The sequence below is a fragment of the Streptomyces sp. SLBN-8D4 genome, from assembly GCF_049739545.1.
GTDB lineage: Bacteria > Actinomycetota > Actinomycetes > Streptomycetales > Streptomycetaceae > Streptomyces > Streptomyces canus_C.
Genome location: NZ_JBMGQC010000001.1, coordinates 10,086,350 through 10,144,020, shown reverse-complemented (window position 1 = coordinate 10,144,020; position 57,671 = coordinate 10,086,350). Strand labels below are relative to the sequence as shown.

48 protein-coding genes and 10 pseudogenes (2 of these 58 running past the window's edge) are annotated in these 57,671 nt (G+C 69.1%); 33 read left to right on the top strand and 25 right to left on the bottom strand.

Annotated elements, in window-relative coordinates; all coding sequences use genetic code 11:
- The 7 genes and pseudogenes from RKD20_RS46125 to RKD20_RS46095 all read left to right on the top strand — a co-directional run.
- A protein-coding gene (locus tag RKD20_RS46125) for an AMP-binding protein (RefSeq protein ID WP_424882984.1) crosses the window boundary here: on the top strand, positions 1-789 show its 3' portion. The gene continues 750 nt to the left of window position 1, outside the view; 789 of the gene's 1,539 nt are visible here — the last part of the coding sequence; the start codon falls outside the window, past its left edge; its stop codon occupies positions 787-789.
- Positions 790-820: 31 nt separating this feature from the next.
- The gene (locus RKD20_RS46120) at positions 821-1,426 is read left to right on the top strand and encodes a histidine phosphatase family protein (RefSeq protein ID WP_424882983.1); all 606 of its coding nucleotides are present in this window, start codon (positions 821-823) and stop codon (positions 1,424-1,426) included.
- Positions 1,427-1,456: 30 nt separating this feature from the next.
- Positions 1,457-2,647 carry an acetyl-CoA C-acyltransferase gene (locus RKD20_RS46115; RefSeq protein WP_424882982.1) on the top strand — a complete coding sequence of 397 codons (1,191 nt, stop codon included), beginning with the start codon at positions 1,457-1,459 and terminating at the stop codon, positions 2,645-2,647.
- Positions 2,648-2,665: 18 nt separating this feature from the next.
- Entirely contained in the window at positions 2,666-3,628 is a 963-nt protein-coding gene (locus RKD20_RS46110) for a PDR/VanB family oxidoreductase (protein ID WP_424882981.1), read from the top strand.
- A 40-nt stretch (positions 3,629-3,668) separates the two neighbouring features.
- Positions 3,669-4,535, top strand: a complete 867-nt coding sequence (locus RKD20_RS46105; RefSeq protein ID WP_424882980.1) for a 3-hydroxybutyryl-CoA dehydrogenase — start codon at positions 3,669-3,671, stop codon at positions 4,533-4,535.
- A pseudogene (locus RKD20_RS46100) lies at positions 4,519-5,312 on the top strand (helix-turn-helix domain-containing protein). Before RKD20_RS46105 ends, RKD20_RS46100 begins: the two are co-directional and overlap by 17 nt.
- A 51-nt stretch (positions 5,313-5,363) precedes the next feature.
- Positions 5,364-5,966: a gamma carbonic anhydrase family protein gene (locus RKD20_RS46095; protein WP_424882979.1), complete on the top strand. Its 603-nt coding sequence runs from the start codon at positions 5,364-5,366 to the stop codon at positions 5,964-5,966.
- 449 nt (positions 5,967-6,415) lie between these two features.
- Here RKD20_RS46095 and RKD20_RS46090 read toward each other — a convergent pair whose 3' ends face one another.
- Positions 6,416-7,309 carry a hypothetical protein gene (locus tag RKD20_RS46090; protein ID WP_424882978.1) on the bottom strand — a complete coding sequence of 298 codons (894 nt, stop codon included), beginning with the start codon at positions 7,307-7,309 and terminating at the stop codon, positions 6,416-6,418.
- A 193-nt stretch (positions 7,310-7,502) separates the two neighbouring features.
- On the opposite strand from RKD20_RS46090, the gene RKD20_RS46085 reads away from it, so the two are divergent.
- From RKD20_RS46085 to RKD20_RS46070, 4 genes and pseudogenes are all read left to right on the top strand, one after another.
- On the top strand, positions 7,503-8,012 hold the full coding sequence (locus RKD20_RS46085; protein ID WP_424882977.1) for an AMIN-like domain-containing (lipo)protein: 510 nt from the start codon (positions 7,503-7,505) through the stop codon (positions 8,010-8,012).
- 190 nt (positions 8,013-8,202) lie between these two features.
- A complete protein-coding gene (locus tag RKD20_RS46080) occupies positions 8,203-8,580 on the top strand; it encodes a Ku protein (protein ID WP_424882976.1) in 378 nt (125 codons plus the stop codon).
- Positions 8,555-8,896, top strand: coding sequence for a hypothetical protein (locus tag RKD20_RS46075; protein ID WP_424882975.1), 342 nt, complete (start codon positions 8,555-8,557; stop codon positions 8,894-8,896). The genes RKD20_RS46080 and RKD20_RS46075 overlap by 26 nt, the downstream gene beginning before the upstream one ends.
- Before the next feature lie 682 nt (positions 8,897-9,578).
- Positions 9,579-9,779 (top strand): annotated as a pseudogene (locus RKD20_RS46070) (transposase); the annotation flags it as partial.
- A gap of 23 nt (positions 9,780-9,802) precedes the next feature.
- Here RKD20_RS46070 and RKD20_RS46065 read toward each other — a convergent pair.
- The 3 genes and pseudogenes from RKD20_RS46065 to RKD20_RS46055 form a co-directional block, all read right to left on the bottom strand.
- Complete coding sequence (locus RKD20_RS46065; protein ID WP_424882974.1) at positions 9,803-10,183, bottom strand: hypothetical protein; 381 nt, start codon at positions 10,181-10,183, stop codon at positions 9,803-9,805.
- The gene (locus RKD20_RS46060; RefSeq protein WP_424882973.1) at positions 10,180-10,500 is read right to left on the bottom strand and encodes a hypothetical protein; all 321 of its coding nucleotides are present in this window, start codon (positions 10,498-10,500) and stop codon (positions 10,180-10,182) included. The genes RKD20_RS46065 and RKD20_RS46060 overlap by 4 nt, the downstream gene beginning before the upstream one ends.
- A gap of 372 nt (positions 10,501-10,872) precedes the next feature.
- Positions 10,873-11,112 (bottom strand): annotated as a pseudogene (locus tag RKD20_RS46055) (hypothetical protein); the annotation flags it as partial.
- A gap of 43 nt (positions 11,113-11,155) precedes the next feature.
- Here RKD20_RS46055 and RKD20_RS46050 point away from each other — a divergent pair.
- The 8 genes and pseudogenes from RKD20_RS46050 to RKD20_RS46015 all read left to right on the top strand — a co-directional run bounded on the left by RKD20_RS46050 (position 11,156) and on the right by RKD20_RS46015 (position 17,506).
- A complete protein-coding gene (locus tag RKD20_RS46050) occupies positions 11,156-11,485 on the top strand; it encodes a hypothetical protein (RefSeq protein WP_424882972.1) in 330 nt (109 codons plus the stop codon).
- 625 nt (positions 11,486-12,110) lie between these two features.
- Complete coding sequence (locus RKD20_RS46045) at positions 12,111-12,473, top strand: sortase-dependent protein (RefSeq protein ID WP_424882971.1); 363 nt, start codon at positions 12,111-12,113, stop codon at positions 12,471-12,473.
- Positions 12,470-13,144, top strand: a complete 675-nt coding sequence (locus tag RKD20_RS46040; RefSeq protein WP_424882970.1) for a class F sortase — start codon at positions 12,470-12,472, stop codon at positions 13,142-13,144. Before RKD20_RS46045 ends, RKD20_RS46040 begins: the two co-directional genes overlap by 4 nt.
- 84 nt (positions 13,145-13,228) lie before the next feature.
- Positions 13,229-13,720 carry an RNA polymerase sigma factor gene (locus RKD20_RS46035; protein WP_381125270.1) on the top strand — a complete coding sequence of 164 codons (492 nt, stop codon included), beginning with the start codon at positions 13,229-13,231 and terminating at the stop codon, positions 13,718-13,720.
- On the top strand, positions 13,704-14,195 hold the full coding sequence (locus RKD20_RS46030) for a hypothetical protein (RefSeq protein WP_424882969.1): 492 nt from the start codon (positions 13,704-13,706) through the stop codon (positions 14,193-14,195). The genes RKD20_RS46035 and RKD20_RS46030 overlap by 17 nt, the downstream gene beginning before the upstream one ends.
- 215 nt (positions 14,196-14,410) lie before the next feature.
- Positions 14,411-14,844 (top strand): annotated as a pseudogene (locus RKD20_RS46025) (transposase); the annotation flags it as partial.
- A 317-nt stretch (positions 14,845-15,161) separates the two neighbouring features.
- Positions 15,162-15,866 (top strand): hypothetical protein, encoded by a 705-nt coding sequence (locus tag RKD20_RS46020; protein WP_424882968.1) that lies wholly within the window; start codon positions 15,162-15,164, stop codon positions 15,864-15,866.
- Positions 15,863-17,506 (top strand): hypothetical protein, encoded by a 1,644-nt coding sequence (locus RKD20_RS46015; protein ID WP_424882967.1) that lies wholly within the window; start codon positions 15,863-15,865, stop codon positions 17,504-17,506. The genes RKD20_RS46020 and RKD20_RS46015 overlap by 4 nt, the downstream gene beginning before the upstream one ends.
- Before the next feature lie 1,152 nt (positions 17,507-18,658).
- Here RKD20_RS46015 and RKD20_RS46010 read toward each other — a convergent pair.
- The 9 genes and pseudogenes from RKD20_RS46010 to RKD20_RS45970 form a co-directional block, all read right to left on the bottom strand.
- Positions 18,659-19,387: a TSUP family transporter gene (locus tag RKD20_RS46010; RefSeq protein WP_424882966.1), complete on the bottom strand. Its 729-nt coding sequence runs from the start codon at positions 19,385-19,387 to the stop codon at positions 18,659-18,661.
- A gap of 61 nt (positions 19,388-19,448) precedes the next feature.
- Complete coding sequence (locus RKD20_RS46005; RefSeq protein ID WP_424882965.1) at positions 19,449-20,864, bottom strand: ATP-binding protein; 1,416 nt, start codon at positions 20,862-20,864, stop codon at positions 19,449-19,451.
- On the bottom strand, positions 20,861-21,607 hold the full coding sequence (locus RKD20_RS46000) for a response regulator transcription factor (RefSeq protein WP_424882964.1): 747 nt from the start codon (positions 21,605-21,607) through the stop codon (positions 20,861-20,863). The genes RKD20_RS46005 and RKD20_RS46000 overlap by 4 nt, the downstream gene beginning before the upstream one ends.
- Before the next feature lie 191 nt (positions 21,608-21,798).
- Complete coding sequence (locus RKD20_RS45995; protein WP_424882963.1) at positions 21,799-22,362, bottom strand: hypothetical protein; 564 nt, start codon at positions 22,360-22,362, stop codon at positions 21,799-21,801.
- A 115-nt stretch (positions 22,363-22,477) separates the two neighbouring features.
- Positions 22,478-22,885 carry a peptidase gene (locus RKD20_RS45990; RefSeq protein WP_424882962.1) on the bottom strand — a complete coding sequence of 136 codons (408 nt, stop codon included), beginning with the start codon at positions 22,883-22,885 and terminating at the stop codon, positions 22,478-22,480.
- A gap of 332 nt (positions 22,886-23,217) precedes the next feature.
- A pseudogene (locus tag RKD20_RS45985) lies at positions 23,218-24,075 on the bottom strand (hypothetical protein).
- Between the two features lie 194 nt (positions 24,076-24,269).
- Positions 24,270-24,907: pseudogene (locus tag RKD20_RS45980) on the bottom strand (hemolysin III family protein).
- A 36-nt stretch (positions 24,908-24,943) separates the two neighbouring features.
- Positions 24,944-25,276, bottom strand: coding sequence for a MerR family transcriptional regulator (locus RKD20_RS45975; RefSeq protein WP_424882961.1), 333 nt, complete (start codon positions 25,274-25,276; stop codon positions 24,944-24,946).
- A 964-nt stretch (positions 25,277-26,240) separates the two neighbouring features.
- Entirely contained in the window at positions 26,241-26,669 is a 429-nt protein-coding gene (locus tag RKD20_RS45970; RefSeq protein ID WP_424882960.1) for an ATP-binding protein, read from the bottom strand.
- 835 nt (positions 26,670-27,504) lie between these two features.
- On the opposite strand from RKD20_RS45970, the gene RKD20_RS45965 reads away from it, so the two are divergent.
- The gene (locus tag RKD20_RS45965; protein WP_424883485.1) at positions 27,505-28,692 is read left to right on the top strand and encodes an IS30 family transposase; all 1,188 of its coding nucleotides are present in this window, start codon (positions 27,505-27,507) and stop codon (positions 28,690-28,692) included.
- A 101-nt stretch (positions 28,693-28,793) separates the two neighbouring features.
- Here RKD20_RS45965 and RKD20_RS45960 read toward each other — a convergent pair whose 3' ends face one another.
- Positions 28,794-29,324, bottom strand: a complete 531-nt coding sequence (locus tag RKD20_RS45960) for a lamin tail domain-containing protein (RefSeq protein WP_424882959.1) — start codon at positions 29,322-29,324, stop codon at positions 28,794-28,796.
- Between the two features lie 448 nt (positions 29,325-29,772).
- Between RKD20_RS45960 and RKD20_RS45955 the strand changes: the two genes are divergently transcribed.
- The gene (locus tag RKD20_RS45955; protein WP_424882958.1) at positions 29,773-30,165 is read left to right on the top strand and encodes a hypothetical protein; all 393 of its coding nucleotides are present in this window, start codon (positions 29,773-29,775) and stop codon (positions 30,163-30,165) included.
- A gap of 273 nt (positions 30,166-30,438) precedes the next feature.
- Here RKD20_RS45955 and RKD20_RS45950 read toward each other — a convergent pair.
- Positions 30,439-31,045 (bottom strand): annotated as a pseudogene (locus RKD20_RS45950) (response regulator).
- A gap of 164 nt (positions 31,046-31,209) precedes the next feature.
- Complete coding sequence (locus RKD20_RS45945; RefSeq protein ID WP_424882957.1) at positions 31,210-31,620, bottom strand: sensor histidine kinase; 411 nt, start codon at positions 31,618-31,620, stop codon at positions 31,210-31,212.
- On the opposite strand from RKD20_RS45945, the gene RKD20_RS45940 reads away from it, so the two are divergent.
- A complete protein-coding gene (locus RKD20_RS45940) occupies positions 31,511-32,104 on the top strand; it encodes an AAA family ATPase (protein WP_424883484.1) in 594 nt (197 codons plus the stop codon). The two genes, RKD20_RS45945 and RKD20_RS45940, sit on opposite strands and share 110 nt — an antisense overlap.
- Positions 32,105-32,161: 57 nt before the next feature.
- Positions 32,162-32,530, top strand: a pseudogene (locus RKD20_RS45935) (transposase); the annotation flags it as partial.
- Positions 32,531-32,967: 437 nt separating this feature from the next.
- Here RKD20_RS45935 and RKD20_RS45930 read toward each other — a convergent pair.
- From RKD20_RS45930 to RKD20_RS45910, 5 genes are read right to left on the bottom strand one after another with little or no spacing between them, the layout of a single operon-like run.
- Positions 32,968-34,182, bottom strand: coding sequence for an MFS transporter (locus RKD20_RS45930; protein WP_424882956.1), 1,215 nt, complete (start codon positions 34,180-34,182; stop codon positions 32,968-32,970).
- A gap of 7 nt (positions 34,183-34,189) precedes the next feature.
- Complete coding sequence (locus RKD20_RS45925; RefSeq protein ID WP_424882955.1) at positions 34,190-36,832, bottom strand: SAV_2336 N-terminal domain-related protein; 2,643 nt, start codon at positions 36,830-36,832, stop codon at positions 34,190-34,192.
- Positions 36,829-37,791 (bottom strand): AAA family ATPase, encoded by a 963-nt coding sequence (locus tag RKD20_RS45920; RefSeq protein ID WP_424883483.1) that lies wholly within the window; start codon positions 37,789-37,791, stop codon positions 36,829-36,831. The genes RKD20_RS45925 and RKD20_RS45920 overlap by 4 nt, the downstream gene beginning before the upstream one ends.
- 32 nt (positions 37,792-37,823) lie before the next feature.
- Positions 37,824-39,872: a trypsin-like peptidase domain-containing protein gene (locus RKD20_RS45915; protein ID WP_424882954.1), complete on the bottom strand. Its 2,049-nt coding sequence runs from the start codon at positions 39,870-39,872 to the stop codon at positions 37,824-37,826.
- 4 nt (positions 39,873-39,876) lie between these two features.
- Positions 39,877-40,245 (bottom strand): CU044_2847 family protein, encoded by a 369-nt coding sequence (locus RKD20_RS45910; RefSeq protein WP_424882953.1) that lies wholly within the window; start codon positions 40,243-40,245, stop codon positions 39,877-39,879.
- Positions 40,246-41,306: 1,061 nt separating this feature from the next.
- Between RKD20_RS45910 and RKD20_RS45905 the strand changes: the two genes are divergently transcribed.
- The 4 genes from RKD20_RS45905 to RKD20_RS45890 all read left to right on the top strand — a co-directional run bounded on the left by RKD20_RS45905 (position 41,307) and on the right by RKD20_RS45890 (position 45,952).
- On the top strand, positions 41,307-42,617 hold the full coding sequence (locus tag RKD20_RS45905) for a cellulose binding domain-containing protein (RefSeq protein WP_424882952.1): 1,311 nt from the start codon (positions 41,307-41,309) through the stop codon (positions 42,615-42,617).
- Between the two features lie 26 nt (positions 42,618-42,643).
- Positions 42,644-43,804: a cellulose-binding domain-containing protein gene (locus RKD20_RS45900; protein ID WP_424882951.1), complete on the top strand. Its 1,161-nt coding sequence runs from the start codon at positions 42,644-42,646 to the stop codon at positions 43,802-43,804.
- Between the two features lie 191 nt (positions 43,805-43,995).
- On the top strand, positions 43,996-45,492 hold the full coding sequence (locus RKD20_RS45895; protein WP_424882950.1) for a cellulase family glycosylhydrolase: 1,497 nt from the start codon (positions 43,996-43,998) through the stop codon (positions 45,490-45,492).
- Between the two features lie 70 nt (positions 45,493-45,562).
- Positions 45,563-45,952 carry a transposase gene (locus RKD20_RS45890; protein WP_424882949.1) on the top strand — a complete coding sequence of 130 codons (390 nt, stop codon included), beginning with the start codon at positions 45,563-45,565 and terminating at the stop codon, positions 45,950-45,952.
- Here RKD20_RS45890 and RKD20_RS45885 read toward each other — a convergent pair.
- The 3 genes and pseudogenes from RKD20_RS45885 to RKD20_RS45875 all read right to left on the bottom strand — a co-directional run.
- Positions 45,904-46,095 (bottom strand): annotated as a pseudogene (locus RKD20_RS45885) (hypothetical protein); the annotation flags it as partial. The gene RKD20_RS45890 and the pseudogene RKD20_RS45885 overlap by 49 nt on opposite strands.
- Before the next feature lie 71 nt (positions 46,096-46,166).
- A complete protein-coding gene (locus tag RKD20_RS45880) occupies positions 46,167-46,484 on the bottom strand; it encodes a hypothetical protein (protein WP_424882948.1) in 318 nt (105 codons plus the stop codon).
- Positions 46,485-47,001: 517 nt separating this feature from the next.
- A complete protein-coding gene (locus RKD20_RS45875; protein WP_424882947.1) occupies positions 47,002-47,883 on the bottom strand; it encodes an alpha/beta fold hydrolase in 882 nt (293 codons plus the stop codon).
- A 507-nt stretch (positions 47,884-48,390) separates the two neighbouring features.
- Here RKD20_RS45875 and RKD20_RS45870 point away from each other — a divergent pair.
- The 6 genes and pseudogenes from RKD20_RS45870 to RKD20_RS45845 all read left to right on the top strand — a co-directional run bounded on the left by RKD20_RS45870 (position 48,391) and on the right by RKD20_RS45845 (position 57,537).
- Positions 48,391-50,070, top strand: a complete 1,680-nt coding sequence (locus tag RKD20_RS45870; RefSeq protein ID WP_424882946.1) for an extracellular solute-binding protein — start codon at positions 48,391-48,393, stop codon at positions 50,068-50,070.
- A 219-nt stretch (positions 50,071-50,289) separates the two neighbouring features.
- Positions 50,290-50,470: pseudogene (locus RKD20_RS45865) on the top strand (carbohydrate ABC transporter permease); the annotation flags it as partial.
- 387 nt (positions 50,471-50,857) lie between these two features.
- Positions 50,858-51,964: a ricin-type beta-trefoil lectin domain protein gene (locus RKD20_RS45860; RefSeq protein ID WP_424882945.1), complete on the top strand. Its 1,107-nt coding sequence runs from the start codon at positions 50,858-50,860 to the stop codon at positions 51,962-51,964.
- Positions 51,965-52,262: 298 nt separating this feature from the next.
- On the top strand, positions 52,263-54,614 hold the full coding sequence (locus tag RKD20_RS45855; protein ID WP_424882944.1) for a xyloglucanase: 2,352 nt from the start codon (positions 52,263-52,265) through the stop codon (positions 54,612-54,614).
- Between the two features lie 136 nt (positions 54,615-54,750).
- Complete coding sequence (locus RKD20_RS45850) at positions 54,751-55,467, top strand: GH12 family glycosyl hydrolase domain-containing protein (RefSeq protein WP_424882943.1); 717 nt, start codon at positions 54,751-54,753, stop codon at positions 55,465-55,467.
- 84 nt (positions 55,468-55,551) lie between these two features.
- Complete coding sequence (locus RKD20_RS45845) at positions 55,552-57,537, top strand: beta-galactosidase (RefSeq protein ID WP_424882942.1); 1,986 nt, start codon at positions 55,552-55,554, stop codon at positions 57,535-57,537.
- Positions 57,538-57,566: 29 nt separating this feature from the next.
- Here RKD20_RS45845 and RKD20_RS45840 read toward each other — a convergent pair whose 3' ends face one another.
- Positions 57,567-57,671 carry the final stretch of a hypothetical protein gene (locus RKD20_RS45840; RefSeq protein ID WP_424882941.1) on the bottom strand. Its footprint extends 375 nt past the window's final position, so the window shows 105 of its 480 coding nt (coding positions 376-480); its start codon lies beyond the right edge, outside the window; its stop codon occupies positions 57,567-57,569.

The following is a 57,671-nucleotide window of genomic DNA, read 5'->3' as shown; positions in this document are numbered from 1 at the left end:
ATGGTCCCCACCCACTTCCAACGACTGCTCGCCCTCCCGGACGACATCCGCTCCCGCTACGACGTCTCCAGCCTGCGGCAGGTCTCCCACACCGGCTCCGCGTGCCCACCCGACGTCAAGCGCGCCATGATCGACTGGTTCGGTCCGGTACTGACCGAGTCGTACGGCGCCAGCGAGGCGGGAACCGTGGCCCGCATCAGCAGTGCCGAGTGGCTGGCCCACCCCGGCTCGGTCGGACGGGTCCGGCCCCCGTTCGAGGTCCTGGTCACCGGCGACGACGGCCGTCAACTGCCCCCCGGCGAACGCGGACTGCTGGCCTTCCGGGCACCGGACGACCAAGGCGTCCGCTACCACGCCGACCCGGACAAGACCAAGGCCGCCTACCTCTCCCCCGGCGTCTTCACCCTCGGAGACATCGGCTACGTCGACGCCGACGGCTACATCTTCATCACCGACCGGGCTGCGGACGTCGTGGTCTCCGGCGGGGTGAACCTGTACCCCGCCGAGAGCGAGGCGGTCCTGCGGCAGCACCCGTCGGTCGCCGAACTCGCGGTGATCGGCGTGCCCGACCCCGACTTCGGCGAGGCGCTGCGGGCGCTGGTCGTGGCAGCGGGAGAGGAGCCGCCGGCCGAGGAGCTGGACCGGTTCTGCCGGGAGCGCCTCGCCGCCTACAAGTGCCCGAAGTCGTACGAGATCGTTCCCGAGCTGCTGCGCAACGCGATGGGCAAGCTCGACAAGCGCGCGATGCGCCGCCCCTACTGGAGCTCGGAACGGACCATCGCCGGCTGAGCCGTTCCACCCGAGCACTCAAGGATCACCCATGACCGAACTCCTTCTCGTCCGGCACGGCCTCCCCATGGCCGGTGTGTTCGACCCGGGGCTGTCGCCCGAGGGCGCCGCCCAGGCCGAACGCCTCGCCGCGTGGCTCGGCCACGAAGACCTCGACGCCCTGTACGTCAGCCCGTTCCGGCGGGCCCGCGAGACCGCGGCACCCCTGGAACGCCTCACCGGCATGACCGCGACCGTCCTCGACGACCTCCGCGAATGGGATACGGACGTCTCCCAGCCCTACACCCCGCCGGAGCAGATCGGCACCGGCGACCCCCGGGCGGCGGCATTGGCCGAGGGACGCTTCGAGGACTTCGTGCCCGACCTCGACTGGGACGCGTTCCGCGGACGGGCGGTGCGCGCGATGGACACCATCCTCGACGCCCATCCCGGCGGACGGGTCGCGGCCGTGTGCCACGGCGGCATCACCAACACCTACCTGGCGACGGTGCTCGGCCTGCCGACGATGTTCTGGTTCCACCCCGGCTACACCTCGGTCAGCCGGGTGCGGCGCATGCCCGGCGGCCGGGTCGTCCTGCACTCGGTGAACGAGACCGCCCACATGCTCGCCGAGCGCGTCGCCGACCCGGTCGCCTGAACCCGCCACCACCCCCAGGAGGTCCCGGCCATGCCCGGATCCGTCATCGTCGCCGGCGCGAGAACGCCCATCGGCAAGCTGATGGGCGCCCTGAGCACCCTGTCCGCGGTCGATCTCGGGGCCCATGCCATCCGCGCGGCACTGGCCGCCGCCCACGTGGACCCGCGGGCCGTGGAGGCCGTCGTCATGGGCCATGTGGTGCAGGCCGGGGCGGGGCCCAACTCCGCCCGGCAGGCCGCGGTCCGCGCCGGCATTCCCTTCTCCGTCCCGGCGAGCACCGTCAACAAACTCTGTCCGTCCGGGCTGCATGCCATCGCCCTGGCCGACCTCATGATCGCCTCCGGGCGTCACGAGGTGGTCGTCGCGGGCGGCATGGAGTCCATGTCCGGCGCCCCGCACCTGCTGCGCGGATCGCGCACCGGCTGGAAGTACGGCCCGTCCGCGCTGGAGGACGCCTTGGATCGCGACGCCCTCGTGTGCGCCTTCGACGGGGTCTCCATGGGCGCGGCCACCGAGCGGTACCAGCAGCCCTTCGCCCTGACCCGGCAGGAACAGGACGAGTACAGCGCGCTGTCCCACCAACGGGCCGCCCACGCCCGGCAGTCGGGCGCGCTGTCACAGGAGATCGCGCCCGTCACGGTGCCCGGCCGCCGGGGCGACGCGGTGGTGGACGCCGACGAGGGCGTACGGCCGGACAGCACCGCCGAGAGCCTCGGGCGTCTGCGGCCGGCCTTCTCCGGCACGGGCACCATCACCGCCGGCAACTCCTCCCAGCTCTCCGACGGCGCCGCGGCCGTCGTCGTGATGAGCGCCGAGCGCGCCCGGCGGGAGGGCCTGACACCGCTCGCCGAGATCGGCGCCTACGGCACGGTCGCGGGCCCCGACCCCTCCTTGCTCGTCCAACCGGCAGGCGCGGTCCGCGACGCCCTCGACCGGGACGGCCGGCTCAAAGCAGCCGACCTGGACCTGTTCGAGATCAACGAAGCGTTCGCCGGAGTGGCCCTGGCCTCCGTACGGGAGCTGGACATCCCTGTGGACAAGGTGAACGTCAACGGCGGCGCGATCGCTCTCGGGCACCCGGTCGGCATGACCGGAGCCCGGCTGGTCCTGGCCCTCGCCACGGAGCTACGGCGGCGCGGTGGCGGCAGCGGAGCGGCGGCCCTGTGCGGAGGCGGCGGCCAGGGCGACGCGCTGTTGCTGCGTGTGCCGGCGCGGACCTGAGACCCGGAGCGCACTGACATGACCGACCAACTCCCCCCGACCACCCTGACGGTGGCCGCCCGCATCCTCGTGGCCGACGACGTGGTCAGCCTCACCCTGCGCCGCCCCGACGGCGGTCCCCTTCCCTCCTGGACGCCGGGCGCCCACATCGACGTACTCCTGGACGGTGAAGCGGGCGACCTGGTCCGTCAGTACTCCCTGTGCGGACACCCGGCCGACCGTGGCACCTGGCAGATCGCGGTGCTGCGTGAACCGCAGGGCCGCGGCGGCTCCGCGCACGTCCACGACCGGCTGTTCGAAGGCGCCGATGTACGGGTCCGCGGACCGCGCAACAACTTCCCGCTGCGGCCCGCCGCCCGCCATCTGTTCATCGCCGGCGGCGTCGGGATCACGCCCATCCTTCCCATGGTCGAGGCGGCCGAGGCCGCGGGGGCCGACTGGAGCCTGCTCTACGGCGGCCGCACCCGGACCTCCATGGCCTTCCTGGACCGCCTCGCCCCGCACGGGGAGCGCGTCCTTGTCCGCCCCCAGGACGAGTACGGCCTGCTGGACCTCGCCGGCCACCTCTGCGTGCCCAAGGAGGGCACCCTGGTGCACGCCTGCGGCCCCGAACCCCTGCTGCGGGCCGTGCAGGAACAGTGCGCGGACTGGCCGCCCGGGACGCTGGGTGTAGAACGGTTCGCCCCAGTACCGACAGCCGCGAGCGGCACCACCACCGCCTTCGAGCTGGAACTCGCGCGCTCCGGGCTCACCCTCACCGTGCCACCGGACCGTTCAGTGCTCGAAACCGTGGAGGAGGCCGGCGTCGACGTCGACTTCTCCTGCCGGGAAGGCACGTGCGGTACCTGCGAGACCGACGTGCTGGAGGGCGTGCCCGACCACCGCGACTCGCTGCTGACCGAGGACGAGCGGGCCGCCGGCGACACCATGCTCATCTGCGTCTCCCGCTCGTGCGGCCCCCGCCTCGTCCTCGACCTCTAACACCTGCCCACTCCAGCTCACCAGAAAGGACGGGCCCCGGATGCACCCCGTCACCCGTCTCGGCGTCGTCGGCTGCGGCCTCATGGGCTCCGGCATCGCCGAAGTCGCCGCCCGCCACGGCATCGACGTACGTGTCGCCGAATCCACGCCCGAGGCCGCCGAGGCGGGCCGCCGCCGCATCACCTCCTCCCTCGACCGGGGCGTACGGCACGGCAAGCTCGGTGCGGAACAGCGCGACCAGGCCCTCGCCCGGCTGTCGTTCACCGTGGACCTCGGCGACATGGCCGACCGCCAGTTCGTCGTCGAGGCCGTCGCCGAGAACCTCGACATCAAGACCGGGGTCCTGCGCGCCCTGGACAAGGCGGTCGAGGACCCGGCGGCGGTCCTGGCCACCAACACCTCCTCGATTCCCGTCGTCGACCTGGCCGTCGTCACCGAGCGACCCGAGCGGGTCATCGGCCTGCACTTCTTCAACCCGGTCCCCGTTCAGCGGTTGGTCGAGGTCATTCCCGCCCTCGTCACCGGCACCGACACGCTGTCGCGCACCCGCGACCTCGCCGAGCAGCTGGGCAAACAGGTCATCCAGGCGCCCGACCGTTCCGGCTTCGTCGTCAACGCCCTCCTCGTGCCCTACCTGCTCAGCGCGGTGCGGATGGTGGAGTCCGGCGCCGCGCGGCCGGACGACATCGACCGGGGGATGGAACTCGGATGCGCGCACCCCATGGGGCCGCTGCGCCTGCTCGACCTCATCGGCCTCGACACCGCCCAAGCCGTGGCCGAGTCGATGTACGAGGAGTTCAGGGAGCCGCTGTACGCCCCGCCCGCCCTGCTGCGCCGCATGGTCGCCGCTGGTCACCTCGGGAGGAAGAGCGGCCGCGGGTTTCACACCTATGAGACTTCAACTTGACCCGGCCCTGAAGGGTTTCGAGGTGCGCGACCTTCTGCGCATGGAGATCTTCGACTGCATCGACGCCGTGGCCAGGCCGGTCCACGACTTCGGTGACGAGTTCATGTCCGACGACGCGACCGCAGCCATCGGCCTGCGCGCTGGGTTCGCCCCGGGGCGCGGCTTCTACTGCCGCGGCCGGTTCGGGGTGCTTGGCGAGGCACCGGCCCCGGTGGTCCAGGCGGTGCAGGGGTTCCTCGGCCCCGATCTCGTCGCCACCGGCTGGCGGGCCGGCAGGCCCGTGATGCCGGCGGAAGAGGCCGCCGCCTGCTACGCGCAGGCCGTCCTGACATGGGGGCGCGCCCGCATCCTCACCGACGTCGACGTGGAGCACTTCAACGGCCTGGCACAACGGCTGATCGACGCCGCCGACGCCGACTCACTGCCCCTGTTCGCCGGCTGGCGCGCGCAGGACGGCCCGGCGACGACCCGGTCGGGGCGGCGATGCAGCGCATCCACGTCCTGAGGGAACACCGCGGCGCCTGCCATCTCACGGCGGTACGGCTGTCCGGACTGAGCGCCCGGGAGGCGATGGTCGTCAACCTCGGCGTCGAGGAGGCGACCCACTACGGCTGGCGCGAGCCACACCCGGCCGCCGCGGCCCTGGTCCCCCAATGGCAGCGCGCCGAGCGGCTCACGGACGAGCTGCAGGCGCCGCTCTACGCCATGCTGGCCGCCCGGCAGCGTGCCGAGTTCGCCCAGCTGGTCGACGCGTTGACCAGCGCTCAGACCTCATGACCGTACGTCGCAGACACCGGCAGGTACACGATAGGACGGCTGATCGCGGCCATGCTTCTCATTCATGAAGGCCGTTCGCCCTCCGTCCACCCCACGGCCTATGTCGCTCCGAACGCCACGCTGTGCGGGGACGTGCGCGTGGGGGCCGGGTGCCGGGTGCTGTTCGGCGCGGTGCTCACCGCCGAGGGCGGGCCGGTGGAGCTGGGCGAAGGCAGCATTGTCATGAAGAACGCGGTCCTGCGTGGCACCCGACGGGATCCGCTGGCCCTGGGGCGTCAGGTCCTCGTGGGCCCCACCTCCCATCTGACCGGCTGCCGGGTCGAGGACGAGGTCTTCCTGGCCACCGGCAGCCGAGTCTTCAACGGAGCACGGATCGGCACCCGCTCCGAGGTACGGATCAACGGCATCGTGCACCTGCGCACGGTCCTGCCCGCCGAATCGACGGTGCCGATCGGCTGGGTCGCCGGCGGCGACCCAGCGCGCATCCTCCCGCCGGAGGACCACAATGGGATCTGGGAAGTGCAAAAGGAGCTCGACTTCCCCGGCTACGTCTTCGGCCTGGACCGGCCCAGCGAAGGCCAGAGCTTGATGCCGGCCATCTCCGAACGCTTCGGCCGCAGCCGCGGCCGCCACAGCGACGACCACCAGATCTGAGCCCCGCTTGGAGCGCGTGAGTCCACGGTTGGAGAACACCCGGTGAGCAGACACCACGAGGAAGTGCCACGTTCGTGAGACTGAGCGGCTGTGCCATCGACCTAAGACAGCGGAAGAGCTGCTGGTCGGCGAGCACGACCTGTGCCACGAGCGGCGGGACCCCACCTAACCTGACCGTGCTGGACGGATCTGCGGGACGACCAAGCTCCTGGTAGACGTGTTCTCGACCAAGATCGCCCGCAGCCTCCGGGAGCTTCGCGTGCTTGTCGATCCGTCGTCGATCGACTTGTCCAGTCGCACCCTGCGGTGTCTGACCGGACACCTCACCTGTGCGTCAAGGGGAGATCATGGGTCGCGCTCGCCCTTCATCCTGCCCGGCCTGCTCACCGTGGCGACTCGCAGCATCGGCGACATCCTCGCCGAGATCTCCCGCTTCCGTACGCTCATGCTCACTGAGTGCGGTCGGCCGTCGGGTTGGCTGCCCCCTGGCCGCTGTCCAGATCAGGGCGTTCATAGTGCTGAAGGATTCCACCGCAGGAGAAGCAGAGAGCGCCAGTGAAGGTGCCCCAGTTGGCGCTGTCGGCGTTGATCAGGCTGCCGGTGGCGGGGCGTGTGTAGGCGGCAAGGGCGGCGACCATGAAGAGGGCGGAGCCGAGCTGGTTCACGGCGGTGATCCACCAACCGAGGTCGTGCGGCAGCAGCCGAGGCCGGCCGTGGCAGATCTCGACAATCGCGAGGTGACCGGAGAGCAGGAAGAGGACGCAGCCGATCAGGTCGGGGGCCCAGATCAGCCGGTTGATCTGTTGGACGGTCAGGCCTTGCAGGAAAGAGTCGAGCAGGTCGACGGCGAACACCAGGGTTCCGGCGAACAACACGAAGGCGCTCAGCCAGTCGACCCGCGTCGGTTCGTAGCTCCACCACCGCCACGGTCGGGTGACCAGGGCTCCTTCACCCCCGGGCACGTGGCGCGGGGCGTTGATGACCTGGAGCAGGGAGACGTATCCGCCGGTGTTGAAGAACAGGCCGCCGGCGAAGTAGATCGAGGCGCAGGTGGTGGCGTCGCCGGAGCCGAACTGGGCGACGGCGGCGCCGGCCGCGAAGAGCGCCCCGCCGATGATGAAGGCAGTGGCGGCGATCGCGTTGAGCCTGCGCAGCCGAGCGAGGGCGGTGTCGTCGGCGCTGGCGTGGTGGGGGGCGGGCGCGCCGGGAGGGTGGACGGCGATGAGTCCGCGGCGCCGGGCGAGCCGGGATTCCCAAGTGGCGGTGCCGCCGCCGGGCGGGTGCCAGGTGAGCTGGGTGGTGAACGGTCCCGCGCCTTTGGCGCGCTGGTCGGGCTGGCTCACAGGCCGAGACTAGAGGGCTCGCCGGTCGTCGGCCGGGCGAAACGCCGCCGGCGGGGCTGGGCTTCGTCCTGACTGGTTATGTGCGAGCACACTTCAGTACATGAGAATCATTGGCCAAAGCGTGCAACCGTATGACCCTCGCATATGTCTCATACTGTGACCCCCAGTCCCCGACGTCTCATAAGGGGGCGTCATGTACACCCGTCATCGCCTCATAGCCATCACCGCGAGCGCACTCCTGCTGCCCGGCACCGCGGCGTCGGCCTCTGCCGCCGCCACGTCCCCGGCACCGTCCACGAGTCTCGTGGTCAACGCCAGGATCGCCGGTCACTGCTCCTTCGACCGGGTCGTCATCGATGTGAAGGGCAAACTGCCGCCGACCACCGTCACGCGTGTCAAGGAACTCCGCTACGACAGCTCGGGGAAGAAGGTCCCGCTGGCCGGGAAGCACTTCCTGGAGATCAAGCTTTCCCCCGCCGCAGCCCACAACAACGCGGGCAGCAACGTCTACAAAGGCCCGCGCCTGATCAAGCTGAATCTGGCGAAACTCAAGGGCTTCGCACTGACCGGCGACTTCGAGGGCGTCGTCACCTTCGGGGCCGCGTTCAACAGCAAGCCCTCCTACACCACCAAGCAGCTACACCGCCCCGAGCGCTTCGTCCTCGACATCGCCCACCACAACACCTGCCGTTCCCCGCACTGAGGTGCATGGACGGGTCCCCGGGTCGCGCACCGCCTCGCACGAGGGCGTCACCCGCAAAGATCATCCGCGACAAAGAGCGCAAGTACGTCAGGGATTTCGCCGGCAGGGGCGTCGTGTGGGAGCGTGTGCAACCGCGCCCGGCCCCGGCTCGGGAGTCGCGTCGACAAGCGAGGTCGTCTCGTCTCTTCAGGTGAGATCCCTTTCCGCGCTGTCGATCGCCGAAGTCGACGGAGCCCCCGACGACGAGGACGAACGCCTGGAAGACTTGAGCCGGGTACTGGTGAAGAAGGTGTGCGAGATCGAGGACCGCGAGGTCGCCCAGTCAGAGATCGGCCGCGGCGAGGAGTACGCCAAGGACCAAATCGTTGCCATCTCGGATGAGGAGCTGCGGGATCTGCCGCTGCCCACGGCAAAGGCGATCGAGATCGAGGCCTTCGTGCCGCTCGACTCGATCGACCCGATCCAAATCGGCGTGGGCCACCTCGCCCCGGACGGGCAGGTCGCGAGTGCCTCGGCCTGCTACGGAGATCGTGCTGCACGCGATGCACTGGCCCGACGAGATCTGTGATCCGGCCGCCGTCCACCCGCCCGACCAGAAGGTGTCGGAGGAGGAGATCGAGGGGGCGCTCGCCCTGATGGAGTCGATGGCGCGCGACGACCTCAATGGCCGCGAGCTCAAGCACGCCTCCACCGACGCCCTCGCGAAAATCATCGAGGCCAGGCTGGAAGACCGCGAGCTCCCCGACGCGCCGGAGCCCGAGCAGCCGGCCCAGGTCCTTGACCTCATGGCCGCGCTCAACGAGTCGGTCCAGAAGGCCAGGCCTCCCGAGGCGACGCCGACCTACACGAACCGCCCAAGAAGGCCGCGGCCAACAAGGGGGTGAAAAAGCAGTCCGCCAATCAGGCACCGGCGAAGAAGACGGCAGCGGAGAAGACGGCCGGGCCCAGGCCGCGCAGCGCTTAGATCAGTCCAGGTGCCGGGTGGGCCGCCGCGAAATGGCCTGAGCATGCCCCAGTCCCGCCATGTCGCGGGCCTCATCCGTGCGCTTCCCGACATCGTCGCTGCTGCCACCGAGTTGAGCGAGGCGCTGGTGCTGGGCACCCTTCCTCGCTGCCCGGAAGCAGCCCGCAGGACCACAGGGAGGCACCGGTTGTGGGCAGACCCTGACGCCGCCGTCATGATGCCGGGCCAGGCGAAAAGAGGGGAACGTCGGCGGGCGTGAGCTCGGCTCGCGCTGCTGGTACCCGTCACGTATTCGCATGGGCGCGGTATTCCTTTGCCCCAGCCCCAAGGACGCGCATTTGTCGGGTCGGAAGCGCTGTGGATCTAGGGCAGATGCAGCCTCGCCGCCCTCGACTCCTGTGCTATTCCCCCCTCGGAGCGCTCTGGTCTGCTTCGAGGGGGCCAGCCAGGGCGACCGTTCAGTCTGCTGGAGCCGCAGTCGATGGCATCTACGCAACGGCCTGTGGCGTGCGTCTATCCGGCTGCCGGGGTGGTGCCTGCGGGAGTGCTGTCAGCTGGTGGTGGGGCGCTCTGTGCTGCGGGTGGGGTGGCGCCGTGTCGGCGTCAACGCCCGCATCCGCAGGGCCGTCCGCGCCCGCGGACACTTCCCCAACGAGGCCGCCGCCCTGAAGTGCATCTACATGGCGCCGATGAGCCTGGACCCGACCGGGAAGGGCCGCAAGCGATGGACCATGCGCTGGAAAGCACCCCTCAACGCGTTCCAGATCGCCTTCGAGGGCCGGCTCACCCCGGCCAACAACTGAACCTCAACAACCAAGATCAGCCGTCAAATTGACACACCCGGCAAGACTGTTGCTCCAACCCAGTGCTTCTTGAAGATCCCTCCGGCTGGACCCGCGTCGATGAGCATCGTGGGGTCGTCTCCCGGGTAGAGGTGCAGGGTCCGCCAGCTGTGGACGTGGTCCATGTAAGTGGCGGCGGCTTCGATGATGTCCGCCCACCGATGGTCTCCGAGGGCGACGAACCTGTCCGGGTGGGGACGGTCGTCGTTCAGGGCTCCGATGCCGGCGACGTACAACCTGTCGTAGGTGATGAAGACGTGGTCGGCCGCGTCCTCACTGCTGGGGGTCCAGATGCCCTCGGCGGGGACAATTCTGCCGTCGTCTGCCTCGCTGGTCTCGATCTCGTACAGGCTCGTGGTGATCACACGCTCACCCCCGCGAGGGCGCCGGCCAGGAGCGCGATGATGTCGGTGTCGGCGTAGCTCTCGTGGTCGCGGACGTGGAAGGACGTGTCCTTCGCGGTGAGGGCGAAGCCGGGGAGGACGCCTCCCGCACGGCCCTCGAGTTCGGTGTCGATGCGGGCGGCGTCGCGGGAGGCGTGCCCGGTCTGGGCGTAGGGACCGAGGCAGAGCAGAACGACGCCTATGTTGTCGCGTCGGGCTTCGACGTGGACGCCGTAGTGGGCGGAGACCATGCCGACGTCGTCAGGAAGAGGCAGGTTCGCCGCGGCATGGGTGAGCATCGCGTAGGCCGGCTGCCAGACGCCGAGGATCGCGGCCGTCTCACAGCGCAGCCAGCCCTTGTTGTAGCCGAGCTCGGGCCATGGAGGTAGGCCCCGGCATGCGGGGTGTCGGGGTGGACCAAGGAGACGGCGATCGCGTCAGGACCGTGGTCGTCGCCGGGGAGCGGTTGGGCTCGCTGGAGGAACGGGCCGACCCGTACAGCGATGTCTTGGCCGCTGCCCGATTTCCAGGGCTGCGGGTTCTTGCGGGCGGCGAGCAGTGCGCGGAACACGTCGACGAATGCCTGGTCCTCAGGGGAGAAACCGCCGGGAGCATTGCCGCATCGGCGGAAGAGACCGGTCCACTCGATCGATGTGCTGCCAGCCACTGTCGTCACCGTCCTGGACGGGATGGGTGGAGCGCACCGGCTTGCCGAGGCTGCGGGCATAGGCGATCTCGCGGCGGGTGCTGTCGCCGATGTAACCGCCGGGGTTGACGACCAGGACTTCGTCGGCAAGGTCAATCTTCCGCAGGTGCAGGGTGTCGAGCACCTGCTTCAGACGGTTGGCCCGGGCGGGGTCGTCCCACGGCCTGCTGCTCGGTGTGGCACCAGGCGACGGCGCAGATCGCCCAAGGGGCCTGCGGGACACAGCTGTACCGATCTCCGCTGCCGGAGTGTTCCTGTTCTGGACCGTCACCCTGGTCGCCGGTCAGCTCGGCGAGCAACACGCCGAGCAGGACAGCCGGAACGTCGTCCAACGCACCGGCCTGGTGGTCTTCAGTGCCGAGCGGCTCGGCCTCAGCTCCCGATCAACGGAACTCCGCTTCCAGGACCTCGATGCCGCCGTGCGCCTTCGCTACCGCTACACGGGCCTGCGGCTCATCGTGGCGCGCGACGGACATTATTACGCCGTGCCCATCGGATGGCGGGCGCGGACCGACCCCATCTGCATCTTCCGGAAAAGCGCCGCCGTGCGCGTCGAACTGACGCCCGGCGTCCAGTAGCCACCATCCACCTGTCCCCACTGCAGTCGCAGGCATGCGCATCTGGTCTGCTCGGTGATCGCAAAGAAACGCCCTAGGCCAGGCGCTGCGCGGCGTGCGCCCCGTCTCCTTCGCAGGTTGCGGCGTGGCCTTCCGGCTCCACCGAGACGCCTCCCGCGGGCCCGATCTCTGACATCTGTATCGCGATGGCCTTACTCGCACCACGAGCGAGCAGGAAGCGCCAAGTCCGGCCAGCCAAGGCCGCCTTCACGGGAAGCGATCCCCACAGATCGGGACCGCTTCGAGACGCCTCGGAAGTCCCAAATGACCTCGCCCTAGCCACCTGTTCGTGAAGCCGCTCTTCCGCCACGCAGGGCCCGGGCTGCTCAACTTCGACTCGGCTCGTCATGCATGGGAGCGGCGAGCGTCCGTGCACTGGGCTGGAGGCCGACGGCAGGCCACCGACGTGCCGACTACCGATCGCACAGCGCGGCAGTGCGCGTCGCGGCACGCCGACGCGGCCGGGCCCGCATGGCTTTGCCTTCTCTTTGCAACCCGTCTCCCGTCCCGTTCGTCTCTCCGCTCGATCCATGACACCCACCGCCGGTCCCGCCGGTGGGTCGACCGATGAAAGAGAGAGCGATCCATGCGTCGAACCGGCCTCAGTGCCCTGGCCCTCGCGTGCGCAGCCGTCCTGGCGGGCGCGATGCCCGCATTCGCCGACGGGACGTCCGCTTCCCCGAGCACAGCCCCCTCCGCGGCGCCGAGCGCGACCACCGCGCCGACCCGGGCCCCGAGCGAGAGCGCCGAGCCGACCCGGGCCCCGAGCGCGGCGCCCTCGGAGGGTCAGGTCCGCGTCGTCCCCAGCGGCGCCCCCGACACCGGTGAGGTCCCGACCTCCTCAAACTCCTCCCACGACGCCCTGATCGGCGGGGGCGCCGCCGCGGCTGTCGTCCTGGGCGGTGGCACGGTCCTGCTGCTCCGCCGCCGGCGCACGAACGAGGCGTGACCACCGACAGGCCCGGCAGCGGGGCGCCGGCCGGACGGACCCGTCTCCTCCCGGCCGCCGTAGCCGTACGTGCCCTTCTCGTCGCTGCCCTGACCCTAGTGGCGGTGGCCTGTGCCGGGCCCGGCGGCTCGGGTGGAGCGGACACGGGTCGGGCGGACACGGGCGGTAGTTCCGTCAGTGGTTCGCCCGCCGCCAAGTCCGTCACCACGGTGGGACGTTCGGTACCCGTCTCGCTGCACGTGCGGGCCATCGGCGTCGACACCCCGCTCATCCGGCTCGGCCTCGCGAAGGACGGCAGCGTGCAGGTGCCGCCGATCGCCGCGCACGACCGGGCGGGCTGGTACGAGCACTCGCCGACCCCGGGGCAGAAGGGACCGTCGGTGATCCTCGGTCATGTCACGGTCGGCTCCTACGGCGACGGCGTCTTCCGGCACCTCGCGGACCTGCGCAAGGGCGACGAGATCGTGGCCCGTCTTCAGGACGGCACGTCCACGGTGTTCGCCGTCACCGAGGTGCGCACGGTCGCCAAGGCCGACTTCCCCACCAAGGAGGTCTACGGCGACGTGGACCGGCCGGAGTTGCGGCTCATCACCTGTGGCGGAGCCCGGACCGGCGACGGCTACCTCGACAACGTGATCGTCTTCGCGGTGCTGCGCTCCGCGAGCCCCTGACGGCGTCCGCGCCCCGGGCCGGCGGGAACCCCTCCCGCCGGCCCGGGGTCTTGCTCCGTGAACGCCACCACCCTATGGAGAACGTTGAAACGGTCCCGCGAGAAGGAAGCATCCGAGCTGTTCGCCGCCCTCTACCCACGCCTCGCCGGATGGTGCCGCCGGCTCGTCGACGACGACGGGACGGCCCATGAGATCGCCTCGGAGGCGTTCACCCGGCTGTGGGCCCGCTGGACGGCCGTGGACGAACCGCGCGGCTTCCTCTATGTCACCGCGGCCAACCTGGTCCGGGACCACTGGCGCAAACTGGAGCGCGAGCGCAAGGCGTTACGCCGCGCCACCACCGAGGCCGCGATCGGCCCGCCCCCCGAACAGGCGGATCCCTCGGTCCGGTTGCTCGTGCAGTCCCTGCCCGAACGGCTTCGGGTGCCGATCCTGCTCCACTACTACGCCGACATGCCGATCCGGGAGGTGTCCATGCTGACCGGACGCAAGGAGGGCACCGTCAAGGCCGACCTCCACGCGGCCCGTGAACTGCTCCGCGCCCACCTGGGGAGAAGCCTTGATCACACACTCTGAAGAAGGCCCGGACCGCGACCCCGACGACCCGCTCACCGTCCTCCTGCGGCCCTCCTCCGACTACCTCGGCGCGCCTCCCGGCCGCTACGAGGCGATCCGCCGCGGCGCCGCCCGCCGCAAGGTGCTGCGCGCCGCCGCCGGAGCCGCCCTGACCGTGGGTGTCGCCGCGCTCGTCGTCCTGCCCCTGCGGCCGTCCGCCTCCGGTACCCATCGCTCCCCGACGATCCCCATGGCTCCGCCGTCGGCGACCATCCCCGGGCCCGAGCGGTCCGCGTCACCCACCACCACCCCGCGCCTGGTTCCCACCGCGCGGGAACCCAGCGGCAGCCCGTCGGAGACCGCCCGGCCCACCGAGCCCGCCACCCGTGCCGTCCCCTCGTACTCGTCCCCCTCCCGCCCCGCCGCGTCCCGCTCGTCCGGCGCGTCGGCCACCCGGGACCCGGCCGAGCCGTCCGCAGTCCCCACCAGGGGGTGACAGATGCGCCGCGTCCTTGCAGCGCATGCGGCAACCCCGCAGCACGGGATTGAGGTCGGCGACCACGGCGGATACTGGCCGTTCGGTCTTGGAGCGTCCGGTGGCCGCGCGGACTTTGTCCCGCAGCACCCGCATCGCTCTGGCCGAGGGCCAGCGCTGCAAGTAGAACTTGCCCCGCCATCTCCACGACTCGACTTTCCGATGGTGGAAACCGAGGGCGCAAGCGCCACCTTGGCTGCGACACCCTCGGCCTGCTGCTGACCGTGCTGGTCACCGCCGCCAGCGTCTCCGACACCGCAGCCGGCGTGACCCTGCTCTCCCGCATCGCCACCGCCCAACCGCACATCACCAAGGCCTGCGTGGATGCCGGCTATCGCACCACCGCCGTCGACCACGGCGCCCGCCTCGGCATCGACGTCCACCCCGTCCACCGCCCGCCCGGCGCCCGCCCGGCGCCCGCGGGTTCACCATCATCCCAAGACGGTGGACCATCGAACGCAGCACCGGCTGGCTCAAGCACCACCGACGCCTCGCCCGCGACTACGAACGCCACCCGTACCGCTCCGAGGCCATGATCCACCTCGCGATGATCGACCTCATGGCCCGCAGACTCCCCGGCGAAGCCACCCCCAACTGGCGCGGAACCTGACCCGGGACCAAACACGAATCACCGGACCAAATGCTCAGTAAGGGCACAAGGCCTGTGGTCGTTCTTTCCCAGTGGCGGCGCTGGGCCGCCAGCCAACTGGCGGCGGCGAGGGAATCCCCCACCTTGCGGGGCCGTTCCGGTTCCAACCGCACGCGGTGGCTACGCGGTCGCTACCTCGTCCGGGACTGTGGTTTGAGCGCCATTGGCTGGGCGTGCGCCCTCTCGCGCTCCTTTCACGCCTTGCGCGACGCGGCCGACGACTGCAGCGTAGTTTGGTCGGCCTGGACGGGAGCCGGTCGCGTCGGGGAGGGAATGAAGTGGAGACCATCTCGCTTGTCGAGCTGATCGAGCATGCGGTCAGCGATCCGCACCAGAAGAACTGGACGGGCAGCTTGGAACACTTCGACGAGATGCTCAGGCAGGAGAACCTCGCTCAGCTGGAAGCCGCGCATCGGGGCGCCTTCGCGTTCCTGGTTTTCCACCCGTCCGCAGACGTCCATGTCGCCGAGTACGTGCGCGTGGGCACGCTGGCGTCGGACAGCGGCCCCCGGGTTCTCACCTTCTTCACCCTGGATGAGAGCGCCACCGTCTCCCAACCGTCGGCCGTATTGGCCGGTGGGCCCGCCGACACGGCCGTGCACCTCTCGTACGAGATGACACGTCGCCTCTTCTCCCCGTCGGTACCGCCGCCGTTGCCGGGTGTGATCTTCATTGGGCAACTGTCCACGGATGGCGACGCCGTCTATGTGCCTCTGGGGGACCTTCAGGATGACTCGGGTGTAAGGGAACGGCTCCGAATCCTATTCTCGTTGGCTGATCAGGCGTTGGCGGACGATGCTGACCCGGCGGAGTTCACGAACCGATTCAGCAGGAAGTTGATCCCGCTGAAGATTGAGTACAGCCGGTCCGGCAAGGCGCCGCTGGGCGAATGGCTGGCGAAGAGCTACCGACGCGTCGTCGGTCACGGCTGGGAGCTGGTGACGCTTGTCGGTGGCGTCCTCGCTGGACAGCAGCTGACGTGAACCTCGAAGATTCCCCACAGCCAACGCTCGCGCTGGCCCGGATCGGCGAGCGCTACCTAAAGGATTTGCAGACTTTCGGCCGGCTGAGTTCGGTGGGACCGCTGAATCTGGCAGATTTGACACCTTATGCCGTTCGCAGGGCCGTGTTCATCATCGAGTACTTCACACTGCTCCAAACGCGTAGTGAGCTGAGGCTCTCCCCCAACGAGAACCTGCCCTTCCACTACAACCTCAGGGACTGGCCGAGCACCCAGGCCATGGCAGGCTACTGCGGTTCAGACGGCGAGGTGACCGCAAGTTCGTTCGCCATGTCCTTGTTGGAAGGTTGGGATCTACGGACGACGAGAACCTTGCACGCACGCCTGATCAAAGCTGCTCTGTGGCGGGCGAAAGACCACGGACTGAGCAGTGCGCTAGCGCTGTTGTTCGACCTCTATCATGCGGGGTTCTCAGGCAGAGATGAGCTGCGTGAGGTCGCCGAGCTACTACTGCTCGGGCGGTGCAGCGCCTCTTCAGACGACGACATGGTGCAGCGCTTCCTGAACGGCTTCACGCCGGACGCGGCGCAATGGCACTCCCTCATACCCGCAACGGACTGGATTCGTCCCGTTGGAGACCCTCAGGCCGAATTGGTGACCCCGCTCCTCGAACAGGCAGCGGCGGCGATCCAGCGGGTTCGTGGAGCAGCCGACTTCGACGAATGGAATGTCGGGCAGATCCAGCTCCATGGACTACTCCTGACCGTCTCGCAGCTCGTAATGCGGTTCTGCGGCACCGACCGCCTGGCACTTACATGGAAAACAAGGCTGGCACAATGGGAGGAGATCGAGGCTGACGCGTTCAGCTTTCTCAGCATGGCCGCGATACCGATCCTTCCGCTGCCGATTTGGGACCAAGAAGCCAGGAGTATGCAGGATCTGGCGAAGACCTATCGAGACCGTGGCGGGGGGAACTGGAAGCGGCGCTTCTGCCAGGAGCGGCTGCGTGTTCCTGACGAGCTTCGCGACTTGGTGCTCGATACCCCGGAGGCAGAAGTTCCGCAGCGTTGGCGAAGCTTGAGCCGACGGGTGATCCGACCTTGGATGGCCGCGTTCAGAGACGGATCCGAGCCCGATGACATCCGGGCTACGTCCTTCCCACCCGACAAGCTCGTGTCCCATGCTCGGATCCAGGACGCTATGCGGGAACTCGAGGTCGAGGACCCCCAGGTACAGGTCAGCCTCGTACGCCGCATGCTTGCCACCGAGTTGGACACTTCCTCCGCCGGGGACCAACGCATCATCGGCGCGCTCAACGATGCAATCGCGCACGCTTCCGCGGAGTGCGCCGCAGACGAACGGCTCGAGGGATTCGGGGAGATCCGGCGGTTGCACTCGGCGCGTGAGTACGGCGCTGCGTTAACGAAGGCACAGGACCTGCTGAGGGCCTACCCGTACTCCAAGGGGGCCCTACATTCTGTGGCCCGGCTGCACGAAATCCGAGGCAATCTACGCCAAGCCCTGGACCACCTAGTCGACACCGTGGCCCTGGAGCCGATGGATCCACAAGCCTGGCGATCTCTGGCCGGTGTCCTGCACCAACTTGGCAATGAGCGAGAGGCCGAGCTGGCGGCCATGTGTGGCGGCCTCGTCCGCAACTGACGCACGCGTTACGCGCCCAACGCCAGGAACGTCGCCTGCACCGGCTTCCAGTCCAGGAGCGGCTGGCCCGTCGGCAGTTGTGATCAGCCGGGAGCAGCCTGCGCGGAAGGGCCGAGTCTTCGGGGCCGTCGGCTCGATAGGTGCCGAGTCTGATGACCTCGCCGACGACGAATGTCCCGTCGCCGGGGATCTCGCCAGCCGGGGCCTTCTTCGTCGGGCTCGGAGTGCGAGCGAGGGTCTCCTTCGCGGGCGGGGCTGAGTGCCGCCCCTCCAGGCCCAGGCCCTTCATGCCATTGCCCTCGCCATGAGGACCCGTCCGCGATCGCCACTGTCAGGACGTCTGGTCTCGGTGTCGGGGCCAACTGCCGACTGCCTCATGAGACACATTGAATTCTGGAGAAGGACGGATATCGCGCCCAGCTCGCCGTGTATGCGGGCGGGCGGGTGCTGCTGCGCTCCCGGCGCGGCACGGACATGACGGCCTCGTTCCCCGAGATCCGCGCGGCGGCCCTGACTCAGCTGCCGGAGGACACCGGGCTGGACGGAGTTATGTCACCTGGGAGCCTGTCTCAAGGGTTCGGCGTCTCACGTCTCCTGCCTCGCGCGCTTGGCTGGTGAGCGCGCCGCGCCTGGGTGCGGAACGCTGGCGTGGAAACTGTCGGTCATGGTGTGGACACTGCCCGAGCCGATGCTGGCCGCTGCCGTAGACAGCCCAGCGCTGCCAGCCGGGCACGCGGCAGAGCCGAAGTTGTGGACAGGGTTATGTGCTGTCCGTCGTCCATGACCGAGTGGGGGACGCGGCTGCGGGCCGATGCGCAGCGGGACACGGTGTCTGGGCACAAGGTTTGGGTGGCGTACAGCGTGCCGAGGGCGGCGGCGAGGGTGCCGAGCAGGAGCCGCATGGCGGCTCGGGGAGGTGGGGCTCGAAGCGGGCGCCGAGGTAGACGCCGACCAGTTGCCGGTCCCGCAGGCGAGACCCAGCGGCCGGTCGGGGGCGACGGCAGCGGAACTGATGAAGACAACAGCGCGAAGGCGGCGGCCCCGCCACAGATGTGGTGAAGGTTGCGGCGAGTGCCGCTTCGTTCACTTCAAGTAGCACGGCGGTTGGCGGCGTCATGAGTGTTCGCGAGAGCTGACGTCGGTGGAGGTCTGTCATCCTCCGGTGATGGCCAGCAGGAGGCCGGAGGCGATCAGGCCCGCCTCGATGATGAGGACGAAGAGGTGGGCCGGCAGCCGGTCGACGATCCTTTTGCCCGCCCAGGCCCCGGCTGCGCCGGCCGGGGCGAGGGCCAGGCCGACGGCGGCGCTGGAAGCGGTCAGTACGGCGGCGGCGCCGAAGACCACGAGTTTGGTCAGATGCATCACTACGGCGGAGGCGGCCTCGGTACCGATGTAGGCGCCGCGCAGCAGACCGCGGGCGAGGAAGAACGGGGCGACCATCGGTCCGACCGAGCCGACCAGTGCGGAACTGAAGCCGGAAGCTGCGCCGACGGCGGCGAACGCGCGATCGTCGAGCCGGGCCGCGTGCGGCTTCCAGCGCCGCCAGACGACCATGATCAACAGGAACACGCCGATGAGGCGGGTGAGGGCAGGCAGCGGCGCGGTGGAAAACAGCAATGCCCCGGCCGCGGCGGCCGGGACAGCGCCGATTGCGAAGATGCCGACCAGTCGACGCTCGACCTCACACCGGTTGAACCACACCCGGCTGCCATTGCTGGCCAACTGAGCGACGGTCAGAACCGCGACCGCGTCCCGGGTGCCGAGGACGGCGACGAACACCGGCAGCAGAAGCACCCCTCCGCCGAACCCGGCCACCGCCGACAGCGCCGCGGTGGCGAACGTCGCGGCCACCACCAGGGCCACCAGCAGCACCGTCTCCATGACGGCACATTCTTTCCGACGCCTTGGCACGGGCCGCCGCGGGGTCGCCAGGCAACCCCGATCACCACCCGCGGTCTGCCGCACTGGTGATCGGGGTTGCCTGGAAGCGGCGTTCCCGGCCGGCGGGTCGCAGTCGGACGTGGGCGTCGAGGCCGCCTCCGGGGGCGGCGTGCAGGGTGATCTGTCCGCCGGAGGCGTGCACGAGGTGGCGGACGATGGGCAGGCCCAGGCCGGTGCCGTCGTGGTGGGAGTCGGAGGCACGCCAGAAGCGGTCGAAGGCACGCTCCCGGTCGGTTTCCGGCATGCCTGGGCCCTGGTCGATGATGTGGAGGTCGGTGCCGGGGGAGCGGGCGAGGGTGATGGTCGTGCCGGGCGGGGAGACGCGCAAGGCGTTGGCGACGAGGTTGTCGATGATCTGCTCGAGGGCGCCGGGGATCGCCCACACCCGGCCGGCCGTCGGTCCGGTGACGGTGATGGTGACGTATTGCTCGGCGGCGAGGGACTCCCACATCGCCGCCCGCTCGGCGAGGACGGCGTCCGCGTCGACGGGTTCGGGGGTGGTGGCGGTGTTTTCCAGGCGGGCCAGGGCGAGCAGGCCGTGGACCATGCGGCTGAGGCGTTCGACCTCTCCGATGGTTTCTTCCAGGCTGGGGTGGGCGCGGGGGTCGAGGTAGGGCTCGAAGTTCTCCAGGCGCAGCCGCAGCGAGGTCAGCGGGGTCTTGAGCTGGTGGGAGGCTTCGGAAGCGAAGCCGTGCTGGGCCTGGAGCAGGTGCTGCAGACGGGTGGCGGTGTGGGTGAACGCGGCGGTCAGACGGCGCAGTTCGGGCGGTCCGCTGCCGGCGTCGGGCGGGTTGTCGAGGCGGCCGGCGGCTAGCTGGGTGGTGGCGCGTTCCAGGGTGCGCAGGGGCCGGGTGATCCAGCGGGCCAGGGTGAACGCCACGAGTGCCACGGCGGCCAGCACGCACGCGTCGGCCAGGGCGAGGGCGGCCCAGATGCGGTGTTCCCGCTCGATGACCATGGTCATCGGGTAGGTCACCTGGAGCGCGCCGCGGATGGTGGTGCCGGAGGAGCCCGGCATAGTGGCCGCGAGCACGTCCGTGCCGTCGGCGCCGGTGCGGGTGGTGACGGTGGTCTGGTTGCGCAGGGCGGCGGCGATGTCCGGATCGCCTGCCAGTGTCGTCCCGGCGGCGGTGGTTCCAGCGGAGTCGGCGAGCAGTCGGCCGGTGCGGTCGACGATCATGACGCGGGCGCCGGTGTTGTCCTCGGCGTACTCTTTGGCCAGTTCCGGCAGGGCCGTCAGGTTGCCCTTCTCGATGTTCTCCTCGGCGACCTCGGCCAGCATCGAGGCGTCGCGTTCGACGCTCTGGGAGAAGCGGGATTCCTCGCCGCGGGCGTAGAGGTAGCCGAGCGGGATCTCCAGCCCCAGCAGGACCAGCAGCGCCAGCGCGAGATAGCTGAGGATCAGGCGCAGCGTCACGACGCCTCCTCGGCCGTCCCCGGCTCACCGGGAACGGTCAGGCGGAAGCCCACGCCGCGCACGGTGATGATCCAGGCGGGGTCGCCCAGTTTGCGGCGCAGCGCGGCGACGTGTGCGTCGAGGGTTTTGGTGGGGCCGAAGAAGTGCGGGTCCCACACGGTGTCCATGATCTGCTGGCGGGAATGTACGGCGCCGGGATCGTCGGCGAGGTAGGCGAGCAGGTCGAACTCCCGTGGGGACAGCGCGATCTCGCGGCCCTGGAGGCGGACCTGCCGGGTGCGGCGGTCGATCTCCAGCCGGCCCAGCTGCTGGGCTGCGGCTGCCGGCACGGATGCGGGCGTCGCCGCGGGTGCCTGCGCCTGGGCCGCCGTGGGCAGCGCCTGTTGGGTGCCGGTGCGGCGGGTGACTGCTCGGATGCGGGCCACCAGCTCCCGTACGCCGAACGGCTTGGCGAGGTAATCGTCCGCGCCCAGTTCGAGTCCGACGACGCGGTCGGCTTCCTCTCCCCGGGCGGTGATCATGATGATGGGGATCGCGGAGCGGGCGCGCAGGGTGCGGCAGACGTCCAGGCCGTCCATGTCGGGCAGCCCGAGGTCGAGCAGGACCAGATCGGGAGCCTCGCCGGTGTCGGCGAGGCCGGCGGCGCCGGTGCGTGCCCTCTCGACGGTGAATCCGTAGCGGCCGAGGCCTTCGGTGAGGGGCCCGGCGATCCGGTCGTCGTCTTCTATCAGCAGCAGCCGCATGGCGACAGGCTCGCACAGCCGTGCGGCAGGAGCCGGAGCGTTCATCACAACCCGCCTGGGACCAGGGGAAACGGACGATGCGACAGATCTGACAGTGCGGGAGAAAAGGGCGCCGTCCGGCCGATCGGCGGGGAGTGGTGATCGGCCGGACGGATGCGGAAGGACAGCATGCGACGACGGAGGGCAGGTGGTCAGCCGTCGTCGGAGCGGTCGCTGTCCTCGCGTCGGTCGTCGCGGTGGTCCTCGCGCCCGTCGTCCTCCCGCCCCCCGTCGCGGCGGTCACCGGTGGCGGGCGGTGCGCTGGTGGCCGGTGCAGAAGTTCCCTGCCCCGTCCCGCTGTCCGTCGGCGGCAGAGCACTGACCGGGGGCGCGCTGGGTGTCACCGACTGGGTGGCGGAGACCTGACCAAGGTCGGAGGCGGGGCCCGGTGAAGGGCTGGAGGACACCGTGTTGCTGACCATCGACAGCGCCATGCCGAAACCGCCCGCGATCAGCAGGGCTCCGGCCGACAGTAGGAGCGGCTTGCGCCGGGCTGCCCCCTGCGGCCACCTGGCCGCCGCCCGCCCGGCCCGACGGCCCGCGCCGGAACCGTTGTTACCGGTCTCCAGGTGGGCGGAAACGCTGCCCACCGGATTCGCGGTGGGCGCGGGCGGCGCACCCGCCGACCAGTCCAGCGCGGAGGCTGACGGGGGATAGTCGAAGGAGTCCTCCGCGTAGCGGTCCCCATACCCGGAAGGACCGTCATCGGCGGGCATCGGGCCGAAAACTACCGTCTCGGCCATGTCCGGCGGCGGGGCCGGCTGTGAACGGCTGGGATCAACCGGCATGGCGACTGCTCCTGTTCGCGAGACGGTCGGGGCGGCGGGACCGTCAGCCCTCGTTCTCCTCGGTACCCTCCTGCTTGGTGCCGGTGACGTTGTAGCTCTTGTCCAGGTAGACCTCGACCGACGTGCCGTCCGACTTCTTCACCTCGACCGCGAGCATGCCGGGCTTCTCCCGGTCCTCCTCGGACTTCACGACCGTGCCCGGGAACTTCGCCACCGCGGCGGCCTCGGCCTTCTCCTTGACCTCACCGGTCAGCGGTGTCTCCTTCTCCTCACCGGCCTCCTCGCCGGCCTCGCCCGCCTGGGCATCCCCGGCGTTCTGCGCGGACTGCTGGGTGTCCGCGGCCTTCGAACTGCCAGAGTCGGAGTCGGACCCTCCACCACAGGCGGCCAGAGCGAACATCAGCACGGCGGCAGGAGCGGCGAGCAGGGCACGACGGGGCAGAACGCGCATCAGGAATCTCCAGAGCAACTGTCGGGGTGCGGTGGCCGGTGCGACCGGATCACCGGGGGACACACACGACCCTAGAAACCCGCCCTCCAGAGCACGGCCAACAAACGACAGCAGCAGACCAGCAAACCGCCAATCTTTCGCCACGGCCGCAAAACAGCAGCTCAAAGGCCGCTGAGGACCGCTGGCACCGCGCTCGCCCCGACCTCTCCCCCACCCACATCCCCCCCTTCTGACGGCAGCGTTGCGCAGCAAGGACCTCCCGCTGCTTGGCCAGGCTCGCCACCAAACGCCCAGGGTCACCGACCGAGAGTGGCCCGTCCCGTCCCTGACGATCATGACGCGTTGCCGAGGTCGGCGCCGGTGGCGGCGTCCCGCTGGAAGTGGTCGGTGCCGTGCCAGTCCAGGCACATGACGGCCGCGTCGTCCTGCAGGTGGCCGTCGTTGGCGTCGACGACCGCCGCGATCAGGGTGCGGGTGGCCTCGCGACGTTCGGCGAGGTTGGCACCGGCCCGCCGGCCCGGCGCAGGGCGCCCACCGCAAGGGTGGCCAGCAGCGCGGCGTCGACATCGTGCCCCATGGCGTCGGCGACGGAGAGTTGGACGGTGTCCCGGCCGATCGCGTAGTCGAAGGTGTCACCGCCGACGTGGTCGGCCGGCTCCAGCGCCCCAGCCACCGCGAACTGCGCCGCCTCGCACGCCAGTGAAGCCGAGAGCAGCCGGTGCTGGATCTCTGCAGCGAGGCTCAGCGGGACGGTACGCCGGCCCCACTGGTACACGTCGGTGAAGGACCGGTTGGCGATGCGCGTGCGCCGTCTCGCCGATCTCCCGCATTACTTCCGCGTCCGGCGCCGCGGGCAGGAACAGTTCGAGGAGTCCGATGGCGTCCCCGCGGTTGGTCACCGGGGCGACGATCCGCACCAGCGCGCCCTCGCCCTTGTCCTCCACGCCCGGCCGCTGGGTGCGGATCACATCGTCGTACGGGGTGCCCTGCAGCGTGATGCGCCGGGCGGGTTCATCGGTATCAACGCTGCCTGCCGCCCCCGGCCGCACGACGGAACTGCCGTTGAAGTCGGTGATCAGGAACGACACCGACACGGCCCCGAGGTGCTCTTGGAGCATGCGCGCGACCACGTCGAGCGACTCCACAGGTGCCGCGGACTCCGCCGCCTCCAACGTCCCCGCCAGAGTCATCGCCCTGCCCCGGCTACTCCCGTCTGCGGCAGGACGAGAGACCCGCCCGCCGTTCGGCCGTCCTACGGTCACAGACTCCTCCATTGCTCACGCTCAGGACTTCACCGAGAAAGACACGGAAGACGTGTTCCGAACCCGGTACCCGGACAGGTCACGCTTCACCGGGCCCGGCTTGTGCCCGCGAGGTAACAGCGTCAGGTGGCTGCGAGGAGGATGGCGGTGTAGTGCGTGGTGAAAGCGGCGATGATCAGGGCGTGGAAGACCTCGTGGAAGCCGAACCAGGCAGGTGAGGGGTCCGGGCGTTTGAGTCCGTAGACGACGGCGCCTGCGGTGTAGAGCAGACCACCGGCGATGACGAGGGCAACGACCGCGGCGCCGCCGGCGTGCGCGAAGTCGGGCAGGTTGAATAGGGCCACCCAGCCCAGCGCGATGTAGCACGGGGTGTACAGCCAGCGCGGAGCCCCAATCCACAGGATGGGGAAGGCGATCCCGGCCAGCGGTGGTAGACCGCGCTGGTACCGAACAGCAGGCAGGCCGACACCGCGTACACCGCGCAGGCCGCCACTGCGGCCGCCGAGCGCGAAACGGCGATCAGGACGATGCCCCCGGCCAGCGCCAGGGGGAACACTCCGGCGTGCAGCCAGCCGCGCATCCGCGGCTTCAGCACAGCTGCCGCCCGCTCCACCCCGGCTTCCAGGCCGGCGGCTGCCTGCCCGGCAGCCGACCGGCCAACCGCGCCTGCACGGGAATCAGTCGAGAGGGTGCGCGGGCTGCCGGGCCGGGGCTCCAACTCCCCTCCCCGCACCGACGACTGGGCATCTTCGGCGATCATGCGCTCATATTCTTGAATTCGGCGGAAGAGGGCGGCTCAGACGCTGGCCGAGTGCGGGGAGGCGGCGCGGCGGTGTTCTGCGTTGAGGCGCTGGGCTTCCTCGAGCTGGTCTTCGAGGGCGATGATGCGGCAGGCGGCCTCGATGGGGGTTCCCTGGTCGACGAGTTCCCGGGCGCGGGCGGCGATGCGCAGCTGGTAGCGGGAGTAGCGGCGGTGTCCGCCTGCGGAGCGCAGCGGGGTGATGAGGCGGTGCTCGCCGATAGCGCGAAGGAAGCCCTGCGTGGTGCCGAGCAGTTCGGCGGCCCGGCCCATGGTGTAGGCGGGGTAGTCATCGTCGTCGAGACGGCCGAAGGAATCGTCTGCTGTCATCTGACCTCTCTGTGGCACGCGTGGAGGGCCCTGGCGCCGTGCGGCGCCAGGGCCCGAAGGAACTGCTTCACCATCCGCCGGCCCTGTTACTGCGTCGGCCTTCTGTGTCCGCACACCCGAGCGAACTGCTGCCGGGGATGCTGGGATCGCGGTTGCTCGACCGGAGACCACCTCACTATCGATGTCCTGCGGTACCCGGACTCAACAAGCCGCCCGGGCGATCCTGATGGCGCCCAATTCCTCCGTTCATTCCCTCAATGCTGGTACTGCTGTACTGCGTACTGCTGGTGATGCGACCTGCTCCGTGGCCTGTCACAGCGCCACTCTTCGGCAGCCAGCCCCGTCGCCCGTCCTGCATCTGCTCTGGCTTAGAACCCCACTGCCGAACCTCCCGGTGCGCGCGTCCGCAGCCGACGCCTTCACCGAGGTACCGCTCACTGACTTCACTGCTGGGTAGTGCGTACTTCACTTGCGGGTACTGCCACTGCGGTACTGCTCGCGGCGCCCCTCACTGCGGGCCACCCGGTCCGGTCGTCAGTCCCGTCACCGTCCTGCATCCCTGGCTCCGGAACTCCACCACCGCACCGTCCTGCGCACTGCAACTGCACTACTGCTGACCGGCAGTTCGTGTCTGCCAGGCCCTGCTGTCTCTCTGAGCTACGAGAGAAACCATAACCACACCACCACCCAATGTCTACTCCAGCCAACACAGGTTTTCTGCGCGTGCGCAGGAGAGGCAATCGGCCTCGTGCAGCAGACAGGGCACCCGGTCGAGTCAGCCCAGGCCGAGGACTGAGGGGGCCAGCCGGAAACCGGCCGGCGCACGCGTGAGGCGTCACAGTCTCGTCGAACCCGCACACCCCGGCCAGGCCCCAGGGGATGTCATGGCTGCCCGCACTTTGGGGCCCGTGTGGCGTCCGGGGCAGACCGTCATGGCAAGACGACGGGCCAACGGGGCACGCTGTTACGAGGGGTGGGTACTGGTGGCGTGTCCACCGGGACCGCCGGACAGGGCGATGCGGGCCGTGATGCGCTTGCCGACCAGCTCCTGCTCGATGAACAGGGCTTCGGTGACGGCCCTGACGACCTCCAGGCCGTGCTGGCCGATCCGGTCGGGATCAGCGGCCCTGGCAACGGGCACGGTGGGGTCGCTGTCCCACACGACAACGTCCACGGCGCGGGCATTGATGCACAGTTCCAGCAGAACAGGGCCGGGAGCGTACTTGCGGGCGTTGGTGACCAGCTCGCTGACCACCAGCTGGGTGAGGTCCCTCGCGCGAGGGGGCACGGGCAGATGACGGTCAACCTGGGCCTTCGTGAGGAAGGCGACAGCGCGGTGGCGGGCTTCGGCGATGCAGCCGTCGTGCTCGCTCAGGGCGTAACGGGCGTGCATCAGGTAACCGTTCGCGGCCCCACAGCCATCGCCCTCGGATCCCACTGGCGTCGCCTCAATCCCCGTATACGAGTGCGCGAGCACCCATCCTCCCTGCAAACATGGCAGAGGCACGCTGTTAGGCAGGCACCCGGGTGCATTCCGCCCACCGTCTGGATCACTCCCGTGACACCACGAGACCAGACGGAGCAGCGAGGACGTCTCTGAGGATCGAGACCGAGCGGGTTCGTCCGCGGCGCACGCGCGGGTGCCGCCAGGCCGGTCGCAGGCTCCGCAGGGCATGTACGCGTCCGTGGGGGCGCCATGGTGCGCTGGCGTGCAATACCACGACGTCCTGGCAACCTTCGTCCGGATCCTGGGCGGCGACACCGGCACTTCACCCAGCTCCTGGACGACGCCCGCCACGAAGCCGGCGAAAGCGCCCCACTCCTGCTCACCCTCCCCGGCACGCAGGCGCCCCCTGATCCCGACCCCGTCGGCACTGACGCCGTCATCAAGACCTTCAGCAAAGTCCTCACCGAAGACCACACCGTCGAAGACGGCCGCGCCCGCCTCCTGCGCAAACACGCCACAGCCGCCCGCACCTCCAACCGGCCACGCCTCCACCCCCTCACAGCAATCACCGAACTCCGATGACCAAGCCGCTGCCCATTTGCCGCGCAGGCCCAGACCCGTCGGCCAAAGGCGCCCGTGCCGTCCCGGGCATGGCCTGAACCACGGTATGGCCCCGGCCGGACGACTTCCGTTCTAGTGGTCGTCGCAACACCCCGGTTCAGGGGGGTGCGATGACTTCAGGATTCGGGAGAACCGGCAGGGGGCTCAAGGCCGCAAGGTCCTGGTCCGTGAGCGAGCGGAATACTTCCGGCTCATGGATCAGGGCTTGACCAACACAGAGGCTTGCCGGATCGTCGGGATCAACCGGCGGACTGGCAAGCGATGGCGGCACGGCCGCCAGGCCACGGGAGTGACGCGGGGTGCTCCACCGGTCCGCAGACCGCTGTCGCCCGACAAGCCGTGCCGCTATCTGCGCGAGCCCGAGCGCATCCACATCGCCGATCGGCTGCGAGAGAAGGCGTCGATCCGGCAGATAGCCGCTGAACTGGGCCGGAGCCCTTCCACCATCGGCCGGGAGATACGCCGCAACGGCATGCCACTGCGCGGGGACGCCTCCCGCTGGACGTATCGCCCGCACGCCGCCCAGTCCCGCGCCGACGCCCGCCGGCCTCGGCCGAAGGCGGGAAAGATCGGCCAGAACCCCGAACTGCGCGACTTCATCCAGCACCACCTCGAACGCCGGTGGAGCCCCGAGCAGATCTGCCACGCTCTGCGGACACGCTTCCCCGACCGGCCGGAGATGCATGTGACCCACGAGACCCTCTACCAGGCCCTCTACGCCCAGGGCCGCGGCGAACTGCGCCGGGAGCTGGCCAAGGCACTGCGCACGGGCCGCACGATGCGCCGATCCCACCGGCAGTCCTACCGGCGCCAGCCCCGCATGGCCAGGGACATGGTGATGATCAGCGACCGGCCCGCCGAGGCCGCCGACCGGGCCGTCCCAGGACACTGGGAGGGCGACCTCATCATCGGCAAGGCCCACAAGTCCGCTATCGGCACGCTCATCGAGCGCTCCAGCCGCCTCGTCACTTTGGTCCACGTGCCCGAAGGCCGCCGCCCCGCCGAGATGCGGGACGCGCTCATCCAGACCGTCTCAACCCTGCCCGCCCAGCTCAGACGCTCTCTCACCTGGGACCAGGGCTCCGAGATGCACCTGCACAAGGACTTCAGCATCGCCACCGATATGCCGGTCTTCTTCTGCGACCCCGGCAGCCCCTGGCAGCGCGGCTCGAACGAGAACACCAACGGTCTGTTGCGGCAGTACTTCCCCAAGGGCACCAGCCTGGCCAGCTACACCCGCGAGGAGCTGGACGCCGTCGCGGCTGAGCTGAACAGCCGGCCACGCAAAACGCTCGGCTGGGAAACCCCAGCCGAGCGTCTCGCTAAGCTCCTGGCAACAGCCAGATGATCAACTTGTGTTGCAACGACCCCTGGAATTCGCCCGAACCGGCCGGGGCCATGCCCCTACACCTGCGACATCACGCCGTGCCGCTGATGAGGAAAGCAGGGTCAGTGGTGATGGCCGCCGTCGCGGTCGTGGCCACCGTCGCGGTCGTGGCCACCGTCGTGGTGGTGGCCGCCGTCGCGGTGGTGGCGCCCGCCCCAGGAGGCGTCGTCGATGAAGCGGCCGTGGTCGTTGCGCAGGGTGGCGGTGTCGGAGTAGTTGTCCCACACGTAGTTGTGGCGGTCCATGTACAGGTCGCTGCCACTGTCGCGGCCCTCGCCGGTGTGGATGCGGACGGTGGCGCGGCCCTCCAGGCGGTAGTGGTCGAAGGTGTAGGTGCGGCCGTCCTCGTTCGTCAGGGTCCAGCCGTCGAGGTTGACGTCGCGACGCGTGGTGTTGGTGAGCTCCACCCACTCCTTGTTCAGCGAACGCCGCGAGCGGTCCTCGGGGCCGGGCGAGTCGTACTGCACCGCGCTGATCTCCACCTTCGCCCGCTCGGGCCGGGCGTGATCGGCCGCCGACGCCGGCAGCGCCACCGCCCCGACGATCGCGGCGGCCGCGAGAGCGGCGGCGGACAGACGACGAGCGGTCACCATGGAAGAAGACACAAAGCCCCCAGGGCTGTACGGGCACCCGCCCACCCCCGGGCCTTTGCGGGCCGGACGGGATGGGCTGGTGCGGTGTGCGGGTGGCGGCCGGCTTGGCCGCACACCCACACCATGACCCCCGTGTGCAGATCGTGAACGCCATATGCGCACTCCATTACGTTTCGCCCACATTGCTGTGACTGTTGGATGCATCGTCCATTTATGCGGCGAACACACCAAGTTGACGCCCCACCAGATCCCCAACCGGTGCGCGCCTTGACCCGTCACCTCCCGCCGCCAGAGCGCGCCACCCCACCCCCCAACGGACCGCCACCCGAAAGTGCGTAACAGCCTCTGTGCCGGTGTCGGCGCCCGTCCTACCAGCGGCAGGGCCATCCAGCCGGCTTGCTGCTGTGTTGGTCGGAGAAGACGATGAGCCGCCGATGACGCCATCGGCGTGACATCGCCCGGCAACCGCAACCACACCCGGCCGTGGAGGGCTCTCCCCTCGCACATCCACCCGCTGCTGGAGGAGACCGACGTGAGCATCGCCCTGGACCACCACACGCCGCAGACCTTCGTCGACCTCTACGCCGGCGACCCGGCGGAAAGCGCCTGGCCCCCGGCCGCCGGGCAGGACACCAACTGCCTGCTGCCGCCGCCCAACCCCACCGAGCGCCTCAGCATCCCCATCGCCCCCCGCGACCAGCGCCGCCTAGCCCTGCACGCCGCGCTGACCACAGCCGGCATCCCACCGCGGCCCGAAGACCGCGACGCCATCGACCAACTCAGCGCCCTGCCCGCCAACATCAACACCACCCTGCAGCGCTGGCTGAGCCACACCGCATGAAGCGGGCAGATACCCTCGAGGTCCCTACGCACTGCACGCATGCCACACGAGCCGGGCAGCCTGATGCCTTCGCACCACGCCCGTACGCGGCCTGCACCGCCGCGACCGCCTGCTCGTAGGTGTCGGCCTGGGTGTCGATCGTCAACTGCACATCGTTTTGGGCCGTGTTCTCGGAGCCGGTGTCGGCGTACACGTGAACGTACCCAGGCGGGCCGTTGCCCTCCCGTGTCCTTGAGGCAGTGGGGGTGCGTGCCTCCTTCCCGGAGGTATCTATCAGCCTGTCAGACCGGTGCGGTAGGCATGAATGACGAGGTGTACGCGGTCGCGGGCGTCGAGTTTGGCCAACAGCCGGGCCACGTGGGTCTTCACGGTCCCGGCGCCGATGCAGAGCCGGTCGGCGATCTCGGCGTTGGACAGTCCTTCGGCAATGAGCAGAAGGACCTCGTGTTCGCGGCTGGTGACGGATCGCGGGAGCGGTGAGGGGCTGGCCGCGTGGTCGGGGGGCGGGTCGGTCAATGTAGGCGGCGATGAGGCGTCGGGTAAGGCCCGGGGCGAGGAGGGCGTCGCCGGTGGCGACGGTGCGGATGGCGGCGTGCAGGTCGTCGGGCGGTGCGTCCTTGAGCAGGAAACTGCTGGCTCCGGCGCGCAGTGCTCCGAAGAGGTACTCGTCCAGGTCGAAGGTGGTGAGCACCAGGACACGGGCGTGGCCTGCGGCGGTGATGCGGCGGGTGGCCTCGATGCCGTCCATGTCGGGCATGCGGACGTCCACGAGGACAACGTCGGGCCGGTGTTCGGCCGCTGTGGCGACCGCCTCGCGGCCGGTGCCGGCGGTGCCCACGACGTGCAGGTCGGTCACGGTCGTCCCAGTGGCGGGGGGCAGCGGCGAGGGGCCGACCGGTAAGCGGGCGTGGACGCGGAAACCGCCGGACTCGCTCGGGCCGGCCTCCAGCGTGCCGGCGTACAGCGTGACCCGCTCGCGCATGCCCGGCAGGCCGCGCCCGTCACGTTGCGGGGCCTGCCGGGCGGTGCCGTCGTCGGTCACGGTCAGCTCGCTGTGGCCGTGACCGACGGTGACGCGCGCGTCGTCGCGCCGGCATGTTTGACCACGTTGGTCAGCGCCTCCTGGACGATGCGGTACCCGGCTGCCGCCAAGCCCGGCGGCATCGGCGCCACCTCTCCGGTGACGGCGAGATCGACCCGCAGGCCCGCGCGGCGGGTGCGCTCAGCAAGCCGCTCAAGGTCAGCCAACCCCGGCGCGGGTGCCAGCTCCGGCGCTTCGGAGTCCTCGCGCAGCACCCCGAGCATGCGGCGCAGTTCCGCGAGCGTCTCGCGGCCGGTCGTCTCGATCGCCTCCAGCGCGCCGCGCGCCTCGGCAGGGCGGTCTTCGGCCACGAGGCGGCCGAAGGCGGCCTGGACAGAGATCACGCTGATCGAGTGGGCGATCACGTCGTGCATTTCGCGGGCGAGGCGCAGGCGTTCCGCGGCGGGCCTGGCCGCGCTCGCAGCCTCCAACCACATCCGGCACGACCGGATCGAGGAGGTACTCGACCTGGTCGGCCTGTCGGACGTCGCCGGCCGCCGGGCCGGCGCCTTCTCCCTCGGCATGAAGCAGCGCCTCGGCATCGCCGCCGCACTGCTCGGCGACCCGCCGGTACTCATCTTCGATGAGCCGGTCAATGGCCTTGACCCGCAAGGCATCCGGCGGATCCGGACCTTGATGCGGTCACTGGCCGCCGAGGGACGCACCGTGCTGGTCTCCAGCCATCTGACCGCCGAGATGTCCCTGACCGCCGACCACCTGCTCGTCATCGGCCGCGGCCGACTTCTGGCCGACACCACAATGAACGAGTTCGTGCCGGCCGGCGCCTCGCTGGAAGACGCCTATCTCCGCCTCACCGAAGCCGCCGTCGAGTACCGCGCAGAAGGGACGGGACGCTGATGTCCGACGCACTGGGAAGGCTCCCGGCCCGGCAAGTCGATCAGCGGATTCAAGCGCATGTACTCGCGGTTCGTGGCCCTGCGCGTGCGACCTGCCGGACGAGGCGTCCGCAAGGCCAGCGACGGTCCTGAACTGCCCGAACGCTGGCTGCTGGCCGAGTGGCCGGCCACCGAACCCGAACCGGTGCAGTTCTGGCTCTCGGACCTGCCCTCCGGGATGCCGCTGGCCACTTTGGTGCGGCTGGCCAAGCTGCGCTGGCGCATCGAGCACGACTACCGCGAGATGAAACAGGCCCTGGGACTTTCCCACTTCGAGGGCCGCACCTGGGGTGGCTGGCACCACCACGTCACCCTCGTCTCCGCCGCCCACGCCTTCTGCACCCTGCAACGACTGGCCCACCACCCAAAAGCCGCGGTGCAGGTCTGAGCCTCTACCAGGTCGTCCGCGAACTCCAGACACTCATCGCCACCTGGAACGGTGCCTGCCCCACCTGCCACCGCGCCATACCCACCCCCGTACGAACCTGACCAGGCCCTACTAGGCCGCATCACCGGTGCCAGCCGCGCTTCTCCAGGGCGCGAGCGACTCGCGTTCGAACGCGGCCTTCGGCGCGAAGCACAGCCTGGCGGGCAAGGCCCCGACGGCTGGGTACGTTCGTCCGTACGCGGCTGGTGAGTTAAGCCCGTACGCCGACACTTGTGGCCAGAGTTCGCGGTTGACCGTTGACCACCTCCTCATCTGGGCGCTGACCGCCTGGAGTGGATGGAGGTCAGGTGTGTGACGCCCGTCGCGGCTTCGAGTTCAGATGTGGGTGAGGTTCCTGCTCGACCAACTGATCCACGAGCCGGGGCCGGGTGTATGTATCACGTGAGCTTGGCCAATCTCGGCTGGATCTGATGCAACAACATGAAACCGATGGCTGACATGAGACATGCGCCGGCACAGGCAATCCAGAGGGCAGAGCTGCCGTAGTGTCCGTAGGCAAATCCACCTGCTGCTGAGGCAATAGTGCCGCCGACGGTCCAGGCGAAGGCGGCCATACCCTGGTAACGCCCTTGTTTCCCCTGTCCGGCGAACCTGGCCGTGACCTCCATGCTGACCGGGCCGCTGATGATCTCACCGAGGGTCCAGATGCACACCGTCACAGCGAACCATAGGACAGAGGACGCCAAGGCCGTGAAGCCGAACCCGGCGCCGATGAGAACGGCCGCCATCGCGAGCATGGTGAACGGCGAACGCCGGCACAAGTATTGACCGGCTGGAACCTGGAGAACGCAGATCAGCACTCCGTTGAGGGCGATGAGGGCCCCGCAGGTCGCCGGGGTGAGACCGGATGCTGACATGGCGACCGGGAGCGTGACCGTCATTTGTTGAAGCACCGTGCTGAGCACAGTGAACAGCACGACGCACAGCAGGAATGGTGTGTTCGTGCGCAGGCTGCCGAATGCGTGGTCGGGTGGGCCGGTGGCCACGGATTTCTTGATTGCCGGTGCGGGGACCTTATACAGCAGGACCAGTGCGCATGCCAGCGTGGCACAGGCGTCGGCGATGAACAGGAGTTGGTATCCGGCCTCTGCTGCGAAACCGGCGAAGAGTACCGATGCCGCGAATCCCAGGTTCATCGCCCAATAGTTGAGGGAGAACGCCCGTACACGGTCCCGGTGGTCCAAGAGATCGTGCATCAGCGCGCTGGTGGCGGGGCGGGAGGCTCCGGAGAAGAGACCGACAAGAAATCCTGAGGTCACCAGCAGGACGTCGCTAGTGCTGAGTCCGAGAAGCACAGTGCTGGCCGCAGCACTGGCGTGGGATGCCAGCAGCACGGTCCGGCCTCCCAGACGGTCCGTCGCGACGCCGCCGACCAGCGAACCTGTCATTCCCCCCACACCGACCACCGCTGCGGTCAGCCCGGCGAACGTCACAGTTCGGCCCTGAGAAGTGGTCAGGTAGAGCGTCAGGAAAGGGGCGACGAAGGTGCCCAGTCGGTTGATCAGCGTGCTGGCCCACAACCACCAGAAGACAGGGGGCAGCCCGCCGACCGCACGGGTCGTGGAGGCTCGAATCGAGCTGGCAACAGACATGACGACCTTACTCGACCTGGTCACCCAGACTGTCCAGGAGATTCCTGGCACGAACAGCTTCCGGGGCCTGCGGGCCTAGGATCTCCGAGACTTCGGGCAAGAGGTTCTCAAGGAGCTGACGGGCTTCGGCCGTGTAGCCGGTCCGGGCGGTCCAGTGGGCGTATTCGACGCGGCTGGAGAGGAACACGGGGTGCTCCGCGGTCAGAACGGCCGCAATGTCGACGAGGAGCGTACGCATCTGTTCCAGCGCGGCCTGGGGGTCGCTCAGCACCCCGGTCCAGTGGGCGATTCTCTGGCGGGTTGCGTAGGGGTAGGAGTGCGCGACTCCCATCACTTCGTAGAGCTTGGGCAGTAGATGGGTCAATTGGGTGACCACGGTGGACGGATCACCTGCCTCAGCGGTCCAGTGAGCGAGTTCCGAGGCGGTGATCGAGCGCAGCGGGTGGTCTATGGGAGCAGTGTTCTCGACGTCCTGCACGAGTTGGGCGCACAGTTCCCTCGCTTCCTCGGGACGTCCGTTGCGGCCAGTCCAGGAGACGACGTTGGCACGCGTGTTGAGGGTGATGAGGTCGTTGTGCGGAAGGAGGCGTTCCTCGCGGCGCAACAGGTCGAGGTGGAGGTGGAGCGCGGCCTCGGGTTTGCCGATCACTCCCGTCCAGTAGCTCATCCGTCGGCGCGTGCTCAGGCACTCGAGGTCGTCAGGCCCCAACGCCTGCTCCTGGGCTGCGAGGATCGCGGTGAGTTGCTCCGCCGCGTCCCGGGGCTGCCCGGACGTACCGGCCCAGTGGGCGGCTGACACGGCGATCGAAAGTACCCGGAGGTCGTGCGGGCCGAGCAGGTCTTCCAGTTCGGCCCGCAGTTGCCGAAGCAGCCGCAGTGCCGATTGCGGCGCCCCGGCCAGACCGATCCACTCCGCCAGGTCGCGGCGGCCGGCGAACACGGGCAAGCTGCGTTCACCGTGCCGGGCGGTGAGCTGTTCCAGGACAATTTCCGCGCGGGAGACGGCTGCGCGCCAGGCACGGGCGGCAACCAGAGCCTGCAATTCCTCATCGCGAGAGGTCAGGGATTCCAACGGCCCTTCGCTGATCAGCTGCTGTCCGTTCCCCTCCATGAGATCTCCTTCGCTTCCTGGCCCGCGCTTGGTGAGCCCAAAGTGTTGCAGCAGCGGCACCGCCGCGAGGGCGAAGGCGGATGCGCCGGGCGGAAGTCGGAGACTGCCGGAGAGGTCGGAGCGGATCGCCGAAAACGTGCGGGGCGCCGGTTGCGAAAGGCGGAGGCCGTCGGTAACGAGCTGAGCTGTTTTCAGGAGATCACCCGAGGGCACGGTTTCCATCAACAGATCGCGCATTCCCGGCCGGTAGTCGTAGTGGGTGACGTTCGGCCGGGCCGGATCAGGGCTCTGCCGCATGAGACCGCCGAGCAGGACTTCTGCCAGCGGAGCGGGATCCGACCGGCCGAATACGGAGCGCTGCACCAGGCGCATCAGCCCGAGGGTGAGGGGGCGGACTGCGGCCAGATGGCCAGCAAGTCGGAACGCCTCGGGGGACGCCGCTCGGCGGAAGAATGCGAGGTGTTCGCGCAGGTCGGCAGGCGCACTGACAGACGAGGAGGTGGGAGAGTTCTGCCGATCGCTGCTCACCGGGATGACGTGCAGGGGGGTTGAGCTGCCGTCGGCCACCAGTTTGGCCCACTGGGCCAGCGCGCTTGGGTGCAGTTCCACCACCGGGACAGGAACTCCGGTGAACTGGCCCAGTTCGGGAGGGAGCCAGGGATCGTCCACGCGCAGCGCCTTGTTGGCGCTGCCCGCCCGTGGCCCGCTGACCGTCTTGAGTTCGATGTTGAGCCGGGTCCCGGCCCACAGACGTCTGGGGAGGGGCTGCACGATGGCAGTCGGACAGCGTTCGGCACAGAAGCTGAGGAGGGACTGGGTAGCGCTCGTGTGCCATCCCGGCCCGATGACGTCCGACAGGATCAGCACGACCGCGCGCCGGTCCGCAGGGCAAAGTGACTGCGGGGCGACACGGGCGCCCGATGGGCGGAAGGGGGCGGTGCGCAGCACGGGGGCGTCTGGCGTTCTTGTGTCAAGGCCAAACGCCCGGACACGTCGGAAGACACCCGTCTGTTCCATGAGGATGCGCAATTCGCGGGCAGTCTCCTGCCATAGTTTCATCGAGAGGCCGTCATCCACCACCAGTGAGACGTCCAGCCACTGTCCCTTCATCGGCTGCAGGACCACGTCCAGAATGCCGGTTTCGGCGATCAGATCGACCGTGCTGGTGTCGTCGATTTCCTTGGCACTGTGATCCGGTGTGCTGCGCTTGAGGGATCTGAGTGCGCTGCCGATCGCCAGGCTGCCGGGCAGGGTTCGCTCGGCGGGGAGTCTCATGAGGTCGCCGGCGGTACCGGGCACGCCGTCGCCGCCGTAACTGAAGAGGTCGGAGTCTGCCGCGAAGCCGTGCTGCTCCTGGGAACGTGGCGTCGGGATGTCCGCGGGGCCGCCGCCTTCTTGCAGCGCGTGGGGGACGGGGTTCTGGGCGGCCGTGAGGCCTTCCGTGGGCAGGCGCAGGGCGAGCCAGAGGACGTCAGCCAGTTCCGCGGGAGTGAGAGCGATACCGGAGCTTGCCAGCACATCGCGCAACCGCTCGATCATTCGAGGCCCGGACCCGTCTCCTCGAGCGGGCGCAAGACCGCGTTCAACAAGCCCTCCCGTCCCAGGTCGACACCAGTGACGCGCAGATGGACGGCGTTGAGCAGTTGGTCCGTAGCCAGCGCCAACTGATCCTGGTCGCGACGCTCGAGGAAGGTTGCGATCAGGTCTTCCGCAGCTCTCAGACCCTCTTCTCCCAGATGGGCGGACACGATTTCACGCAACTGGTCACCGGTCGGTTCCTGCAGGTCCAACCGCACGCAGCGGCGCAGGAAAGGCGCGGGAAAGTCACGTTCGCCGTTACTGGTCATCACGACCACCGGAAATTCGGCGCAGGAGACGACGCCCTGGTGCACGCTGTAGCGCTGTCTGCTGCCGGCGAGCATGACCGGGACGTCAGGGCTGTCGTCGGGCAGGCGGACGAGTTCCGGGATCTCGAAGGAACCCTCTTCGAAGACCACTAGGAGATCGTTGGGCAGGTCGATGTCGCCCTTGTCGATCTCGTCCACCAGCAAAACCCGAGGCCGGCCTGGCTCCCCCGTGGCCAAGGCGGTGCCAAGGGGACCGAGTCTGATGTAGCTGCCGACTTCCGGTGCCGTCGTGCCCAGTTCGCGGGCCCGTCCTGTCTCCCGTAGACGTCCGACGGCGTCGTAGTGATAGAGGCCGTCAACGAGTGAGGTCTTGCTGTTCACCGGCCAGCTGAGCAGTTCGCCCAATTGCAGCTCACGCGCGATGGAGGCCGCGAGTGAAGACTTTCCGGCCCCTGGCCGACCGGTGACGAGCAGGGGGCGCCGCAGATGCAGCGCAGCGTTCACCACGTCTGCCTCTTGGGATCCGATCCGGTATTCCAACGGAGCACTGTGCCTGCGCGGAGTGAATGTGCGCCACGGGGGTGCGGCAGGCAACTGTGGAGGTGCTCCGTTAATCTCGCTCGTGCCGCGGTACAACCGCCAGCTGTACATGTCGTCTGACAAGAGTCGGAACTCCTCTCACGTTACAGCGGTGGGTCGCTGAGCTGAAGTGTCTGCGGAACGCCGTCGGGCCGGTCCCACACTAGGGCCAGCCGCGTCCCCATCTCGCCGGACCCGGCCCCAACTCCGGTCCTGAGTCTGGCTTCGTAGACGCGCCTGGGAAGCTCGTGCGGAGCCAGTCCTTGCGTCAGTTCGGCCAGCTCATCCCCCTTCAACCCGGCTGCGGTGGAACGCAGCCACACGACTCCGGGAACCCCAACAGCCAGCGCAATGACACGTAGCCGAACCAACTCGGACGGAGGACACGCGAGGGCCACCGCGCAGATGGGGCTGGCAGCTCCCCGTTCCTGCATCGCCGGGTCGTGCCGCGACAGCACTGCCGTTCGGCCAGAGTGCAGGGCTTGCCATCGGTAGCGCAATTCGGGCAGGAACGCTGGACGACGCAGTTCCGGGCATCGCAGCACGCAGAGAAAGTCTTGGCCCAGGACTGCTGGAAAGAGGTCGTCTGTCTGGTAGACCCATTGGTCGACGGGGAGATCGAGTTCGCTGGGGGGTACGAAGCACTCGATGATCGGCAGCGCGCCCGGCGCGCTGCGCTCTGCGATCGTCTCCAGCACAGCGGCCAGTTCTGTCAGCAGCGTCCGTAACGGCATCGGCCGGTCGTGCGTTTCGTGGTGGATCACCGAGCCGTCAGCGTCGCTGGCGTGCAGGACAGAGGTGAAGGTCTCGGTGCCGACGGCTCGCCAAAGCTGGAGCTGGACCAGGGGTGCCGTGACAGCGCCGTCCACGGACTCCCGGGCCTGGGCGCGGTGTTCGCGCAGACTCTCGGCGAGTCCGAGGCGGCGGGCTACTGCGTCGTTCCAGGCGTACAGGGCCTGCCTGGTGTCCACGGCAGCGGTGTGCGCGGCGGCGAACTCGATGGCTCGGAGCAGTGGCGGCACCTTCCCGTAGCGTGACTGGTAGCACTCCAGGAGGGCGAGGGCCTCGGGCCAGTCCAGAGCAGCCAACGACGGCCCGAACACCAAGGCTTTCGCTGCCGCCCTCTGAGGGCCGGGCACCGGGCCGGCAAGCAGATCGAGTAGTTCCCGATGCTCGCATGCCGTCAGGAACTGGTCGGCCGTGGTGTGCAGCGCCGTGGTGCGCACCCAACGCCGGTCGTCCTCCGTCGCGGCAAAGGCGTGCAGCAGGGCCAGCAGTGTGGGCACGCCCCGGGGCCGGGAGAGCGCCGTGCGGGCGAACCACTCGTGGGATGCGGTGGTCGGAACGCCGGGCAGCTCCAGTTCCCTCCCCAGGTGCTCCGCGCACTCCGATCGGTTCTCTGCAGATGTCAAACAGACTCGGAGCGGGCCGAGGAGTTGCTGGGTCAATGCCGCACGACGGCTGTCCTTCGCCAGGACTGCAGGCACGATCGCGCTGAGATTCGCACCCTGTGTTCGCAGCAAAGAGGAGACGTTCCACACGGGCACCGCGAAAGCCCGCTGGCCGCGTCGGCTCACCAACAGCCCCACGACCTGTTGCTGTTCCCGGTCCCACAACGGGGAACCGCTGTACCCCTCGACGATCGACTGCGCCGATGCCGGACAGTCCAGGACGATCCATCGATCCGTCACACCCTGGGCCACGGCGGCCGCGATGGTGCTCGGCGCGCCGCTGCCGAACCACGCATAGGTGACACTGCCGACCCGGCAACGGCCCATGTCCGGCGGCGCGTCCGGGAGCAGCGGCCCGTTCACAAGGCGTAACAGGGCGAGATCGCCGCACCACTCCGCATCCCCGTCCTGCGCCGGTGCGCCGTCTGGGCGGCGGGCGGGGAACCAACCCTCCAGCGCAGCCTCAAAACGCTGGGTGGAGGTGATGCCGGGCAGGGCGAGGGATACCCCCTGCACGACGTCACCGAGACGGGCGGGCCGGTCCTGGCAAAAGGAGTGCCGACCCAGAACCTGATTTATCACGTGCGCGCAAGTCAATACGTGCTCGCCGGTGAGCAGGACACCTCCGCCGACGGCCCGGGGACCATTGTTGCCGTAGAGCGCCGCATGCGCGGCCTTCACCGAGCGGTCCAGGTCGTCCATCCCGCTACCCGGCCTGCGGTCCCAGCTTCCAGGTGGCGCGGACGGTGATGACCGCCTCGCCCTGGGCGGAGGTGATACCGAGTTTGAGGTCCTGCGAGAGCCTGACGCCCAGTTCCACCGCCACGTCGTCCGGGGGGCGCAGCGCGGAGGTCATCGCCTGGTGCACGGAATCCAGTACGGAGCCGAGCGGGCGCAGAATATCGCTCAGCGCCTGGCCTGTGGCTGCCGCCACCCGCTGACCACGGCCCACCGGTACCACGGAGCCCGTACCGTCCGGCAGGTCCAGATCGGCGGTCGGAGCAGATGCCGGCGAGAACACCTCGACGAACACGCCTGTCCCGTCACCGAGCTTCAACTCGACTAATTCTGGCATCTGTTCATGGTGGCATAAGAACCTACCGCCAGGCATCGGGACAAACAGGACTGGTCCCCTAAGGACTTGTCCGGCGGATCATGAGTGTTTCAGCTTGCCCCGCCGTGTAGTTGGTCGTGGGCAGACCCTCGCCCTCGGAACCGGCCATCGCCGCCCACAGGCCGCCAGCCCCGAACGCTGATCGAGCCCAGACCGGCCCCGCGCCTTCACTCATCGGAGTTCCCCTCCGGGCACCGCTCCCCCGACGACGGCTCCCAGCCAGTTGATGTCGGGGCTGGACAGCACAGCGAGAAGGCTGCCTTGGAGGTGGCCGGCAGCACAGCAGGAGGGCTGCCTTGGAGGTGGACGACGGCGATCATCGCGCGGCCCAGGTGCTCGGTCGTGGTCGTGTGCGACGGCGCCAGTCGGTGCAGCAGGAAGTACAGCCACGACGTGAGCCGGTACGTCAGACGATAGGCCGGAGTTCGAGAGACGGCGCCCTGGAGGGGCGGGATGTAAGCGGGCTGGAAGGCACACGCGTGGAACGGAATCCCCGCAGTTCGTTCTCGGTACGCCCCAGGACCCGGGCTCACGCCGAGCGGCTCACCCTCGGAGGCGCCCTCCCCGATACGAAGGTGAAGGTCAGAGACGGGGCAGCGGCGCTCACCGCGTCCGCGGCTGCCAGCGTGTAGTCATGGGTGATCCGGGAGTATGCATCCTCACTGCGGCCGGCCGAGGAGAGACCCGCGCAGTAGATGCGGGCCTGCCCGCCCGAGGAGACCTGCAGGAACGCTTCTTGCACGAATCACTCGGCGCCCTGGAAATGCTTCAGGAGCGCATCCGCGCGCGCATCGTGCAGGGCTCGGTCCAGGCCACCCGCAGCAACAAGGACTGGGCTGCCGTCATGGTTCTCGGCCCAACGCGACCCCTTGTCAGGCTCATGGCCCTCTTCTACAGTCCCGGATACGGAGACTGTGGGAGCGCTCCCATGAGGAGGGTGCTCCAACGCTCACTCCCCTCACTCCGAGAGGAGTCCCACACGAACGTCACGGCGCCCCGTCACGAAGAAGGCGGATCCCCCCATGCAGCTTCTTTCGATCCACCGCTCGCCCGCCCTGAAGCGCATTGCTGTGTCGCTGGCAGCGCTTTGCTGTGCCGCGTTACCCGTCGTGGCCGCGGCCGCCCAGCCGCCCGTGGCGAGTGCCGCCGCCACTGAGGTCTTGGGCAACGCGACCCACTTCGACGGGCTCGGGAGCCCCTACGGCGGCTGTGGTCTGCCGCAGCGCGAACTGGACAGCCAGGACTTCGTGGCGCTCAACGTGTTCAACACACCTGGCGACTACTCGGGCTCCTACCCGCGCCCGGTGCCGGACTCAAAGGCACCGATCAAGGGTGCCTTCGACAACGGCCGCAACTGCGGCCGCTGGGTCAAGGTCACCATCGGGGACTACTGCTCCGGCACCAACGACGGCGCCCCCGGCCAGCCCTTCTGCCGCAACGGCTCCTGGGTGGCCGACAAGTACAACGGGGCCACCCTGACCATGCTCGTCGCGGACAGCTGTGCCGATTCCAACGCCTGGTGCCGGGACGACCCGAACCACCTCGATCTGGCGACCGATTCCCTCAACCGCTTCCGGATCGGCGGCGCCCCCGTGGGGGCGATGTACCCGGACCGCTGGAACAACCGTCATGTCTCCTGGAGCTTCGTCCCGGCCCCGGACTACCGCGGCGACATCCGTATCGGCTTCCTCAGGGGAGCCCAGCGGTACTGGCCCGCCATCGCCGTCTCCCATTTGCCCAATGGTGTCCACGGCATCCAGTACCTGGCGAACGGCACTTGGACCGACGCCACCATGAACAGCGACATGGGGCAGTCCTATGTCATCGGCGCGACGGCCTCCGGCGGAAGCGACTTCACCATACGGATCCGCGACGCCGCCGACGCCTGGCTGGGCGGCGGCCGTACGTACTCCTTCTCGCTGCCCTCGGGCTGCGCGGGAGGCTGCTCGCAGGACTACACCGCCGTCCCCTACACCACTGACGCCTCTGGAGGGACACCGCCTCCCACTCCCGCGCCGAGCCCCTCCGGCGACACCGCCTGCACGGCGCAGTGGAAGCTGACCGGCTCATGGCAGGGCGGGTACCAAGCCGACGTCACGGTCACCAACACCGGGTCCCGGCCGGTCACCGGCTGGTCGGTGCACCACACCCTGCCGGGCGGTGTGACCGTGGCGAACCGCTGGAACGCGGTGGTGGATTCGTCCCGCCCCGCCACCACCGTGCACAACGCCTCCTACAACGGCTCCCTGGCACCGGTCGCGTCGACGACCTGGGGGATGACGCTCAACGGCGACGACCGAGACCTCGGCACACTCCTCTGCACCGCGTCCTGACTCCCGTCGAGAGAGTGATCATGGCCATGACTTCATTACGCGTGCGCCGCCACCGGCTGCCTCTGTGGGCATTGGTGCTGACCGTGGTGGCGGTTGCCCTTCCCGCCATCGCGACGTCGCGCGCACAGGGCGCGGCGACGGGCTGCACGGTCACGTACACCACCAACGAGTGGTCCGGCGGCTTCACCGCCCAGATCCGCGTCACGAATCTCGGCGCCGCCCTGAACGGCTGGCGGCTGGAGTGGGCCTACGGCGGCGACCAGCAGGTCACGTCCGCCTGGAACGCGCAGGTCACCCAGTCGGGCAGCGCGGTGACCGCCGTGAACGCCGCGCACAATGCCGTGCTCGCCGTCGGCGGGTCCGTGGACTTCGGCCTCCAGGGCACCTGGCGCACCGCCGACCCCGCTCCCACCGCCTTTGCCCTCAACGGCGCTCCGTGCGGCGGAACCGCGACTCCCACGCCGACGCCGACGGCGACATCCACGGCGCCGGCCGAATGCGCCGGGGCCGGGGCGACGATCTGCTCCGACTTCGAGGACCAGACCGGCAGCGTGCCCTCGGGCGACTGGCAGACCACGGCACCCGACTGCCAGGGAACGGGGAAGGTCAGCGTCGACACGTCCGTCGCCTACAGCGGCACCAGGTCGCTGCGCGTCGACGGCGGCGCCGGCTACTGCAACCACGTCTTCGCAGCCTCCACCCGCGATCTGTCCTCCGTCGGGCCCGTGGTGTACGTGCGGATGCGGGTCCGGCACACCACCGCCCTGCCGAACAACCACGTCACTTTCGTGTCCATGCCGGACGCCTCGCAGGGCGGCAAGGCGCTGCGCGTCGGCGGGCAGAACGGCGCGCTGCAGTGGAACCGCGAGAGCGACGACGCGACGCTGCCGGAACAGAGCCCGGCGGGTGTCGCGCTCAGCACCCCGCTGGCCACCGGCCGGTGGCTGTGCCTGCGGTACCAGATCGACACCACCGCCCAGGCCATGCGCACCTGGGTCGACGACCAGGAGATCGCCGGACTGCGCGTGGACGGGGCGCCGACCCAGAACGTCGACGGGCAGTGGCTCGCCCGCAGGACCCCTCCCCGCCCCACCGGCCTGCGCCTGGGCTGGGAGAGCTACGGCACCGGGGACGACACTCTCTGGTTCGACGACGTGGCCCTGGGCTCCTCACCGATCGGCTGCTGACGCCCGCATGGAATGTGCCGGGACGACAGGATCTGAACGCGCGGCAGTTGTCGATTCCTTGATCCGTACGGCGCGCAGCACCCGCCTGGTGAACCGTTCAGCTGCAGGCCCTCGGCCTGGGCCCTGGCTCACCCGTCCGTCGATCAGATGGGTATCGAGCTCATCGATCCCTTACGCAACAAGGAGATCAGGTGAAACGTCGTCACACCTTAATAGCCACCGGCGCCGCCGGTGCACTGATCCTGGGTGGCCTTGCCATCGCCACCCTGCCCGCATCGGCAGCCGCCACCGGCTGCTCGGTCGCGTACAAGGTGCAGAGCGAATGGCCGGGAGGGTTCACCGCGGACCTGGCCATCACCAATCTCGGCTCCCCCGTGCGAGGGTGGACCGCGACGTTCGACTTCCCGAACTCCGACCAGAAGGTCACCAACGGCTGGAGTGCCACCTGGGCACAGTCCGGAACCCACGTGTCCGCCACCAACCTCGACTGGAACGGGACGCTGGACACGGGCGGGTCGGCGTCCATCGGGTTCAACGGTGCGTGGAAGGGCGCCAATCCGCAACCCCCATCGGTTGCGCTCAACGGCGTGACCTGTACCGGCTCGGTGACATCCCCGCCCCCCAGCCCCACCACCACTCCGACCGGCGGCCCCAGCGGTCCGGCCCCGGAGCTGAAGGTTTCCGGCAACAAGATCGTCACCGCGAGCGGCAAGCCGTACCGGCTGCTGGGCGTGGACCGCTCCAGCGGTGAATACGCTTGTGTTCAGGGCAAGGGACTGTGGGACGGCGGCCCGGTCGACCAGGCGTCCGTCGACGCGATGAAGACCTGGAACATCCACGCTGTACGTGTGCCGTTGAACGAGGAATGCTGGCTCGGCCTCAACGGCTCGCCCAACGGGACCGCTTACCAGCAGGGCGTCAAAGATTACGTCAACCTGCTGGTCGCCAATGGCATCACCCCGATCCTCGACCTGCACTGGACGCGGGGCGCCTATACCAACGGGCCGGACTGGCACTGCAAGGACGCCACCGCGACCTGCCAGAAACCCATGCCGGACGCGCAGTACGCCCCCCAGTTCTGGACCGGTGTCGCAGGCGCCTTCAAGGGCAATGACGCCGTCGTCCTCGATCTGTTCAACGAGCCGTACCCGGAGATCGCCGCCGGCTGGGACAAGACCGTCGGCTGGCAGTGCTGGCGCGACGGCGGCACCTGCTCGGGCCTCCCGTACGAGACGGCCGGCATGCAGGACCTGGTCGACGCGGTCCGGGCCACCGGCGCGACCAACGTCCTCATGCTGGGTGGCCTTGAGTGGGCCAACGACATGCGCGAGTGGCTGACGCACATGCCGAACGACGCGCTGAACAACATCGCAGCGTCATGGCATTCGTACAGCTTCAACGCCTGTGCGACAGTGTCCTGCTGGGACAGCCAGGTCGCGCCGCTCGCCCAGCACGTGCCGGTCGTCATCGGTGAGTTCGGCCAGGACAACTGCGGCTTCGACTACATGCAGCAGTTGGTGGACTGGGCCGACGCGCACAACATGAGTTATCTCGCGTGGACCTGGAACCCCTGGGGCTGCAGCAGTGGTGGCGTGCTCATCAAGGACTGGGCGGGCACCCCGGAACCCGGCGTCGGAGAGGGTCTGAAGGCCCACCTGGTCAGCCAAGACCCCTACTCGACCCCATAACCGAGCGCCCAGGTTCTCGCCCGGGTCGTCGACGGCGCACCGGCCGGTGCGGAGATCGTGCAACAACGGTGTGAAGTGGGCGAACCTGCCGATGGACTTCCCGCCGTTCAAGCGGGTGCACGCCTTCGCCCGCCGCTGGCAGGTCCAGGGCCTGCTCACCGAGCTCCACCACCGGCTGCGCGACCGCGTTCGTGTGAAGGAAGGACGCTCACCGGATCCGAGTGCGGCGATCGTGGACTCGCAGTCGCTGCGGGCGGCGGCGAACATCCCGCGTTCGACGTCCGGGTGGGACCGCGGGAAGAAGCTGAGCGGACGCAAGAGGCACCTGGTGGTGGACTGCCTCGGCCTGGTCCTGACCGTGGCGGTGACCGCGGCGAGCGTGCAGGACCGCGACGCCGCCGTCCCGCTGCTTCAGCGGCTTGGCGTGATGCAGCTCGGGAGAAATTGCGAAGCGGGCTGAACCGCCCCAGGTGGGAGAACGCCCTTCCGGAGGAGGTTGAAGCCGGCGCGGCCGAACATCTGGCGCTTAAGCATCTTGATGCGGTTGACGTGCCCTTCTACGACTCCGGAGCTCCAGGGCAGGGTGAGGCCGGCGACGACGGCGTCACGTTGCGGTCGATGCCCGCCGCGAGGGTGTGAAGACCGGGCAGGTCATCTTGGCGGACGGCATCGAGTCACTCGGGCAGCCGTTGGCCGTGTCGCTCGGTGAGGACCTGAGCGAACGAACGGACGTGTCTGGTGAGGGCTTCCAGTTCGGGGCAGTGGGCCAGGACGGCCTTCATCCGGAGCTGTTCGCCCTCGGAGAGGGACTCGGGGTGCCGGAGGATCCAGCCGGCGACCGTGCGGGGTGAGGGCGGGGGTGCGGTGACAGGGTCGGCTGAAAGGCTCTTGGTGCAGACCCGTGAAGGTTGCCCCGCAGGGCGGTCCGGTCTGGGACCGCCCTGGCTTGTGGAGGAGAACGTGGCGGCAAGGTAGGCCCACCAGCCGCTCACTTGGGCACCAGCCGGGACTCCAGGGCGTGCGTCATAGGCCCGAACGTACGTCAGGGCGCGGAGCCGGACCCAGCCGCCCCTCGGCGCTGTTGGTAGTCCACGACAACACTCCCGCAGCGATGGTCCGCGGCATCGTCACGATCGAAGTCCGACACCGTTTGGCAGCAGTGAGCGGTTAGGGTCATGAGCCCCCTGTCCTGTGGCAGGGGGCCCATTCCATGGTCTTTCCTTGAGGGTTCGAGGCGTGCCGACACCTGATCAGATCTGGCAGGACGCCGACTTGCCCACCCGGCGGCTCGCCGGGCTGGCGCTGAATCCCGCCGCTCCGCTGGAGGTCCTGCTGTACCTGCTGGCCGAGGCCCCGCTCGCCGTACGGATGGTGCTGTGCCGGGACCGGGTTCTGCCGTCGGCGGTCGTCGACGCCGTGATCGCGCACCCCGACCATCGCACCCGCAGCTTCCTCGCCCGCAACCCCCATGTCGATCCGGCCCAGCGGGCACGGTTCCTGGACTCTCGGTCAGCGGTTGGCTTGCGAGGCGCCGTCAAGGATCTGGCGCAGTCGGTGCGCGAACTCGTCCGGCTTCCCCGCATATCCGAACTCTCCGTCCATGAATCCGCCGTGATGGCTCGGGAACACGGCCACCCGCTGTCCGAGCAGTTCAGCGGTCGCGAAGGAGGTGCGTCCGGTCAGCACGTCCTCGGACTCCTCGCCCACAGCGATCACGACGCGGGTCGGCGCAGCGGCGATCGCGTCGGCATCCGGCCGATAGCTGCTGACCGCCCATGAGCGGTCGGACAGCAGCGGATTGTCACGTGAGCCGTCATCCTCCGTGGGCATCCCGAACGCGGCGGGATCGGCCTCTGGCTGCGCGAAGTACGCGTCGGTGAACTCTCCCTTCCACGAGGTCATCGCCACGAACGCAGCCATCCCGGCCCCCCATCCCCGCTTCATGTATGCCTCCCTGACTCCGGCCCGGGCCCGCACGGCCGCCGGGCCGTCCGGCGTGAGGGTGATGAGCGGCGGCTCGTGCGCGACCAGGGTGGTCACGTCTGCGGGATACGTCTCCACGACCGCGAGCGCGGTGACCGCTCCCCCACTGCTGGCGAACATCTCAACCGGCCCGTCCCCGATCGCCTCGATGACGGCGTGCACGTCGTCGGCCTGGGTCTGCGGCGTGTGGTCGACCCGCCCGTCCTTACGCGTGCTGCGACCGAGACCGCGCGGGTCGTAGGTGACCACGGTCCGCTCGGGAAAGCGCGCGGCGAGGGCGACGAAGCCAGTAGCGTCCATGGGCTGCCCGATCATGAACAACGGCGGGCGTCCGTCTGCGGCCGGCAGCGGCCCGCGCACGTCATAGACCAGGCCCGCGCCGGCTGTCTCGAGCGTGTGAGTCTGCATACCTGTGCAGACCGGCCCCGTCCCCGAAACTCATCGGCGCGGCAGGCGTCGCTCCGCGGCGCCTGCACCAGGGATCCCTTCTGTTCGTCGAGGGCGAGCCGAGACGGAAGGCTGTCGATGCGCTTCGCGAACGACAGCAGCGATCGGGGAACGGCGGTGGGTGTGCGGCGCGCGTAACAGACACATGGGATGCCCTTGAGACCGAGCGGAGAGCGCTTTCGAAGCGCTTCGATCCAGGTCAGGGCACATGAGAAGTGTGAAGGGATCAATATCGTCGCATCAAGCAGGGCATGCACAAGGTCCCTTCCAAGCTTCGGAGGAATCTTGGAAGCGACCCTTGTGCACCCCCACGCCTTCACTTAACCTCACTGCAACGTCGAAGCGCTTCGATTGAGAATCACGTCCAGTAATGGGATGTTCCCGTTTCCGATCGGCCAGTTCCAGTCACGACACCGCAGCCGACGGCCTACCGCCGGGTGTCCAGGTGCGCCACGAAGGGTTGACGCAATGACGCCGAACGCCGCCTCCGCCCCCTCCGGACCCAGCAGGAGAAGCTTCCTCTCCTCCACGGCGGTCGTCACGGCAGCAGCGGCCGGTGGGATGCCGCTGCTCACCGCCTGCGGCGGCTCGGACAGCGGCGAGCGCGAAGGGGCCACCTCGGGCAAGGCCGCGGACAAGCTGCTTCCGACGTACGTGGCCAGCACGCTTGCCAAGCCGGACATTCCGACGAAGAACGGTTCCACGGCTGGCTACACCAGCAAGGTCGACCTCGCGGCCCTCGCCACCTCGGTCCCGAACAAGCTCGCTACCGGCACTCCCCTCAAGATCATGGCCCCGTTCTGGGGCTCCCCGCCGAAGGCCGGCTGCGCCTACTACAAGGCGCTGGACGCCGCCGCGGGCACCAAGATCACCTGGCAGAACCAGGACGGCAACACCTACGGCCAGAAGCTCGGCGCCGTCCTCGCCTCCAGCTCCATACCCGACATGGTGATCGTGCCCAGCTGGGAACTGGTCGGCAAGATCTCCAACGCGGTCACCGCCAAGTTCATGGACCTCGGCCCCTACCTCGCGGGCGACAAGGTCAAGAAGTACCCGAACCTGGCCGCGATCCCCTCCGACGCCTGGCGCATGAGCATCTTCGGCGGCGCCCTGCGCGGCATCCCGATGCCCGCCGCCCCCGCGAGCTTCATCACGCCCTTCTACCGCAAGGACATCTTCGACAAGAAGGGCTATGCCGTCCCCAAGTCGGCCGACGAGTTCCTCAGTTGGGCCAAGGAGGCCACCAGCGCCAAGGCCAAGGTGTGGGCGTGTGGTGACATGAGGTGGTCGGCGGCAGGCTTCTTCAGTGTCCTGCCGGCCGGGACGATCGGCTGGAACATCGGGGACGACGGCAAGCTGACGTACCGCATCGAGCACCCCGAGTACCTCGAACACCTGGAATGGGTCCGCAAGCTGTTCGCGGCGGGCGTGGTCCATCCCGACGACAAGGCGATCACGGGCGACCCGGGCCAGCGGTTCACCGCCGGGCAGGTCCTGGTCTACAACGGCAACGGGGCCGACTGGTGGGGCAAGACCGTCGAACAGGCCCAGTCCAACCCGGACTTCCGGATCGAGGGCATGGACTACTTCGGCGCTGACGGCGGCAGCCCGACGCTGTACGCCGGCCAGCCCGCCGGCATCTGGTCGATGATCCGCAAGGGCGCCTCGAAGGCGACGATCGAGAACGCCCTGGCCGCCGCCAACTTCGCGGCCGCGCCCTACGGCACCAAGGAGCGGATGCACGTCGACTACGGCGTCGAGGGCACCCACTACACCGTCAAGAACGGCGTCCCGGTCAAGAACGACCTGGGTATCCAAGAGGTGAACAACGCCTGGGCGATGCTGGCGGCCCCTGCTCCCTACACCGCCCACCCCGACTTCCCCGAGATCGCCCGCAAACAGGTCGAGTGGCAGCAGCGGCAGGGTGCCTTCATGAAGAAGACGTCCACCTACGGTCTGAACATCGTCGAGCCGACCCGCTACGCCACTCTCTCCAGCCAGTTCGAGCAGCTGGAGATCGACTACGTGCGCGGCAACAAGAAGGTGTCCGACATTCAGCAGGCCATCTCCACCTGGAAGTCCTCCGGTGGCGACAAGCTGCGCGACTGGTACAAGCAGCTCATCGACAAGAACGGCAGCGGCAGCTGATGTCCCTCACGGCCGGCAACAGGCCCGACGGGACTCGTCCCCCCGCGGCCGTGGGGGAACCGACGGCCGCGGTCACCGCGGCCACCGTGAAGGACAGCGTGCCACGCAGGGGCGCCCAAGGCGGCCAAAGATCCCCTCCGGGTCCGGTGGCGCCGTGAGCGCGAGCTCATCCTGATGACTCTGCCCGGCATGGTCCTGCTCCTGCTCTTCAACCACGCGGTCCAGAAGTACACCGAGGCGCCGACCAGCCTCCAACAGGCGGTCCGCACCGGTCAACTCTCCTCCCTGGGGCCGCAGATGGCCGTCATGGTCCTTGCCCAGACTCCCCGTCGCAGTGGCCTCCCCTCTCGTCCCGCGCCACTTCAGGAAGGGCATGCTCACGGGGGCGATCAAAGGCTGACGCCCTTGACTCTGCCCACGCCGCAGAGCCGTCGGCCATGGGTCCGCAGCCTCGCCGTGCGGCTCGCGCCCAAGTGGCGCAGCCGCACAGAGAGACTTCCCCGCTCCCTCAGCACGTCAACTCCCCTCCTATTCCTGCACAAGAGGTATGTCATGCACATGGTGTTCCAGCCATGGCCCCGATCACCGGCCCCGTCCACGGCACCGGGGAGTCGCACTCGGCCGCCCGCAGGGAGGACGACTTCCCGAGTGGCAACGGTCATCACGGCGCCCTTGTGTTCGGGGAACGGGACGCCGAGCGGGCCGTCGTCACGCATCACACCGTGTACGGCCGGTCGACGATCAGCCCAGCTGGTTCAGCTATCACTTGCAAAAGAGAGGAAACTCCGTGCGAAGGTCTTGGATTCCACCCCTGATCACGCTTCTCACCGCCGCGTTCGGGGTGACAGCGGCAAGTGTGTCCCCTGCCTCTGCCGCCTCCGACACGCCCTTGCGGGTCATGCCGCTGGGCGACTCGATAACCTGGGGCGTGGGAAGCAGTACGGGCAACGGCTACCGGGGCCCGCTGTGGAACCAGCTCGCGGCGGACGGCCATCCGCTGGATTTCGTCGGCACTGTGCGGGGCGGTTCGATGTCCGACCCTGACAACGAAGGCCACTCCGGATACCGAATCGACCAGATCGCCGCACTCGCCGACGCCTCGCTGACTCGCTACCGGCCCAACGTGGTGACGCTGCATATCGGCACCAACGACCTCCAAGGGGCTTCCGAGGTCAACACCGCCATCGCCCGGCTGAGGTCGCTGGTCAACCAGATCACCGCCGACGTCCCCGACGCAACCGTCCTCGTCGCCTCCCTGGTCGTGTCCACCAGCAGCTCGGAGGAGCAGTTCCGGGGCGCTTACAACCAGGCCGTCCGCCAAATCGTCAGCGACGCACAGGCCGCGGGCAAGCGCATCGCACACGTCGACATGAGCAGCCTGACCACGGCCGACCTGGCCGACCCCCTGCATCCCAACGACGCCGGCTACCAGAAGATGGCAGACGCCTTCCACCGCGGCATCCAGGCCGCGGACAGCGCCGGATGGCTCAGGAACCCCGCCCCCGCCCCCGCACGCATACAGTCCGGCATCACCGGCAAGTGCCTGGACGTCAACGGCGCCGCCACCACCGACGGGACCGCCGTCCAGACCTGGAGCTGCGGCGACAGTGCCAACCAGTACTGGTCCGCGTACACCGACGGCACCCTGCGCTCCATGGGCAAGTGCCTCGACGCCGCCGGCGGGGCCACCGCCGACGGCACCAAGGTGCAGCTCTGGTCCTGCCACGGCGGCGCCAACCAGGTCTGGCAGCCCTACAACGGCGGCTACCGCAACCCCGCCTCGGGCCGCTGCCTCGACATTCCGGGCTCCTCCACGGCCGACGGCACGCAGCTCCACCTGTGGGACTGCAACGGCGGCGCCAACCAGAAGTGGACCGCTCTGACCGCGGGATGACCCCGCTCCCGGGATCCGAACCCTTTCCGGGCTCAGATCCCGGGAGACACATCGGTGGCGGGCACGGCCGCGACGGCACCCGATGCAGTCGGCTCATACGTCTCTCAAGCTGCCGGCCGCCTGCGGCGCCGGCAAGGACGGCAACAGCAGCAGGAAGGGCCCGGCCGCCGCGCTACCCGCCCACGTGCGCAGCACGGTCGGCAAGCCGGACATCGCGTCCGTCGGAATTCCCCAACAGAGCCGTCAGCGAGGCGGGTTACCCCACATTCCCCGCGCACCCGAAAGGCAAAGACCTGTCATGACTCATGCCCCGCACCTCCCCCGCCGAGGACTGCTGGCCGCCGGTGCGGCCGCGGCCGCACTCCCCGGGCTCGCCCCGTCCGCTGCCTCCGCCGCATCCGCCGGCGCGACCGGCAAGGTCCGGCGCGCGCCGTACACCTTCCGCAACGCGGAGATGGTCGGCGGCGGTTTCGTCCCCGGCATCATCTTCAACCAGGGCGAACCCGGACTCGTGTACGCCCGTACCGACATCGGCGGCGCCTACCGCCTCGACACGGCGACGAAGCGGTGGATCCCCCTCACCGACTGGATCGGCTGGGACGAGTACGGACACACAGGCATCATCAGCATCGCCACCGACGAGGTCGACCCCGACCGCGTCTACCTGGCGGCGGGCACTTACACCCTCCCCGACTGGGACCCGAGCATGGCGGCGATCCTGCGCTCGACCGACCGCGGCCGCACCTGGAAGACCACCCCTCTGCCGTTCCGGCTGGGCGGCAACATGCCCGGCCGGGGCATCGGCGAGCGGCTGGTGATCGACCCCAACCGCAACAGGATCCTGTACCTGGGAGTGCGCGGGGGCCACGGGCTGTGGCGCAGCACCGACCATGGCAGGACGTTCGCGAAGGTCACCAGCTTCCCCAACGCGGGCAACTTCGTCATCGACCCCACCGACCCCGACGGCTACAACGGAGACAACCTGGGTGTGTTGCAAGTCGTCTTCGACAAGCGCACCGGCAGAGCGGGCAGACCCACCCGGACCCTCTACGTCACCGTCGCCGACAAGGACAACATCCTGTACCGGTCCACCGACGCGGGAGCGACCTGGGAACGCGTACCCGGGCAGCCCACCGGCTTCATCCCGCACCACGCGGTCTTCGACCACGTCGGCGGCTACCTGTACCTGGCGACCAGCAACACCGCCGGCCCCTACGACGGCTCCAAGGGCGACGTGTGGAAGCTGGACACCACCACCGACACCTGGACTTGCGTCAGTCCGGTCCCGTCCACCAGCGACGACAACCAGTACGGTTACAGCGGCCTGACCATCGACCGGCAGAACCCGGACACCCTGATGGTGTCCACCCAGGTCAAGTGGTACCCCGACTGCCTCCTCTTCCGCTCCACCGACGGCGGCGCGAGCTGGACCCGCGCGTGGGACATGGACACGAATTCCGAGCGCACCCTGCGCTACGACATGGACATCTCCGCCGCCCCCTGGCTGACCTGGAACGCCTCGCCGTCGCTTCCCGAGATGACCCCCAAGCTGGGCTGGATGATGGAGTCCGTCCAGATCGACCCCTTCGACTCCGACCACTTCATGTACGGGACCGGCGCGACGATCTACGGCGCCGACAACCTGACCGACTGGGACAGCGGCGGCACGGTGCAACTGTCCGTGCGGGCCCAGGGCCTGGAGGAGACCTCGGTCGGCTGCGTGATCAGCCCACCCGTCGGTCGCGCACACCTCTTCTCGGGTGTGGGCGATGTCGGCGGCTTCCGGCACACGGATTTCCGCAAGGCGCCGAAGATGTACGACAGCCCGACCTTCGGCGCCACCCCCGCCCTGGACTACGCGGAGCTGGCGCCCCACACCATCGTGCGGGTCGGCAACCCCACCAGCGGCTGGACCCAGCACTTCGCCCTCTCCACCGACAGCGGCGACACCTGGAAGCCGTCGGGCAGCGAGCCGTCCGGCGTCACCGGCCCCGGAGTCGACGACCAGGCCGTCGCCGTCAGCGCCGACGGCAGGCGGATCGTCTGGTCACCGGCCGGCGCGCCGGTCAGCTGGTCCGACGACCACGGGGCGACCTGGACGGCCTCGAAGGGGCTGCCGACCGGGGCCTCCGTGCGCTCCGACCGGGTGAACCCGGCGAAGTTCTACGCTTACGACTCCGGCGTCTTCTACCTCAGCACGGACGGCGGCCAGAGCTTCAAGGCCACGGCGGCGACCGGTCTGCCCGCCGCGGGGAACGTCCGGTTCAAGCCGGTCCCGGGTCACGAGGGCGACATCTGGCTGGCCGGCGGCACCACCAAGCCCACCACCCCCACACCGTACGGGCTGTGGCGGTCGACCGACTCCGGAGCGTCCTTCACCAGGGTCGAGGCAGTGGACCAGGGCGACGTCGTCGGATTCGGCAAGGCCGCGCCCGGCGCCACGTACCCCGCCGTCTACACCAGCTCCAAGATCCACGGCGTGCGCGGCATCTTCCGTTCCGACGACGCGGGCCGGACCTGGGTCCGCATCAACGACGACCGCCACCAGTACGCCTGGACCGGCAACACCATGACCGGAGACCCCCGGGTCCACGGTCGCGTCTACTTCGGGACCAACGGACGCGGAGTCATCTACGGCGACCCCAAGTGAGGTCCGACTCCCGGTCGCCACGCTCCGCAACCGCCGTCCCGAAGAGGAGACCGACGTGGCCCTGCCGCCAGGGCAGGACGACCGACTTCTCCTCTCCCGTGTGATCCCCCCACTCAGCACACATTCCGGAGGGCTGATGAAAATCCGTATCGGCTGGGGCGCGCTGCTCGCGGCTCTGGCTCTCGTCCTCACCCTGCCGAACTCGGCAGTGGCAGCGTCACAGACGTACTGGTTCAAGTACTACGCGACCGGCGGCAACGCCTCGACGTGGTACACCGACGACAACAACTGGGGTGTGAACTCCTCGACCGGCACCGGCTTCGTCGCCATGGTCAACGGCAAGGACTGGGGGTGGTCGTCCCCGGTGACCACACTCCCCAAGAAGATCCGCGACGTCAGTCCCAACAACACCTCGTGGTTCAGCCAGTCGGCATACCCGAAGTCCGGCTCGTACTACGACGCCGCGTACGACATCTTCATCGACCCCTACCCCGCGCCGACCGACCGCAACTCCAAGACCGAGATCATGATCTGGCTCAACTGGTACAACACCAAGCCGCTGGCCGACCACTACGACGCGAACGGCAACGCGGTCCCGGCCGCAACCAACGTCAGCCTGGGCGGCCGCAGTTGGGACATCTACGAGTACACCTGGAGCAACGGCGGCCACACCCTCAGCTTCCTGGACAGGAGCAAGTCCGGCTGGTGGTCCGGAAGCCTCACCCCGTTCTTCAACTACGGCCAGAACAGGGGTTTCTACACCGGCGACCACTACCTCAACAGCGTCATGGCCGGCTGGGAATTCGGGCCGGGTGACTACACGGCTCACTCCTGGGGCGCCGTGGGTTTCTGAGGCCGCCACAAGCAGAGGGCGGACCAGTGACCGGCCGCCCTCTGCCCGGAAACACCGCCCGACTCTCCGCAGAGAGGCACCGTCATGACCCCACGCAGTGTCACCGACCACCTGGGCGGACTCGCCTACGGCGGGGACTACAACCCCGAGCAGTGGGACGAGCCGGTCTGGAAGGAGGACGACGAGCTCATGCGCCGGGCCAGGGTCAACCTGGCCACCATGGGTGTCTTCTCCTGGGCCCTGCTCGAACCGGAGGAGGGACGCTACGACTTCGCCTGGCTCGACGCCCACATCGATCGCCTGCACGCGAACGGTGTGGCCGTGGACCTCGCCACCCCGACGGCCTCCCCGCCGCCCTGGTTCACCCTGGCGCACCCCGACGCGCTGCCGGTCACCCCGGACGGCACCCGCCTCACCCACGGCAGTCGCGACACCTACTGCCTCACCGCGCCCGCCTACCGCCGTGCTGCCCGCCGGATCGCCTCCGCCCTGGCCGAGCGGTACGGCGACCACCCCGCCCTCGCGCTGTGGCACGTGCACAACGAGTACGGCACGATCTGTTACTGCGACCACACGGGCGCCGCCTTCAGGGTGTGGCTGCGCGCCCGCCACGGCTCGCTGGAGGCCCTCAACGGGGCGTGGGGGACGGCCTTCTGGAGCCAGCGCTACTCGTCCTGGGAGCAGGTGCTACCGCCGCGCGCGACGCAGTGGCACAAGAACCCCGGCCAGGCACTGGACTTCCGCCGCTTCTGGTCGGACGAGATCATCGCCGCCTACCGCGAGCAGCGCGACGCGATCCGCGCGCACAGCGACCGGCCGGTGACAACCAACCTGATGCTCCCCGCCTACCAGAACATCGACCTGTGGGCCCTCACCCGCGAACTCGACGTGGTCAGCTCCGACCAGTACCCCAGCTCACCCGGTCTGGACGCCGCCGCCGACGCCGCCTTCCACGCCGACCGCACCCGCTCCCTGGCCGGCGGCAGCCCCTGGCTGCTGATGGAGCAGGGCACGAATACCGTCTACGACCGCGACCGGACCCTCGCCAAGGAGCCCGGAGACATCGTGCGCCACACCCTCGGCCACATCGCCCGCGGCTCGGAGGGTGCCCTCTTCTTCCAGTGGCGGCAGTCCCGCGCCGGCGCCGAGATGTGGCACTCGGCGATGGTCCCGCACGCGGGGCCCGACAGCCGGATCTTCCGCGAGGTCACACAGGTCGGCGAGGCGGTCGCCCGGCTCGGGGAGCTGGCGGGATCGACGGTCACCGCCCCGGTGGCCGTCCTCCACGACTCTGACGCCTGGTGGGCGCTGAGCATGGACGGCCTGCCCTCCCCAGACCTCGACTGCCACGCGGAACTGGGCCGAGCACACCGAGCTCTGTGGGACGCGGGTGTCACGGTCGACTTCGCCCACCCCGGACACGAGCTGCGCCGCTACCTGCTGGTCATCGCGCCGGCTCTGTTCCTGATGTCCGACGCGGGCGCCGAGAACCTGCGCCGTTACGTCGAGGGTGGTGGGACCCTGCTCGTCCAGCACGCGAGCGGATTCGTCGACGAGCGCCTGCACGCCCGGCTGGGCGGCTACCCCGCCAGGCCGCTGCGTGAGGCGCTGGGCATCCGCGTCGAGGAGTACCGGCCGCTGCGGCGGGGTGAGCGGATCGCCCTGTCGGACGGGTCGTACGGCACCGTCTGGAGCGAGTCCGTGCGCGCCGAGGACGCGGAAACCCTCGCCACCTACACCCACGGCATGCTCACGGACAGTCCCGCGCTCACCCGGCATCGCTTCGGCACCGGGCAGGGCTGGTACCTCTCGACCCGCCTGGAGGAGACCGACTACGCCGCTCTCGTCCGCCGGCTGCTGAAGGAGTCCGGCATCGAGCCCGAACTGCCACGTCTGCCGCCCGGTGTTGAAGCCGTCACCCGCCACGCGCCCGACGGCCGCCGCTGGCACGTCCTGATCAACCACCGCGCCGCCACCCTGCACCTGCCGGAACCCGCGCACGACCTGCTCACCGGGACCCTCGCACGCGAAGTCCCGTCCGGTGGCTGCGTGGTTCTCCGCAACCCCTGACCTGGAAAGATCACCAGGGTTTCCCAGGGTCAGTGGGTCTCGGTTTCGTCGGTCGGCGCCGTGGAGCGTAGTGCGACGCAGCATTCGCCGGGGCTGGGTGCCAGGACGGCCTGGACCGCCGGGGCGCGGAGTCC

Excerpts from the sequence above, each read along its gene's own strand:
- RKD20_RS46095 (WP_424882979.1), top strand. The coding sequence starts at position 5,364 with ATGCTTCTCATTCATGAAGGCCGTTCGCCCTCCGTCCACCCCACGGCC.
- RKD20_RS46120 (WP_424882983.1), top strand. The coding sequence starts at position 821 with ATGACCGAACTCCTTCTCGTCCGGCACGGCCTCCCCATGGCCGGTGTG.
- RKD20_RS45905 (WP_424882952.1), top strand. The coding sequence starts at position 41,307 with ATGCAGCTTCTTTCGATCCACCGCTCGCCCGCCCTGAAGCGCATTGCT.
- RKD20_RS46010 (WP_424882966.1), bottom strand. The coding sequence starts at position 19,387 with ATGGAGACGGTGCTGCTGGTGGCCCTGGTGGTGGCCGCGACGTTCGCC.
- RKD20_RS45915 (WP_424882954.1), bottom strand. The coding sequence starts at position 39,872 with ATGGACGACCTGGACCGCTCGGTGAAGGCCGCGCATGCGGCGCTCTAC.
- RKD20_RS45920 (WP_424883483.1), bottom strand. The coding sequence starts at position 37,791 with ATGTACAGCTGGCGGTTGTACCGCGGCACGAGCGAGATTAACGGAGCA.
- RKD20_RS45845 (WP_424882942.1), top strand. The coding sequence starts at position 55,552 with ATGACCCCACGCAGTGTCACCGACCACCTGGGCGGACTCGCCTACGGC.
- RKD20_RS45975 (WP_424882961.1), bottom strand. The coding sequence starts at position 25,276 with ATGACAGCAGACGATTCCTTCGGCCGTCTCGACGACGATGACTACCCC.
- RKD20_RS45930 (WP_424882956.1), bottom strand. The coding sequence starts at position 34,182 with ATGTCTGTTGCCAGCTCGATTCGAGCCTCCACGACCCGTGCGGTCGGC.
- RKD20_RS45910 (WP_424882953.1), bottom strand. The coding sequence starts at position 40,245 with ATGCCAGAATTAGTCGAGTTGAAGCTCGGTGACGGGACAGGCGTGTTC.
- RKD20_RS46075 (WP_424882975.1), top strand. The coding sequence starts at position 8,555 with ATGCACTGGCCCGACGAGATCTGTGATCCGGCCGCCGTCCACCCGCCC.
- RKD20_RS46085 (WP_424882977.1), top strand. The coding sequence starts at position 7,503 with ATGTACACCCGTCATCGCCTCATAGCCATCACCGCGAGCGCACTCCTG.
- RKD20_RS46060 (WP_424882973.1), bottom strand. The coding sequence starts at position 10,500 with ATGCTCACCCATGCCGCGGCGAACCTGCCTCTTCCTGACGACGTCGGC.
- RKD20_RS45870 (WP_424882946.1), top strand. The coding sequence starts at position 48,391 with ATGACGCCGAACGCCGCCTCCGCCCCCTCCGGACCCAGCAGGAGAAGC.
- RKD20_RS45925 (WP_424882955.1), bottom strand. The coding sequence starts at position 36,832 with ATGATCGAGCGGTTGCGCGATGTGCTGGCAAGCTCCGGTATCGCTCTC.
- RKD20_RS46045 (WP_424882971.1), top strand. The coding sequence starts at position 12,111 with ATGCGTCGAACCGGCCTCAGTGCCCTGGCCCTCGCGTGCGCAGCCGTC.
- RKD20_RS45875 (WP_424882947.1), bottom strand. The coding sequence starts at position 47,883 with ATGCAGACTCACACGCTCGAGACAGCCGGCGCGGGCCTGGTCTATGAC.
- RKD20_RS45900 (WP_424882951.1), top strand. The coding sequence starts at position 42,644 with ATGACTTCATTACGCGTGCGCCGCCACCGGCTGCCTCTGTGGGCATTG.
- RKD20_RS46000 (WP_424882964.1), bottom strand. The coding sequence starts at position 21,607 with ATGCGGCTGCTGCTGATAGAAGACGACGACCGGATCGCCGGGCCCCTC.
- RKD20_RS45970 (WP_424882960.1), bottom strand. The coding sequence starts at position 26,669 with ATGCACGCCCGTTACGCCCTGAGCGAGCACGACGGCTGCATCGCCGAA.
- RKD20_RS46110 (WP_424882981.1), top strand. The coding sequence starts at position 2,666 with ATGACCGACCAACTCCCCCCGACCACCCTGACGGTGGCCGCCCGCATC.
- RKD20_RS45995 (WP_424882963.1), bottom strand. The coding sequence starts at position 22,362 with ATGCCCGCCGATGACGGTCCTTCCGGGTATGGGGACCGCTACGCGGAG.
- RKD20_RS45945 (WP_424882957.1), bottom strand. The coding sequence starts at position 31,620 with ATGCACGACGTGATCGCCCACTCGATCAGCGTGATCTCTGTCCAGGCC.
- RKD20_RS45960 (WP_424882959.1), bottom strand. The coding sequence starts at position 29,324 with ATGGTGACCGCTCGTCGTCTGTCCGCCGCCGCTCTCGCGGCCGCCGCG.
- RKD20_RS46115 (WP_424882982.1), top strand. The coding sequence starts at position 1,457 with ATGCCCGGATCCGTCATCGTCGCCGGCGCGAGAACGCCCATCGGCAAG.
- RKD20_RS45990 (WP_424882962.1), bottom strand. The coding sequence starts at position 22,885 with ATGCGCGTTCTGCCCCGTCGTGCCCTGCTCGCCGCTCCTGCCGCCGTG.
- RKD20_RS45850 (WP_424882943.1), top strand. The coding sequence starts at position 54,751 with ATGAAAATCCGTATCGGCTGGGGCGCGCTGCTCGCGGCTCTGGCTCTC.
- RKD20_RS45855 (WP_424882944.1), top strand. The coding sequence starts at position 52,263 with ATGACTCATGCCCCGCACCTCCCCCGCCGAGGACTGCTGGCCGCCGGT.
- RKD20_RS46105 (WP_424882980.1), top strand. The coding sequence starts at position 3,669 with ATGCACCCCGTCACCCGTCTCGGCGTCGTCGGCTGCGGCCTCATGGGC.